This window comes from Lysinibacillus sp. NPDC056232 (genome assembly GCF_042267565.1).
In the GTDB taxonomy this organism is placed as follows: domain Bacteria; phylum Bacillota; class Bacilli; order Bacillales_A; family Planococcaceae; genus Lysinibacillus.
On the sequence record NZ_JBHJTF010000014.1, the window covers coordinates 1 to 57,671 of the forward strand.

A 57,671-nucleotide genomic window follows, 5' to 3' on the forward strand; every position below is an offset into this window, starting at 1 on the left:
ATAACATCATTATAAAAAAATTGCGTTGATAATTGTAATTTTAAAAAATCTTTGGCTGATAAAGTTTCATTCGTTTTTAAAGTGATTATTTTTTCTAAATGACTTTCTTTTAAGTATTTTATTGAATTTACTTTTTTGATTGTAATATTTACATAATGGTGATCAATTGCCTTTTTAATCTTTTGTAGTTTGTATATTTCGTCTGAAAGTTCTTTTGATTTTTCACTTAATAAACTCAAATAATCATTTTTTTCATACGAAGATAAAACCTCTTTAATTTGTGCGATTGAAAGATTTAAGTTTCTCAACATTAATATTTGAGCAAGTTGATAAATTTCCTTAAGAGAATATTTTCGATATCTATTATTATCTGTGTAGGATGGAAATAAAAGCCCTTTTTCTTCGTAATATCGTATTTGATGATGACTGATATCAAATATTTTAGCCAATTGATTTATTGTAATTGTTTCATCCATAATATCCCTCTTCTCTAGATAAATATAAACCCTAGGGCTAGCCTAATGTCAAACAATAAACCTGAGATAAAACCTTAAACAATCACTGATAATGAAAGGAATGAATATAAGAATTTGTAGGTATAAATTTCATGTGATACAGCTAACGGATTTGCGACGTGTAGGTTTTAGCATCTACCAATGAATAATTGGGCAAATGAATGGAGAGGTGGGCACAAACAAAAGTTGGTTTGACATTAGGTCAACCCTATAGTTTATAGTGAGGATGTATTAAGAAGGGGCAATAATAAAAAGTGTATAGGTTTCTGATAAATAATGGTTTCATCAATCCTTCATATAGATATAAAAAGTCTATTATATCTATAAAAAGGATGTCGTAATTTAACTATTGGCCAATAGATTAGGCTATGAATAGTGTACATAAGGAGGAACATTTATGACCGAACAGTTGCAATCTAAACGTATTGAAGGGCTAGATTTCGCAAGATCCTTGGCTATGTTTGGGATGCTTATAGTTAACTTTAAAATTATTATGGGAGCGGCAGGGGGAGGGCCAGATTGGCTTATATGGTTTACAGGACTTTTCGAAGGAAGAGCGTCTGCCACTTTTGTTACGTTGGCGGGTATCGGAGTTGCTTTGATGACAAGAAAAGCTAGAAATGGCGGTGACCTTTCTTCTATTAAAGAAAATAGGATGAAATTATGGAGACGTTCCGCTTTTCTTTTTATTCTAGGTTTACTTTTATATGTTGCAGATTGGACTGGAGATATCCTCCATTATTATGGCGTTTATATGCTGATTGCTTCCTTTCTTATTGTAGCTTCTACAAAGCTCATGATCATCCTATCTAGTCTTTTTTTAATAACCTCGCAAATTTTCCAAGTGACAATGAATTATTTGCATGGATGGCATCCTGAACAACCATTTATGGAATATCTTGATTTTTGGACAATAGAAGGTTTTAGCAGAAATCTTTTGTTTAACGGGTATCATCCAGTATTCCCTTGGGTCTGTTTCTTTTTGCTTGGAATGATCCTTGGCAGACTTGATTTATCGGAGAAAGCTGTAAGAAACAAAATGTTGTTTATTTCTATAATTCTACTCATAACAATAGAGGTACTTTCAAAAGTATTAATGCGACTATCTCTATCGGTATTAGATTTAAACAGTGCAGAATTCTTGTTTCAAACAGGGCCAATTCCACCAAATATTTTATATATGCTATCAAATTCCGCTTCTGCGATCATTGTCATCGTTGCTTCTATTTATATAGCAGAAAAGTTTGCTGGACAATGGTTGACGAAATCACTAATACAAACAGGACAATTAACATTAACGCATTATGTAAGCCATGTATTCATCGGAGTTGGCATATTGGCTTTATTCAATAGATTAGAAAACCAAACGTTAGCATTTTCATTAGTATTTACAATATTATTTTTCGTAGCGAGTATTTTCTTTTCTGTTTTATGGAGCAGAAAATTTAAAAGGGGACCGATTGAGTGGGTGATGAGAAAAATTACAAATTAGTAGCGGAAGTGAATTTTTGTTACATAAGGTGAGAGTAGAAAGCGTTCCTGTAATAAGCAGGAACGCTTTCTACAAAAGAAGCAGGTTCTAGCGGAAAATATTCAATCTAATAACCAGCTATGGGATTCATCGGCATAACTCTGAAGGTAATTCATGAATAAGCCTGCATGATAACCATCACAAACAGCGTGGTGCATTTGTAAAGAAACAGGAAGATAAATAGCATTTTCCTTCTGCACAAATTTACCTGCAGTGATAATCGGTAAAAGGTAATTACCTCCATTATTGATGTTGAGATTAAAACCAGTAAATGAACTCCATGGAATCATGGATATGTGAAAAATATTTTCTGGAATAGGGAATTTTGGAAATAAACTTATCCTACCGTTATATTTCTTTAAATCACTTTCGTAATTCTGATGGAACTGTTTAAAATTATCCGATGTTTCTGTCCAAATGCTCGAAAATGTCTCTGATTCCTCATTAAAAATCGTGTAACTTGGATTTAGTTTTTCCCAAAAACCTAATTCTCCTTGGCTATTAAAACACGTTCTAAATGCAATATTAGTGTTGATAGCTTTTGTTACCATATATATGAATGTTGGATAAAACTTAAAATTATTATCTTTTATGTTTTTATACAGAATGCTAATATCTATTTCTGACGTCATACTAAATGTTGTTTGTTGGGTAATATAATGCTCAAAATACTCGTGTCGATGCCAGCTCTTTCGATCAATTTTATTGAAATTCATTATTATTTGCCTCCTAAATATTATTACTTTTTATTTAGGAGGCTATTTTCACTGCTTTTTTCATAGATTTCACCCTCGTATATGATAGTGTCTGATAAAAAATTATATCCACTTTTTTGTTACTCAATATTCTATATCCTTATAATAGTAAAGAGGGCTTTCAAGGACAGCCACTAATTGAAAATTTATATTAACGGATAGTCCAATGCCATTTAATAGCATCTTTTTCAACGTTTTTAACAAAATCGTCTTTCCCGTCGCAATAGCCATCAATATCATTTGGATGCTGCATGGCAAGTTGGCTCTTTATTTCTCCATACTGCCTGCAAACTTCGGGATGCTCTCGAAGGTAATCTCTAAATGCTAAATGTCTTCCAATTTCCTCAATGTTGCTATATTGAAAAGCGTGAATTTGATGTGTGCGATGATCGCCACCTTTACGGAAATATCTTCTTCCAGTAATCCCGAATTCGCCCTTAACTTCGTATCCAATCTCTTGAAATTGCTTAGAAAATGAATCCAATTTATGAATATCATTGACGACTAGTAAAATATCAATAATGGGTTTTGCTTTTAGACCTGGAACTGATGTGCTTCCAATATGAAAACTATTCACCAATTCTTCTTGAAGGATCGCCCTAATAGAACGTTCCTCTTTCTGATAGTCGCTGCTCCAATTGTGGTTATAATCTACAACTTTTATAATTCGCATTCAATACACCTCATTCTTTATTTTCATGATACTTTACAAATTTTATGCATTATTACAGAATATAAAAAATCTAATGCATTGTCAATGATGCTGTTTGAAAACAAAAAATGTTTTAATTTTCTCTTCAAAGCAGGAGATTCGTTTTTTCGTGCTGTTAAAATGAGCGATGAAGAGTTTGATAGCAACTCTTCACCACTTCTAAAGGGGAGGTAAGCAACGCTCAATTTTTATTTTTGTGTTGCTTTAATTAATTCTAAATATTGAGAATCCCCTAAACCATATTGAGGGAAAAGATGCAGCAAGTTTCGAACGATTTCACGGTGAGGAAGATTTTGATGTGTTTGAATGTATTTTGTTATTTCGTTATCGCTTTGAAACAATTCTAAATACAATTTGATTCCTTGATACATGACAGGCATCAGTTCTACATCTGGCATGCGGTGGTCTAATAATACTGCTTCATATATATCAAAAAAGTTACCTAAAGTTATTTCAGTTTCTTTCACATCATATGTTTGCTCTTTCACCGAATGATAATAAACAGTTCCTTTAAATGATATTTGTTCTAAATAAGCTAAGATCGTTATTAAATTCATCTGACAGAACATATCTTCACCAAACCAGAGAACGATACATTGATATTTTTTTGAAAATAATGTCTTATTAAGTGGTGCAACTGTAATTGTTTCATATTCTGTTAATGAGACTTGATGTCCTGTCGCTCTAACCTGATTGAATGAGTCGCTAAAAATGGTTTTAACGGTGTCGTGTACACACATCGCTTCATTAAAAGGTACGTAATCGCTTTTTCCCATCAAATGTTGAGAACTGAATTCTTCGTACATATGTTGTCCATTTAAAATGTTCAATACTTCATGATCAAAATGATTATCCACATGCTTTTGTAAATCTTCAATTCTTAATTTTTTTGAAATATCCATATAATAACTCCTCGCTTCATTCATAGTGAGCTTTACATAAGATTGCAATGGTTCAGGACATAAACGAAAGGCATTGGGGGTAACACCGAATATTTCCTTGAAAGCACGAGAAAATGCTTCTTGGGACGAGTAGCCATGTTTGATCGCTATTTCAATGATCCTTTCATCTGTTTCACTAAGACTGATTGAAGAAAGATAGGTTTTTCTAAGGGTCATATATCGTTTAATGCTAATGCCCGTTATTTGATGAAATTTAAAGGAACAGTAATAAGAAGAATAGCCCATTGCTTCACTTAGTTTTATCAGAGAAAACCCCTCAAATAGATGCTCTTCAATCCAATCAATCATATCTTGAATCATATTGTTCATCATGCATCACTCCTGTTTTTAATTATAGTGAAGAATGGAAAGGGGTTTTGATATTCGTTGTGTAAAAATCGTTTAATAATAGCTCAAATAAATCAAACGGTGTTTTTTCTCGGTCTTGATTGAAAAACCTTTTTCTGCTATTAAAGATATTGTAGCATTCAGTAATACCTCTTTTGTTTTATTTCCTTTTTTTCCTACCATCTATCATTAACGTACCTCCAAAGAGTGCGATTTAGTTATAGTTTGAGTATCTTGGTTTACAAATGTGCGGTTATTGATGGTGGACTGGAAGGATATGCTATACTGGATGTTTTCATAAAGAAAGGGGATTAAGATGTTAAACAGTGAAAATATTTATTTAAGAGCATTTATTTTATTAGATGCGGAGAAATTATTACAATTGCAAATTGAAAATAAAGATTTCTTTGAGCAATATTCAATGAATCGTCCTACTAATTTTTATTCTTTAGAGCATCAAAAGAATTTAATAAAAAAGTGGGAAGAAAACTCAAAACAAGATATTGAGTTCAAATTTGGGATTTTCCAAAAAAATAATGATGAATTAATAGGTACCATTCAATTATTTCAGGTCAATCGTGGATCACTTCAAAATGCGATTATTGGCTATTTCTTAGATAAGAAACAAAATGGCAAAGGTTACGCTACTGAAGCTACTAAGCTCATTGTTGACTATGCTTTTAATACACTTACTTTACATAGAATTGAGGCAGGTGTTATGCCACATAACTTCGGTTCAATTCGAGTTTTAGAAAAAGCTGGTTTTCATAAAGAAGGTATAGCTAAGAAAAGTGTGAAAATAAACGATTGTTGGGAAGACCATCAGATATTAGCCATTATAAATCCAAATGATTAATTTCATTATCTATTCGTACTAAATTTTTCTAAATTCATTAATACACAAAAAATAAAAACCTCTTGCTGGATTAAAGTGTACCCTTTGTAAAGGACATTTTTAAAAAAACTCTGGGCAACTTGAAGAAGATGATGTCTGTATTGTGCAGCTGTCATCTTTTTTTAATTAAAATTATTGACCGTTCTGTTAGATTTTTTGGTGAACCAATTGCTTATTAGAGTAAAAACGTTTAGAAAGTAAGGAAATTGAATTTGAAACATATAATGTATTTGGTTAACTAAGAAAATTTAAGAAGGAGAGAAATAGATGAAAAAAAGAAAATGGCTTATTTTTTCGCTAGTACTAGGATTGTTAACGCTGTTTATTAGTTTTAGTCAATTTTTGAGTCCTTCTAAAGAAGAAATGGGGGAAACCGAAAAGGATTTTTCATCAGATCGAGCTCTGAATTATTTAAAGGAAGTTGCAAAGGAACCACATCCAATAGGCTCTCCTGCGAATAAAAGGGTAAGGGATTATATAGTCAAACACTTTCAACATCTCGATATACCTGTTGAAATTCAATCGAAGCCAGTGAAGGATCTTAGAGGTGAGAAGTATGCTTCAAATGTAGGTGCAAAAAATATTGAAAATATTATTGCAAAGATCCAAGGGACATCCGGTGATGATCATGCGATTTTACTAACGGCTCATTATGATTCTGTAACAGAAACCCCTGGAGCATCCGATGATGGTTATGGCGTTGTCACAATTATGGAGACAGCAAGAGCACTAAAACAAATGCCGGCACCTAAAAATTCTATTTATTTTGTTTTAACAGACGGTGAGGAGCTGGGTTTACTTGGAGCGAGTGCACTTAAAGATCGAGCGGAAGTTTTAGATAAAGTGAGCGTTATGTTAAATTTCGAAGCGAGAGGCAATACGGGAGTACCGATTATGTTTGAAACGAGTTCAAATGATTTAAGGTTAGTGCAATTGTATAAAGAGATTGTTCCATATCCTGTTGCCTATTCATTTGCTTCTGAAATGTATAAAAGGATGCCGAACGATACCGATTTTACTGAATTGAAAGTGACAAAAAAATTAGGCTATAATTTTGCGAATATGAATGGATTAGAGGCGTATCATGCAGAGATAGATCGTGTGGAAAATAGTGACGAGGCAACAATTCGTCACTTCGGGAGCTATGCTCTTCCTTTAGTGAAAAAGTTTATGATGATGGAGGCAAAGGAATTTCAAACGATAGAGGAAAGTAAAAGTAATGCGATTTACTTCCCGTTAATGAAAAAAATACTAGTTGTGTATTCCGAAAAGTTAGTAGTCCCATTGATGATTACTTTACTTGTCTTAACAGTCGCAATATTTATCCTTAGCTTTAAAATGAAAGTGATACAGATTAAGGGATTTGCTTTAAGCTTATTAGCGATAATAGGTAGTCTTGTTGCGATGTTCATCTTCTATTTTCTGCTAATGCGTCTTTCTACAATTGTATTGATCGGTGAAATAAATGAATATAATATGGCGATGTTTGGTACGTATGATCCGACGATTCTTACGGTGTTGGTCTTACTCGCGATGGTGTTTTGTCTCTTTTTTGCGAAGTGGATTTCGAAAAGATACGGCTCGGCGAATTTCGTGATGAGTACGCAGGCTATATGGATTTTATTGGCCGCGTTGACTAGTTATACGTTCAAAGGTATTAGTTACGCTTTTACGATTCCAGCAATCATAAGTTTGCTGTTGATTTTACCAATCATATTGAAAGCTAATTGGCGGAAGGGTGTGTATCCATATATAGCAGTTGCAGGATGGACAGTTCCAAGTATTCTATTACTTGCGCCAATTATGTATTTGATATATGTTGCACTAACAATTAGTATGGCACCTATAATAGCCATTCTAACGGCAATCATTATCTTCCCAATAGTAGCAATTGTGAATTGGTTAATGGCTTTTGATGATGAAGCATAGACGGATTAAAGTTGGAGAAAAGCGAATTCGTTTTCTCCTTTTCTTTGTCCAAGAAAAATCATTTATTTAAAGTTACTCGGCTGTACAACCCCAAAATTATAATTTTTGATAGTGATTAAAGAGGCTCTCTATTTTATCCTGAATAATTTGTTTTAATGATTCTGGCCTGACTGATATTACACTATGACCGTACCTCATAAAATAGTTAGCGATAAATTCCTCTTCTCCAGGATTATAAAATCCCTTTACAACTGTTTTATCATCAATTTCTAATTTCATAGAAGGATAATGTTCTTTATAAAAAATATCCTTTGCTTGTGCTAAAATCTCTACTTCAAAATCAATACTCTTCTTGGATTGATAAATTTCTAATGAACGACTAATAAGTTCATCTATAGAAAGTTGAGAATTAAGTTCTTCTATGAAGGTTATTTTATCACATCTGAAAACTTTAAATTTATGCGTATCGAACTCTATGCCAGTTGCATACCATTGACCAAACCTAGCGGAAATTTTGAAAAATTGTACATGGTAACTTTTTTGCTCGTTTTTTTTCAAATATTGTATCTTGCAGCTACTTTCATTAAGAATACTCTTTAAAATTTTATCTAAGAAACGACTAACATTATGATGCTGATTTACTTCAAATTGTAGAACTTTTTTCATTTTATGAATTTGCTGTATTTGATTGTTCGACAGACAGTTTTCGAACTTTTCATTAAGTTTATGAACGCTTAAATGGAATGGGGTTGATTGATAAGATTCTAGCGTCAGCATGGCAAAGTACAGAGCATATACTTCATCAATTGTAAAAATAATAGGGGATAACAATCTATTTTTTAAGATACCGTAACGTCCATGTCTGCCATGCTCAGCAAAAATAGGCATACCCAATTGTTCTAATGAACTAATATCACGTAGAGCCGTACTTTTGGAAATATTGTATTTAGCCATTAGATCACTTAAATTAAAGTACTCCCGACTGTTCAAGTATCTAATCATGTCATTTAATCTTTCTGATTTCTTCATGTGAATCACCTCATCAAATTCTTCTTGGCGTAATTGCATCTCGATTTTGAATTGTGTTTGGACACCCTCTGAAAAGGAACCATATCCGCAATCATCTCACAACTTTAGAGGTGGGAGTCTTCTACTGAATGAAGATAAGGGTGTCATGTTTTGATACCTTTATATCTTAAAATAGAGTCAAGGTAATATCAATTGATAAGATATTTACCAAAAATGATTTTATACAGGGAGATTGATAATATGAGTACAACACTAGAAGTAGCTATTTTCTTATCCATGAACGGAAAAGCTAAAGAAGCGGTCGATTTTTACAAAAAGCATTTTAACGCAGAGGAATTGTTACTCGTTACCTATGAAGACATGGCAAAACGCGACAGCTCGTTGCAGATTACTGAGGAGAATAAACATTATATTACTCATTCCGTTTTAACAATCGGAAAAACAAAGGTTATGTTGGCAGAAGATACAATGGATGTATCAGAAAAATATGTAGTGGGGAACAACAGCTCACTGTGTATTCAAAGTGCGGACTTAGAAGAAATCGAACATTTTTACAAAAGCTTAACGACAGATAAGAGAGTTAGAATTATTGTTCCGTTATCAAATAATGTTTTTAGCAAAGCATACGGTATAATCGAAGATCCGTTTGGTATTCAAATACAATTAATGTTTGATGATAGATTACATTAACAAATGATATATTGTTTGTCGCTGTTCTTTTAACTAAATATGTGCAGAAAAGCTGGGGATGTTTACCCAGCTTTTTTGATCTACGTAAAAATATTTCTTTATAAAGTCCCACTCCATTACTTCAAGTACCTAAAAAAGCCACCAATAATGGCAGCTTTTAAATACCGTATTGACTTTTAAATTTAAAAATCTCATCAACAGCTTTGTGATACCCACCTGATTTTTGGAAGGATTCTTTAATATTTGCAACAGCTTTATGGATGGAAGGGGTGTTTAATACATGAACGGCAGCTTCATTTAATTGACTTGCCGTCAAGGTTTGCATTTGTAATTGAGTACCTGCTCCGATGTTGGTAACTTGCTCAGCAATTACTGGCTGATCCGCACTTAGTGGAATTACGATTAGCGGAACCCCGTTATAGAGAGCTTCATTTGTGCTGTTCATTCCACCATGTGTGATAAATAATTTTGTATATTTTAGCAACTCGGTTTGTGGAACATAAGTTTTTACAATGAAGTTTTCAGGAATCTCTCCCAATTCACTAAGTTGAGTTTGTCCCCCAATAGACATGACAACCGTATGCTCAGTATTCCCAAATGCCTTAAAACACAGCTTATAGAAATCGATGGCTTGATTTAAGACAGTACCGAGTGAAATGTAAATGGAGCTTTTTCCTTTGAGTGCTGTAAGGTCGAAGTCTTCTTGCGTTAAGCGTGAAGAGATAGAGGGACCTACAAATTTATAGGATTGGTCAAATGCTTCTCCAAAAGGTTGAAATTCCCTCGTTGTATAAACGATTGTCAGTGGTGCCGGGTTACAGAAAACTTCATAAGGTGAACTGATGTCAACACCATATTTTTCTTTGATTTTTGTTGTCAGGTTTAGAAAATCATCATTTATTCTTGTTAAAACTTCAGTTGGGACATTTTGTGAAAGATGTTCTAATGTTTGATCGAATGATAGTTTAGTCTCTGCAAAAGATGTGCATGAATTAATTGCCGGAAGCTTCAGGATTTTGGCAATTAGATGACCACAACCAAACATAGAATCGTGGATGATGTAATCAAAATGTTCTCCTTTAATTTGTTCAAGTACGCTAGGTATGACGATATCTGCAGTAAGTAAAAGTCCATTGATCCTTTCGAGCAAATGATTTCTTCCACCTGAAATAAAGGCTTTTATAAATTTTTGACCGTCAAACGTGCGCACAGTCGCTCCCGTCTTCTCAATACGTTCCCGAAAAGCTTCTATCGTAAAGAACACGACCTCTTCTCCTCGCGATATTAGCTCCTGCACAACGCCAATAGTTGGATTGATGTGTCCTTCTGATCCACCATTAATAAATAAAACACGTGCCAATTCTACCACTCCTTAAGTAAAGATATTTTCAAGATTGTGTAAGAGTAATGGATACTGTCACATATCATTGCTTAACTATGGTAAAACACCGTGAAAGCTTTTAGCAAGTTTAAGCATTTATCTTTTTTAGGTGAACAGCCAAGCACAACGCCGATTCCCACCTACAGTAGCGTAGTTTCTATTTTTTCAGATGGACGAGTAGCTAATTATGTACCGCAAGATTCGGATTCAGTTACTTATTGGAATGAAGCTAATGAAGTTTGGGTGGAAGATGCAAAATATGTACTGGACCAAGTGGAAAAGTTGGCCAAAGCCGATCCAGACCATCGTTTTACAGACCGTATGGATATGCCATAGGTATGTTTGGTCATTCATTCAGTGGTGCAACAGCTACTCAGATGGTAATGAGGGATTCTAGAATTAAAGCAGCTATCAATATGGATGGATTTCCATATGGCAAACGTCCAATTTCCGCGGGCGAGTTGAAGAAACCCTTTATGGTGATGACTGCCGATGAGGGCACAGGTACAGAGGGCTTCGGTGGATTAATAGAGGCAACTTTATCGAAGGATAAGGATGTTGCACAACATAAAAATTATTGGCTTCAAATTAAAAATATGACGCATATGGGTTTTTCTGATTTTTACTCGTTTTTACCGTTATATGAAAAGATGGATGGAGTCAATATACGAAGTGCTCACCACCTTATTAACGATTACTCACTAGATTTCTTCGATCACCATTTAAAACAACAGCCATTTAAGTTATTAGAGCAAACCATTGGTGATCACCCGGAATTTACTTTACAAGCAAATTGATGAAAAATGGATAGCCTGGAGCGAAATTTTGTATGTTAAGTAAAATCAAAACTAAAAAGCCGATTTCCTTTTCAAAGGAATCGACTTTTTTTGTCTTAGTTACTTGTTACATGTACTGTAAGCAAACAACCGGACTGCTAGAAGGAGCGCCAGTAAGACCATTATGAGTCCCGACCAGCCGAGATTCCCTATGGAGAAACTGCTGATTACCAGTCCCCCGATTGCCGAGCCGAGAGCGAAACCGAACTGGATAAACGAAGTATTGACGCTAAGAGCAATATCAGGTGAGTGTGGGACTAAGGAAACCAAGTACAACTGCTGTGCTGGTGAGGTCGCCCATGTGGCCACCATCCATATCATGATCAACGGGATGATAGCATAAATCAAGTCAACTGCCCAAGTTAGTAGCAGTAGCATTCCGGCTTGGACGGACAGACCAGTGTAGATCATGAACTTCGGTCCTTTTGTATCCGCAATCACTCCACCAAATTTGGAGCCGAAAAAACTACAAAGACCAAAGAGTAACAGAATGCCGGAAAGTGTAGCTACCGACAACTTGGCATTTGCTTGTAAGTATGGAGTAATGTAAGTAAACAGCGTAGAGTATCCTCCTATATAGAGCAGTGTAGTAGCAAGCGCAAGAACAATCTTTTTGTCTTTCAAAATTGACAGCTGCATTCCGAGTGTAATAGTTTTTTGCTGAAGATCCATTATCTAGTTCTCTGCTCTAGCTGACTTCAAAAATTGTTTTAGATGGTTATCTATCACGAGAGAATCCTGTTCGTTTTGTCCAATTCCAAAGCAATGTCCCCACTTAGATTCGATTGACCGAAAAACAGCATTAGACATATGTTTCACCTCATATGCATTATCCTCAGGAGGAAAAAACAAATCAGTCGATCCTGGCATAACAAGGGCATGAGCTGTGATCTTGTTTAATGCCTGTTCAAAATTTTTGTTGTCTTGAGGATTGGCACTAATATCCCCGTTGATCCCTGTACGGAGCATAGCAATTAAGTCGTTGGCATCAAAAGAAAGAAACACTTGATCCCAATAGTCTTCCAGATATGCCTTTAACGTCGAGTATCCCTCTACCTGATAGAGCTGCTCCAAATAATAAGCCTGAGAAAATCCCCAAGGTGCATAGGTGCGACCCATTGCGGCGAGTCCTGCTACAGGCTGATGGGAATAGAAACCTTCCTTCCAATTGGAGTCCGCTTGCAATGCTGCGATAAGTCCTTCAAAAACAACTTGCGCATGTGGTCTGGTCTTTGCTGTTCCGCCAAACGGTGCAATCCGCTCGACCATCTCAGGATAACTTGTTCCCCATTGAAAGGTTTGCAGCGCTCCGAGCGACCAGCCAACGACTAGAGCAATCTTTGTAATTCCAAATTTCTCGGTTATAAGCTGATGTTGTAGCCGAACATTATCATAAATCGTTATGAGCGGGAAATTTGCTCTGTCGAAAGGGGCTGGTGTATTGCTTGGGGAGGAAGAAAGACCATTCCCAAACATATTAGGCACAATAATAAAGAATTTGTCTGGATCGAGAGCTTTACCAGGTCCAATCAACCACTCATTATCAGTGTGCTGACCAGCAAACCAGGTAGGGTAGACAATTACATTTGACTTGGTGGAATTTAAAGCTCCATAGGTTTTATAGGCAAGAAAGGCTTGAGACAACTTTTCGCCCGATTGCAGCACGACATCTCCCAGTGAATAAATTTCGTAATCTTTCATTATGTGATTCTCCTTCGTTATACAAGATTTGGTGTTGAAGCTTGATTTTTACTTTACGGTACTGTTACCATCAAATCAACGAAACGTTTTTGACCATAATATTCAATTTTTTTGAATGAAGAGGTGCTGTCTCAATGGAAATTCGCCAACTTAAAACATTTTGGACGCTTGCTTCCACACGCAGTTTTAGCCGTACTGCCGAAGTATTGAACTATGTTCCGTCTACTGTAACCATGCAAATTAAGGCTTTAGAGGAAGAATTGGGGGTTAAGCTGCTGGATCGCTTAGGCAAGAGTGTTGTTTTAACAGATGCAGGCCAGCAATTGTTACCCTATGCCAACAAAATTTTAAATGATATAGAGGAGGCTCGGTATGTCTCAAGTCAAAGCGGTGAATTAACTGGTACGGTTATAATCGGTGCAGACGAAGTGCTCTGTACATACCGGCTACCTGCATTGCTCCGGCTTTTTCGCGAACGATATCCGCACGTTCGTCTTTTATTTAGGCCCTTGTCTAGTGACAATTTGAAACAAAGTCTGAGAGAAGGAAATGTTGATGTGATCTTTATGCTGGATGAACCTGTCATATCTACGGATCTTCATACAGAGCTTTTAATGGACGAACCATTTCTTATGGTAGTTTCACCTGACCATCCATTAGCGACACGCTCTACATTAAGCATAGAAGATTTTAATAGAGAGCAAATTCTATTAAGTGAAAAAGGTTGCTCTTATCGGACTTTCTTCTATCGAACGTTACTGAGGAAGGGGGCCGACAGCTTAACGGAACTAGAGTTTAATAGTGTAGAGGCCATTAAACAATGCGCAATGGTTGGGCTCGGCATTGCCTTACTACCTGAAATGGCGATAAAGGAAGAGATGGAGCGGGGAGAACTGATCGCTTTACCATGGGATTTATCTGAAATACGATTTGCTACTCAAATGCTGTGGCATCAAGAGAAATGGATATCACCATCAATGAAGGTCTTTATCGAATTGGCAAGAAGTGTACTAAAATAGAGTCAAGTTAATAGCATATTTAATATCCCCGAATGTATGGGCGCAAACGATTCATACCACCGCACCGTAGTTAAATCGGATAGAAGAGGCAAAGGTCGAATCGGGGTTCATTTAAAACCTTGAATCGACCGTTTTTCGGAAGTGTGTAGGGCTCGATGTTGAAATTAGTTCATGATAGAATTTGAGATGATTGCTACCTCAAAAACGTCAATGGGATATAGGGAAATTCAGAAAACTTACCTGAAATTCTGTTGGGGCTTATATGCCGTGGCGTTATTAATATCAATTTAATATATTATTAAAGATTTACTTGGTAGCAATAAGAGCTTTAATAATTTCGTTCCAGTAGTCTTTATAAGTTTTTTTCTTTTTATTTTCTATCTGTTCTGACTGAATAATCTTTTCCTTTTTAGCGTTTTTTGTTAGGCTCTTCACTGAAAATTCTCCTTTTAAATGTGCTTTGTATGCAATGTCTAACGGTCAAAAAGCTGAATTCGATATGTATCCTACCAATCTTATGTTTTTTCAGTATTTAAATGTTTAAAACATTTATTAAAAATTCCACGTAAGATCTAAAAAAGGCAGGTTTTTAGCAGAAATCGTATCACGGAAGTTCCTTAGTATAAAATCTTTGGTTAATGATCTCTGTGTTCGCAATCTGAGTCATTTTTATCCCGCATTAACGGGCAGTAAGATTCCCACTTCAAGATTTAAGTGAAATAAAAAATATAAGTGGGAGATCAACTGCCCGTAAAAGCCCGATCGGTTCAACTAACAATCAATGGGGGAGGAAACCCCCACTGATTGATGTTTCACTTTATTTCCTATACATATTTTCAATACTTATATTAAATTATAAACATTTAAATTTTCATCGAAATATGGATTACATTTCTTGCTTCTCTAAACTAGAAACAGATGAGGAGAAGGTCACTAAAGTCTTCTGCCTTACATCAGTACTCATGTCTCGAGCTGAAAGGGGCTGACCTCTGCAGCGACAGCAACACACGACCGAGTGACCAACATCATGCTATTGCCGCTGCCGCTTCGCTTTCGCGCAGATAAAACCCTTTTGCTGTCGCTTCGCTTTCGCACAAACAAAACACGTTGCTGCTGACGCAACGCTTTCGCGCAAAAAACATCTGTTGGCCCAAAGCCTCCGGACGCAATTATGCCTCGGCATAATTGATATGTGCTTTGTGTATGTAACGTTTAACGGTCAAAAAACTTAATTCCGCACAATTTAAACGCATCTGAATACGGAGTATATCCTACTAATCTTTTTGTTTCTTCAATATTTAAACGTTTAAAACGATTATCAGATATACCATGTAAGATTGAAAAGGGAGGCAGGTTTTTAGCTGAAATCGTTTTTAGAAGAAGATCACTAAAATCTTCTGGACTTATATACGCACTCATGTCTCGAGCTGAAAGTGGCTGACCCTCAGGCTTGTAATCGTCATAAGCACCAATACGGATAGCGATACTTTGCAACTGTTTCTCATAAGCAAAATAAGATGCAAGTGCTTCAACGAAACATTTGCTAACCCCATACATATTCTTTGGTCTAACGAGTGATGATTCGGTTACTTGGAAGTCTAGTGGATATCCTTCAACTGTTTGAGCACTTGAAGCAGCTATGACTCTTGTTACACCGTTATCCGATGCGGCTTTAAATATATTGTATGAACCTTTGATATGACTCTCTAATAAAGAAGTATAAAAATCTGCATCTGGAGAAGGATCTCCTGCTAAATGAATAACAATATCTATGTTTTTACATGCTTCCTGACAATCTTCTAAGCTAGAAACATCTAGATATGTAACTTCATGATCTGGCGACTTTTTAAATTTTTCTAATGGAGATAAATTAATGTCTGCCAATCTTAATTGATAGCTTGTTTGCTTCATTAAAGTATTGGTTATCTGTTGACCAATCTTTCCAGCAGCTCCTGTAATTAAAATTTTCTGTGCCATGATAAACGCTCCTTTACGTTTTTATTAAATAAAAACAATGTTTTACCTAAGCTTGTTCTGATTATAAGTATATGTTTGTCATTAATACAGCGAATAATTATAATGAAGTACATGAAAAAATTTCTTGGGGTGTCGACGATGAGTTTAGTAAAGTATGAAATTTTTAGTAAAGCGGCAGAGGTAAATAGCTTTACGAAAACCGCGGAGGAATTAGGATTAACGCAATCTGCTGTAAGTCATGCCATTACAAGTTTAGAAAAAGAGTTTAACTTTCCTTTATTTATTCGTAACAACTCTGCAATTAAGCTAACTCAAAATGGGAAGGATCTATTAATCACGATTCGAGAGATTCTATATTATAACGATATGTTAAAGCAGGAAGTAAACGCTATTAACGGATTGAATAAAGGGACGGTAAAGGTAGGGGTATTTAGTAGTATATCTACAAACTGGATACCTTATATTATCAAAGAAATGGAGAAGCGATATCCTGATATAGAAATACAACTAATAGAAGGAAATTATGCCGAGATAGAAAAATGGTTATTAGATAGTGAAGTGGATTGTGGTTTTGTTAATAACAAAACTACCTCTTTACATTCATTCGATATTGTAAAGTTAAAGACTGAGCCACTTTTATGTGTAGTATCAAAGCAATCACCTTTACATAGCAACAAACATCTATCGGTGGAAGATATAGAAAATGCTCCTTTCATCATGCCAACTTATCAGTGCTTTGACGATATACAACTATTTTTTAAAGAGAACAATATCCAGCCAAATATTCGATTCGAGAATATGAACGAAAATTCTATTTTTTCTATGGTTGAAAATAATTTAGGTATTAGCATTTTACCGGAAATGATCATCCCCAAAGGATTGGATACCATAAAGGTCATACCACTTGAATTAGAGCAAACTCGAACGATTGGATTAGCCATCAGAACGCCTATTTCACCAGCAGTTAAAAAATTCGCTGAGATAACGGAGAAATGGGTAAAAATGCGGGGCTTTAATTAAATATCTTTATTAAAAATGAATCAGCTTTAACAAGCCTTGTTACATAAAAAGTGTCGCAAGGCTTTTATTTTACCATTTTTCAAAAACTATTCTTTGAAGATTCTTTCAAAATCTTATTTGGCATTTTTTTACACTTATAAAAATACTTGAGCTTCGCACGGTGTGAAGCTTTATAATACTACTAAATCGTCCTAAGTGTCTTTTTAAGGTGAAAGTCGTGAAAAAATGCTTAGCCGAAAAAATAAAGAATGCGAGAGAATGATTAAATAATTACAATTTTGAAGTAAATGTTTACTAGAATTAGGTAAATGAACTATGGAGAAAAAATTAGAAAAACAAAATGGTTAGAAAATAATAGGGTAAATATGGTATTTTTAAATATAATTTCAATTATAGGGGGAATGAGTATGTTTTCACAAACGATAACTGACTATTGGAAGTCGCAATTTTTAAACGGAGACGTTATCTACAACGATGAAAACTTTACGGTCACCATCAACCCTGACCTGAGCGAAGACAGTCGGGTCATGGTGCTGGAAACTGCTGACGGTCGGATTTTGGCAGTCTTGACGCCTGAGATGGCCAAAAAGTTAGATCTTTCTAAAGAACAAGAACTGTCAGAGCTGATTTTCCGCCAGAAATTAAATGAAGCAGGCGTCACATTGCATGGCGCAGATTATCTTTTTTATTTTTCAGAAGCAGAAAAGAACGTCTTGCTGCAAGAAGACCTGGAAGGTACATTGCGCCAATTAACAGAACGAGATGATGCAATTTTCTCAGAGTTCGAGTCTTCCGCTTCTGAACAAGACTTGGAGGACGCTTATGTAGAGTTGGATCACTGGGCAGTGTTCGGCTCTTTTGAGCAAGATCGCTTGGTCTGCGCTGCTAGCATGTATCCTTGGGAAGAAGATTTGCAAATTACGGATCTTGGCGTACTGACTCTTCCATCTTTTAGGGGAAAAGGTCATGCTCGCAAAGTGGTACGTTCAATCTGCAAGTACGCTTATGAGCAGGGATACGAACCGCAGTATAGATGCCAGCTCGATAACGAAGCTTCAACATTCTTAGCTAAAGCAGCTGGCTTGACGCTGCTTGGAAAGTGGGATGTAATTTCCCCTGACTGCACTGTTGGGGAGTCCGAGTAGGATAGGAGCGGGTTTATAATTGTTGCGCCCATTCTTTCATTAAAAAAACAGACCGATTTTTTCTATGCTAAGAAAAAATCGGTATTTAATTTTGAGAAACTTTTCACTTAATCGAAATCCTGATCCAGATAAACAGTCGTCGTCTCATTTTGCCTCTGTGCCTCAAAATCAAACCTAATACGAAAAATTATCATTCTATACTCATTTACAAGAGAAGAGTATCATCTGGCATTATCTATTTAACTAAATGGTATAATATGGTTAAGTGGTTAAAATAAGATAATGTGAAACATCATAAAAAATTTGCAGCAAGATAGGAGACTAAAATGTACACAATTGGGCAAGTAGCTAATTTTTTAGGTGTATCTAGAGATACCTTGAAATTTTACGAGGAAAAGGAATTAGTAAAGCCAAAGCAAAATATTGAGAATGGGTATAGAAAATACAATCATTTTGATATTTATGATATAACAACAGTAAATTTCTATAGGGAAATTGATATTGAAATTAAAAAAATCCAAGAATTAAGAAAGAGTAAAAGTATTGATGGCATTCAATCATTATTAGAAGAAAAAGAACAAGAAGTTTTATTGGAAATAGAATATAAAAAACTTCTATTGAAAAAGATTCAACTAGTAAAAGAAGATTGTAAGAAAATCAAACAATTTTTAGGAAAGTACATAGTTAAGGAATTGAAACCTTTAGCAATAAAAGGAGAAATAGAACATTTTACTGCGTATGAAGAATATGACACTTTAAAAAAGAATGCAGAGAGCTTAAAAAAAGCAGTTACGCTCACCTCTTTAAGAAGAGTCATCCAATTCAATGATATAGGTATTATAAATGATAAGTTTATAATTGTAAGAAAAGTGGAAGACCTTGATGAAGAAATAGAAGGTGAAATTTTATCTCATCCAAAATGTATTTATACAATTATTGAAGATGGAAGATGGTCAACTGGTGGAAAAAGTATTGATCAACACGTGGAAGCGAATTTAAGAAAGTTTGCAATAGAAAAAGGATATGAACTGTTGGGACAAGTTTATATAAATCTATTACTGACAACTTATGAAGATGGTCTTGAACGTGTATTTTTAGAGATTTATGTACCTATCGAGTGATCCTATTGTTTCCCTCCTCATTGCTAAAGAGGCGTACGTTACTCAACATAATTTCATGAAGGAAGAGCCATTTATTTAATAGCTCTTCCTTTTTTTTGAATTTGATGCTTGAAAACTTGGAAGTCATAGTGTACTATTTAGCTAGTACACTATGACACGATGTGTATGAGATGGATCTTATTTTAGATAAAATCATTTTATTGTAAGCACACGAGGATGTAGAGATGATTTGATATGGTATGAATAAGGATGCTGGCAACAGATGAATGGATGGTCAGCAATTAATTCAACAATTGAATACCGATTTATTAAAGGGAGTGAAAGCTTTAACAATTTTTAAAAATCTGGGATTAAGAAGGAGACTAAAATGAAAAGATTTACTTTATATTTATTAATGGCATTCACTGTTGTATTGATGTGTGCTTGTTCAAACGATACAACGACTAACGAAGAGAGCAATGAAGAAAGCGATAAAGAAAGTAAGGAAAACTCTGTTAGCAATGTACCTGTTAAAATTCCAGACGATCTATTTGTTTCTACTAAAAAGAATGAAACTATTAGTGAAGATGAAATGAAAACAAGTATCAAAAAGTATATGGATTATAGCCATGTAATCGATAAAGAAATGGAAACAATTGTTTATAAAGATGAGGATGCTACTGAATCGGATCAGAAAAAATTAAATGAATTAATGGATCAAGGGAAAAAGAATGATGCGAATTTCAATGATTTTATAAGTAATAATAGTATCCCAGATGATTATAAAGAACCTTCAAAGACAATTTATGAATTTGTTTCATCAATCAGGGCAACTTTAACACAATTTGATGAGGAAATTGTTGGAGCGGTTGAAAATGGTAGTTTGACAGAAATAACAGATTTTGCTTCAGAGCATTTTACTAAAGCGAACGGAAGGCAGCAACTAAAAATCGAAAAATTTTTGGACGAGAAAAAAATTAAAACTACATATTTCGATGAATAGAAAGAATATTTTTTACCCTTCATTGTTTTTGAAGGGTATTTTTTTGTCGAAATTTTAATGGTATAAGTATTGACCTGTGAGTAACCCCTAGGTTTAAGCTTTAGATATTCTAAGTTTGAAGCGGGGAATGTGTATGTTTAGAGAAAAGAAACTTAAAAAACCAGTAGCGAGCTTTATTGTACTAACCAATATTATTTTTTTGCCACTTTTTTGTCTTGTAGGAGCCATCAGCATGTTAGGATTTCCTTCGTGGGTTATTGATGTAATGTTTTGCATATCAGCATGGTCTTCCACCTTTGCTTTTGTAATTCTATTTAAAAAAATCTATCCAGGGCAAAGTTTTATCCAATTTGTAAAAGATAAATTCAACAATAAACTTAAATTTTCTGTGATTCTTACTACGATTATGATTCAAACCTTGATATTTTTGATGATTTTGTATTTCGTATCGAAAAATAGTGACGTAGATTCTATTTTTACTGTTTCTTCATGGGGAATGCTGATTTACTTCTTTTTTAAAAGCCTTCTTTCTGGACCACTAGGAGAGGAACTAGGGTGGAGAGGTTTCGCTCAACTTGAGCTTCAAAAGAAGAATTCACCATTAAAAGCTTCGATTATTATTGGATTTTGGTGGGGGATGTGGCATCTGCCCATATGGTTTACTACAGGGCTTGTAGGAATCGATTTAATCAAATATATTCTATTCTTTATGATAGCAATCATGTCTACTAAAATCGTCATGACAGCGTGTTATAACTTAAATCAGAATTTAATCATCCCCATCATCATCCACCAATTCTTTAACTTTTTTATTGGCATAATAAACGGAAACTTACTCGATTTAATTATGTATAACGCCATTTTTTATTTTGGGGTAGCTGTTTTAATCATCATTATCAACCCAAACAACGTATTGTATGGAAAGGAAGAAACAACAGAAGGCGAGTACCTAAAATCAACATCGTATTCAAAATAAGGCCCATCATATTAACATGAAGTGGATTTATATTTTGATTAGAATTTACATAATATTTCTAAACAGGAGGATATTTTGCAAAACATCAAGAAGATTATAATTGCTACAAATAGGCAAATTGAATACGGAGGAACATTAGATGAAAAGAGAAAATTTGGTTGTCGTCTCCTTATCTGATTTTGAACCAGAGATTGGTCGATGGATATGGTGTTTGGAAGATGTTCGGCGTACGCTTATCAAAAAAGTATCAGACATAAGTCAGCAACAGCTTGATGCCAAATTAAACAGTCACTCACACTCAATCGGATCGTTGTTATATCATATCGCTTTAATTGAGGCAGACTGGCTCTATGAAGAGGTACTTGGGGGGGAATGGAGTACAGAGATTCGTTCCTTATTCCCTCAAGAAGACCGTAATGAGGATGGTATGTTGAGTCACGTAATGGGGCAAAGTTTAGACGAACATTTACACCGTTTGCAATGTGTACGTAATGAACTGCTTTTCCATTTTCGTTCTATGGACTTAGAGGATTGGCATGAATCTAGAAAACTCCCTCATTACGATGTCACACCAGAATAGGTTATTTACCATCTCCTCGAACACGAATCCCATCATAGAGGACAGATCTTTCAGATGCTGTCCGTTTTAAAGAGAGAAAGTTAGCCGCTATCTTAAGAAAATGGTTGATGATCACCTCAAAATCAACATACAGACACAAATATTGAAGTGGCAACAATTCGATGCTATTATAGATATGTAAAGTCTCTAATTGAGGTGAAAAATAGTATGAAATATTCTAAAGCTACAAATTATGCACTACACACAATGCTTTTTCTTGCAAAGGAAGCACCGAATAAACCAGTTGGTGTCCAACCATTAGCAGAGATGCAAAATGTTTCTCCTACGTATTTGTCTAAAATCCTTACGAAGTTAGTAAAAGAGGGAATGATCAATTCTGTATCAGGTGCCAATGGAGGATATACTCTTAGTCATAACTGGGAGGATATTTCATTTTTAGATATCATCCATGCAATTGAAGGTAAATCGTCTTTATTTGATTGCTGTTTATATGACGATCCTAATTGTGTCATAAAAGAAGTAATGTTATCTGCTGAAGAAAAACTGGAGAATGAGTTAAAAAACAGCAAAATATCAGATCTTGTGAAAAAATAGTAGTGGATGTATCGTCCACCATTATTTTTTGATTAATCGTGGATATGGAGAGTCTTTTAAGTCTGTGATTAATTCGACTAGTAGCTTAGAAGGAATTTTTAATCTCAATTTGAGCCTTGAAGGCATGTTGTGTAGCGAAACAACATGTACTCTACACAATTTATGGAGGACTGTTACATGATGGAATTATTTGATTGTGCAATTATCGGTGCAGGTGGCGCTGGATTAAACGCTAGTGTGATTTTAGGAAGATCTCGTAAAAAAGTCGCGTTATTTGATAATGGAACAAATCGGAATCGTGTGACGCAGGAATCACATGGATTTCTGACACGAGATGGCATTAAACCGGCTGAGTTTAAAGAAGTAGCTTTGAATGATGTGAAAAAATACCCGTCAGTTCATTATTATCAAAACACGGTTACGAATATTACGAAACAATCAAATGGATTTTTTAAAATTGAGACGTTAGAAGAAGTTGAATATGTTGCTGAGAGAATAATATTGGCAACAGGGGTTCAAGAGGAATTTCCATCAATTCCAGATATTCGAACAGATTATGGGAAAAGTTTATTCAGCTGCCCAACTTGTGATGGATGGGAATTAAGAGATCAACCGCTAATTATTATTTCTGAAAATGAAGAACAAACACTTTTTAAAGGAAAGCTTGTTTATAACTGGTCAGAGGATTTAGTGATTGCCACAAATGGTCATGAACTTTCTGCTCCGACATTGAATGAACTTCAAAGAAAAGGTATAACCGTCATTACGGAGCCTATTAAAAATCTACATGGTGAGGATGGTTATTTAAACAAAATAGTGTTTAGTTCAGGACTTGAAATTGAAAGAACGGGAGGCTTTATAGTACCTAATTTTATACGTCCAAATCAATTTGCAGAGCAACTTAGTTGTCAATTAAATGAAAATGGTAGCATGGTTGTGGACGAGGCGGGCCGAACGTCACAGGAAAATGTTTATGCAGCGGGGGAGACAGCTAAATTAGGCCAGTCTTCATTAATTGTCGCTGCTGCTGAAGGATATAAAGTGGCGATGGCAGTTGTATTTGATAGTACAATTTAAAAAAATTTTTGCTTAATTACGGATATTAAAGGTCTTTAATGTGTGATAAAGGAGAGAGAGTAGGGTCTAATAATAATTTAAAGCATATTATAACTTCAAGATTATTTTCTATTTTCAAAAAGGAGGAAAAGAATAATGTCAATTGTTCAGGTAACAACAAAGGAAGAATTAAGAGACCACTTAAAAACTAAAAAGATTGTGTTAATAAATTTTTGGGCTGAGTGGTGTGGCCCGTGTAAAATGTTCAAAGAGGTGCTTAAAGAACTTAATAAGGAATTCAGTGGTAAGGTGAAAATAATAAGGGTGAATGTTGAAAAAAGCTCAGAAATTGCAGCGGAATATAAGGTAATGGGAATTCCTCATTCTCGATTGATTATTCATAATAAATTACGTGAACCAATTATTGGATATGTGCCATTTGAAAAACTTAAGCAAATGATCGGATTATGATTCGATAAACAGCTGAAAGACAATTTTGGATGAACATCTAAAAAAATGATAGTACAGCATGTTCCGAAGAAGCTCTCATGAAGCCAGACAAGCAAAAGATTAATCTTCTTGCTTGTCTGGCTTGATTGCTAAATATAATGAGAAACTAATGGCAACGAACATAATCGTAGAAAATATAATCGAAAACGTGGCTGTATAGTAGATGGATGTAATCAATAGGATAAGAGAACTAATGATCATGACAACCCGTAGTAATATATCTGTTTTTTCACTTGGATTAAAAAAATCTTGAAGAATTGCAAATAAATACGATACTCCGAAAAATATTATATATTCATAAACAAAAACAGGCTTCACATCCGGAATTCCGAAATAAATTAATTCAATAATTAAAATGAGCGGTGGTATATATGTTATATATTTGCTAAAGGAATTCGTCAAAATATCACTCCTTTTTTTGTTAATATATTAACATATATTGTAAAAAGCAAATAATTCGGTGGAGCAGATGACCATTCCAATAGGGTGCTATTCTGTTCCTTTTAAAAAGGCACAATTGCTGCTTTTTCTAGCGTGTATGAAGTCTTTTCGAATTCCGGGAAGATTGCGCTTGTATCATTAGAAGTACCGTCATAAATAAAACAGGGGGATATTTCCTCCCAACATGAAAGTGGTAGACCGTTGATACATAAATGTTTGTAGTAGAATGTTAGTCAAATATGATTTTTTCAATCTGTTTTGATTATATACCAGCTCGTGTTATAATGAGTAACTTAAGGTAATTAAGACTTTTCCTTATAACTGAACGGATGCCATGAAAGCCTCCGCATAGAGATAAAATATAGAGGTGTAAAAGATTGAATAAAAAATGGACGATTGAAAAAATTAAAGAATTTGTTGAGAATAATTCGGAAAGTAAGTTACTAACGACGGAATATCACGGTTTTTCTCAAAAGTTACTATTTAAATGTGCGTGTGGTAGTAAATTTGAAAAAACATTTACAAAGTTTAAAAATAAACATCAACGTAAATGTGACGTCTGCCAACCGCCAAAAGAGTCACGCTAATCAATGATAAACGAAGTGTTTAAATGAACTAGCAATATAATAAAAGTTCAATGATTACAGCTACAAAGAATATTTTAAAAGTGAGTAGGAGAACAAACATGATAGAGATCAAAATATCTCCATTAAGTGATGGAGAATTCAATAGAGGGGTATTTGCAACGTGTGATATCAAAAAAGGACAGCTTTTACACGAAGCCCCTGTCATTGCTTATCCAAATGAACAACACCAATACATTGAGCAAACGTTACTCGCTGATTACGCTTTTGAGTATGGGATCGGTCGAACTGCTATCCTTCTTGGTTATGGTATGTTGTTTAACCATTCTTATGAACCTAATGCAACTTATGAGATTAATTTTAAAAACCAAACTTTTGACTTCTTTGCTTATACGGATATTAAAGCCGGAGATGAAATTCTAATCAATTATAATGGCGACGTTGATGACAAAGATCCACTATGGTTTGATCAGGAATAAAAAGGATTTAAAATAAATCAGGGCGTTGATCCAAAAAGGGTAAAGTCACTTAATCAAACTAGTTTAACTTAGTAAATGCAGTTTGATTAAGTCTGATTTATCAAGGTTTTAAGCAATCCTCAAATAAACTGTGTTAAATAAAATTAACTCAAAAAAATAATTATGTGAGCAAATGTGTGAGCATTTTGGTTAGCAAGTGATCTGTTTTAAATTGCTAAAGTAAATTTAACTTGCTGTTTTCAGAAAGATCGTTGTTCAATAAGGTGAAAAATAAAAACAGGGTTGAATTCTACAATTTGTAGAACTCAATCCTGTTTTTTTAAAAAGGCTGTTTTCTAAAAGATTGTTTTGATATTTCGCAAACCGAGTTTTTAACTAAAGCACTCAGTTAGTTTAAATATGATTTCTCATAAATTCTTGGATATTCGTAATAAGTAGTGGATTACCTTACTTATTATTTTCCTCATATTGTCCATTAGTTTGCTGTAGCGTGCGAGGACTTATGTTAAATATTAACTACCTTTAAATTTTGGACGGTATATTAAAAAATATTTAATAGTATATGCTTTTTACAGAAAACCCTATATATGGTACATTTGAATGTGTTAAATTATTTCCAAAAAATATACATAAAAAGGGGACTTAAGAATGTCAAAAATTCCGATTACTTTAAAGTGGATGATTGCTATCGCTAGTATTATTATCGGTATTATTATTATCCTTACTTCATTTTACTTTTTAAAAGACCACCAATATTATAGATGGATAAAATGGACAGGTAACATTTTATTTTTTGCAGGGATTATATTAACGCCATTTGCTAAAAAATCTAATGAAGAAATGTAAAAAACTAGATAAATTTATTTAATAGGCTGTCTATGGACAGTCTGTTTTTATCCCTGTCCAACGTCCCCCTTACTGCACTTTTTCTTTCAGATATTCATTCAACATAGCGATGAAACCACTGAATTTGCTTAAAAAGCATCTGAATAAAGGTGCTTTTTGTTTTTTCTTAATGCTTCAACTGTGAAATAGTTAGATTTTTGACAAGCTGAAATAAGCATTTGCTCTACCCGATTTTCAAATGCCAAGTTCTTATGTACCTCAAGCCAACGATACCAGTAGAGGTAACTATTCAAATAATATGTACCAACGCCTTGAATTCGTTCCATCCATCCTAATCCCCGATAGCCACATCAGAAAGAACTTAATTTTGATAGCAATATTAAAAGTTCCCGATACGGCAGTCAAAGATGGTATACCAAGACATATATAATACCATTAAAAGTGGAAACGTCATTTTCGGTAATCTAGAACGTATGCAGAGAAAACTAGAACGTATGCAGAGAAAACTAGAACGTATGAGAAAGAAAGGTGTTAAGAATGGCTAGTATCAACCGAGAAGAGCAAATAAGGCACTTACACGAGGAACGTAAACGTAAGACAAAAGAAAAGGTTGAAAACGCCATTAAACGGCTTACTAAGGATTCTAAGGTATTAATTTCAACAGTGTAGCAAAAGAAGCTGGCGTAACGAAAGCGACCTTATATAATCATTCTGATATTCGAGAACGCATAGAATTTTTAAGAGATCAACAAGAAAAAGCATATAGTAATGCAAGAGTTAAGCGAGACGAAGCAAATCAAGACGCTATGAATGCTTCTCTTAGACGGAGAATTAAGAAATTGGAAGAAAGAATTGAAGAGTTGGAAGATGAAAACAAAAAATTACGTAAAACAGAAAGTACGGAACTAGCAGATTATATGAAAAATTTATAACAAAGGCTATTGTAGTAAAACATTGTTACATAGATCATAAAAAAGAGACAGCAATCGCTGTCTCTTACTAAACTACCGCACCCCGTTAGTTGAATAGGGTAGAAAGCTATATAAGGACTTACTTCTGAATATTTTTTAATGAAACCCCTTCTGTTGTTACAAGAAAGGTTAATGTAATAGGACCTTCAGGTGGGTTAAAAGGACCTGTATACGTATCATATTTTACTTTCACTGTAAAATCATACTGAGAATATCCACCAGTTAATCGTTTAATTTCTAATATTTCTACATCCCAAAGTGCATAACTACGACTTGGATATTCCTTATTAATTACTTTCCTTGCATACGGGTCTAATAACACCAATAATACATCATAAAAATCGGAATGTATTTCTTCAGCACTGACATTCTCTGGTATCTGTGGTCTTTTCCAAGTTAAAACAGATGTTAAACTAATTAATAACAATAAAAATATTACTGATATCTTTTTCATCTAATCACCTACCTTTTTAAAAGGTAGTATTTGCTTTAGGTAAAGCAATATTCTTGTTCAACTTCTTCGTTAGTCAATAAGAAAAAAGAGCTGCATACGCAACTCAACGATCTTTAAGTAAAGCACCCCTTTAGTTTAATAAGAACAGCGACGCTTCTTCCACAATAGCGCCCGATTGTTGAAGATCGTTATTGAACTAAAGCCCCCGTTAGTTGAATAACATAACTTCCAATTTGAATCAATAATCAATTGAATTGGCTATATGCTCATTTTGTGTATTCTAATGTTTTTAAGGTATGATAAAATAATATTAAATAAAGTATAATTGGTGTAAATTATAAATTTAGGGAATTTAAGGAGTGTGATTCAAATTTTAATCTCTTTATTCATAGTGTTTACAATTTTGTTTATAATGGCTTTCTTTCTAACTTATAAACGCTCTTGGAGCTTAAATTTAATTATTTGGGGAGTTTTCTCTGTACTAATTTTTTCACCTATAATCAGCTTTTTTCTTATAACAATACCTCAGTATGTGACAGGAAACTCTTGGGCAGGGTTAATTGGTATGTATACTTTTCCACTTCTAGAAGTAATTTCACTTCTTATGTTTATAATTGGATGTATAGGTTATATAATAAAGAAAAAAACAATTGAGAAATCGGAAGACAGCGTCGGTTAAAAAAAGATAGTAAAGCAGAAATGTTGTTTAAACTAACATTCCTGCTTTTTTTTGTATTAAAATATCGCAGAATTTAATTGATTTCGCTTGATACAATTTATCTTTATACATATACGTAATTTGAATATCCCCTATACTAACAACTTTCTCACTTTTGTTTAGCTATTTACAAAATCCTTAACCATAAATATCCCTGTTAGCATTTTCCTTACGCAGTTTTAAATCAATACTGAAGGAAAACCAAAGTTCTTATTCAACTAATCTGCCCCGTTAGTTGGATAAAAGTTATTTCTTCTTTCTTGTTTGAATGTATTTTTCCGTCAATAATCCCGCATTAAACACCGATAAAATCATAATGAAAAAAAATATTACCCGAACGGTCGGATCCCTCTTGTCAGCAATAAACTCAATACTAGAAAAATTAACATAAACAAAGCCAAAAGCAACAAATATAGATAAGAAAAATTGCCCTTTTAAAGACTTAATCATAAAGTGCCCCCTATAAATAATTGAACTATCCTGCGTTAGTTTAAGAAAAAAGTGCTACCCCTAGACTTGAAGTAAAGCACCCCTTTTTGTTCAATATTTTACATATATTAACTTATTCAACGCATTCGCAAAAAAACCTCTTATTCAACTAAACTGCCTCGTTAGTTGAGTAAGACAAGGTAGAACAACAATCGTTAAGAACAAAATCATATAAAAAAAGACCAATCATATTTTATATATATAATATGATTGGTCTTTTTATTTATATACGTTTGAAGGTTGTCACCCTAAGATAACTAACGGATGCAGTTTTATTTTTTTCTAAACAGTGTATCCCCAAGTGGGATTCCAACCACAACAACCAAAACCGTTAGAATTACCAGGGCTCTAAAAATAAAATACGCAGCTTGATCGAACATCGTATCTCTCCTTCTTTTCTTAATAATTCCTACCTTATATTCTGTAATTATCCAACTCCTATTGAAGAGTCAAACTAAACTAATAAAGCACAAAATCATTGTGCTTTTAATAATATAGTTTACTTCATTACAACGTATGTATGCAGTCGTCACTTTTTATATTTTGTGATCTTCAACAATATGGCGTGATTGTTTAATAAGCTTCGCTGTTCTTCTTAAACTCCCATGAAAGAACTTAATCATCTTTCATTTTCTGTGGTGAAGAGCAGATTTTTGCGCTTCATGGATGGCTAACGGGTGCTTTACTTGAAGATCATTGAGTTGCATAGGCAGCTCTTTTTTCTTTATTGAAATAACGGAGCAGTTTAGTTGAATGAGGAAAAAATTACATATTTAAAATAAGGCAATACATTCTTAAGAATTGATAGGTCAAATATTCTATGGAAAGAATTTAGAACGAAGGCGTTTCTACAACAAATGAAGACGTTTTTTTACTAACCGAACAGTTTAATTAAGAGGAAGGTATAATCAAGAATATGAGGAATACGAGGTGAAAAGTAATGTATCAATTCCAACACGAGGTACAAAGAAAAGAAAAGATATTTAAGGTATATGTCATTTTATTTATTATATCGGTATTGATAAATGTAGTTTTATTCTTTGTAGATGGTAGTATCCTTCGTGGAATAATTAGTCTTTTATTTTTTTCTATTGTTCTTCTCTATGGTTTACGAAAGAAAGTCTGGGCGGGATTTAGCTAAACACGTTATAAAATGAAAAGAATAAAATAATTTAAAAAAGCATTCAGGGAACAGTTCACCCTTGAATGCTTTTTCACTTCTTTTATTTAGAGTGGATTTCCTGTACAGGTCCAATCTGGCCATCTATAAGCCTGACTTTAATTCCGTGGGGAAGGGCGTCGAATTTGGTGAAAATATCCTAAACGATATCTCAGGTAATCTTCCCTTTTTCGATCCTTTTTTAACAATATCAACAGCTTTGCCTGGTAATATGTCTTCCCGATATTGTCCGTAAATTAGACACCCATTTTTCTACGGGTATTGCTTGTTTTTTTCGTTTGCTGGCTTTTCATTTTTTTTGTTGAAAGGTCGGCATTCTTTTTTCCTTTATAAGAAGAGGAATGGTTCTTTTTGTTTTCAAGCTGCTGTTTCACTGCCTCTTGCAGGCTGATTTTTTTTTTGGGTACTTCAGAATGATTATTCTCGGTCATAGGAAATGCTCCTTTTTGAATATGATTGTTAGTCTAGTATAATCTATTTTCTATCATTTGTGAAACTTTCCACTTTAACTTACAAAAAGTGAAGACGCTTTTTTACTAACGGAGCAGGTTACATCAAGAAGGAAAAAGTAATAAAGTATTGAATTTATATACAATACAATTAAGTTTTTTAGTTGTGTAAGGAGGGAAAACAATGCTTAAACAAATAATTCAAAATTGGAATCAGTATTGTAGAGATGAAAATTTTGTTGGCATAGGTTCTACAAGAAAAGTATATAGAGTTTTGGATTTTGTAATAAAAGTACATTTGCATCCAATCGGTTATAAACAATCAAAAAATGAATTAGAAATTTACACTTCAATGGCTGATAAAGGTTTCGCCACGTTACTCGCTCAGACATACTACGTTGATGAATTCATATCTGTGCAAAAATATTACAAACCTTTAGAACTAAAGGATAATCATTCGTATGAGGTAAAGGTTGAAGAATACCGACGCTTGATCCCTAATTTGTTTGATGAGGTTTTACAAATATTAGATAAAAACTTCGACTGTTTTGATTTAAAAGACAGTAGTAATTACGGTTTAAACAATGAGAGTAAACTTGTTTTTACCGATTATGGTATGACAAAGAGTTTATATGAAAAAGAGTGGGTTCCATTAGCCGAAGAGGGCATACTTCCGCAAATACATTTTGACTTTTGCAGCGTTTGTGGATTAGAAAAGGAACTTCGTATGTATGGAGATAATGACAAAGACAAATGTTGTTATGATTGTGGTAAGGAATAAGGAGAATCAGTATGCCGGAAAGTTTATGAAATATTGTACAAACTAACGGAGCCGTTACTTCAAGAAGAGGACATTGTGTTTAATGACATTTTTTTGGATATACAGGACATGCTCTCATAACGAGAGGTATTGTATGTTAAAAAAGATACTGATTATTGCTGGAATATTTATAGTGGGAATAGCATTATTGAACCTGTTAATTAAATCCTCAGTAGCTGATACTGCTGTTGCAAATAAAGAGAAACAAAAACCTTTAAGTACAAAAGAAGAACAAGAGATATCTACATTGAACAGGGTAACTGAGGCGTCATCTTTTTTGGTTCCACTGATTAAATTCATTATAAAAAAAATTACCCTATAAGAGAGGCTTTTTATTAAGTGTCTATCTTATAGGGTACATTTTATTTTCAATCAAACTGTATTTCAAACCAACAGAAAGTGGCCTAGATAGTTGTCAAGGTCTCTGTTTTATGTAGCTGATTTTTTTAGAAATGATATGCAGATAAGGGCTGCTTACGCACTCCCGAAACTATCGGACAATGATAGAAAGTACGTGTTTTTATTCACATATTAAAATTTGACGTAAAAACGATTGCTTTTTAGCAATGCATCGATCTGCTATAACAAAACCTGCATCTTCTATCATGTCATCGATTGTTTCAATCGTAACGACAACCACCTTATCAGCAATGCGTCGAGCATGTTTTAGAATATCAAATTGATCTTCGGTTGATATATGCGTAAATAAGTTATAGGGTAAATCAATGATAGCGACATCATAATGTTCCTTAACTTCGGAGATTGGACCTAATGTAATGTTGCCTGTTAACCCAAAATAAGTGATGTTTTTTCTGGAGCCCTGGCAAACATTGTAATTAATATCTCGCCCTTCAATATTAATTCCCATAGAAAGGGCTTCAATTACTACTGTCCCTATACCACAACAAGGGTCGATTGCACGAATATTTTGAGGCTGGGGAACGGCGATATTCGCAACAGTACGAGCTACTCTAGTACTAAGTGCCGTTGAATAACTGTTTGGTTTGTGTAAATGATTATGCCAAATGGATTCACTCTTCATATGCTTCCCAAAATACCATATGCCATCTATTAAAATAAGACCAAATACAATTTCAGGCTCATTTAGGTCTGGTTCGCCCTCCATGCACAATCCTACCTCACGTTCTATCAATCGACGCTCTGGAAGATGAATTTTCTTCTCTTCACCTATATCCATACTATTTAAACAAACTACTTTATAAGTTGCTTCCTTTACTGTTAAATCCTTCACCAATGTCTTGATGTTCTCTATGCTGTTTTCTTCATATAGCACTTCAAGTCTGTCTTGCATAAAAGGGCTACGACTTGGATCGATTTTAATAGGGCTTATTATATAGTTTGATTGGGAATCGAGATTAAAAAAAGAACGCATCTCCATTCTGCACAGATCATATTCATCAACATGATGTACATATGTGTATATAAATTTACTGTTATTTTGTTCGTTATTCAATTGATTATCATCCTTTTAAGTTGTTGTTCACTTGATTTCACTAACGCTCATAAAAAACAAATGAAGTTGTTTATTTGGTAATCGTATCATAGGTGACTCTATCAAGCCACTCGATATCAATATCGATTCACAATTATGTCGAGGCATAATTAACTAGAGGGAATAGTGGAAATAATCTGCAAGAAGAAATAATATAAAAATAGACATCTATTCATTACAACAGGTCGAATTTTATGTTCCACACAAATACAGGAGGGTGTTAAATGGTTGTAAAAGAAGACGTTTTAAATAGAAAGGGAGCTAGAAAGGCTAGCGATATCCCAAGTGAAGTTTTAACGTTATTGAATCAAGGGAAAATAGAGAGTGTTAATTTAACAGAGTGGCAAGCGGTTCACCATATTACTTTAGTAAAAAATGTTCTACCATCCATAGGGCTAGAAGAAAAATTAGAATTTATACGAACGGAGATAGAGAACCAAAAAGTCGAAACGGGAATGAAGGCTATACGTTTAATTGGGAGCTTATTAGATACAGTCATGATAGATGAAAGTGCTACTAAAAAAGAGGATTTAATCAAAAAATGCTCTCATCATGTATCGGATAGTGTCCGATGTTGGGCAGCGTTTATGAATAAAAACAACGATTATTCTTTAGAAGAGAAATTGTTGTATATCCGTTCTTTCGCAGCAGATCATCATTTTGGTGTCCGAGAAATTGCATGGATGTCAATTAGGGAGGACCTTTCAGCAAATATTGAGCATAGTGTAGATTTGTTAACGGAATGGGCGACAAGTGAAGATGAAAACATTCGTAGGTTTAGTTTAGAATCAATCCGTCCTCGCGGAGTATGGACAAAGCATATAGAAATATTAAAGGAAGAACCGCAAATCGCACTTCCTATTCTACATTTACTTAAATCAGATCCGTCAAAGTATGTTCAAGATTCTGTCGGCAACTGGCTAAATGATGCTAGCAAAACTCAACCAGAGTGGGTAAAAAACCTTTGTGATGAATGGCAAAAAGAATCTCCAACCAAGGCAACTGAGAGAATCATTAAAAAGGCTCAAAGAACAATAATAAAAAGTTAATTGGTTATATATGATAAAACCATCCTTTTAATTCTAAAAAAAGGATGGTTCTTTTAACTTTAATCTCTATTTTATTTTCCAAAAGGATGTTCAAGATAAGGACCCTTCACTGTAATTCTCATGAGCTGAGTAGCCATAAATTTTGGTGAATAAGGCATATCGTTTTCTAACCACCAAACAATTACCTCGAGAAAGGCAGCAGCAAAATATCTGACAGCCAATTCACGAGGAACTGTGAGCTTTTTATCATCAGGCTGCGTAAAGTTTATCCCATTTGAGATAAAATCGATGATGATTTTCTTCAAGCCTGAAAAGAAATAAGGAATGTCTTTTTCAGTTAAAAACACTTTATATAACTTGCTATTTAAAGAAATTTGCTCGAATAAATGCATAAATGTATCGTGCGGCTCATCTGCATCTTTTGAAAAATCAAATTCCACCTTGTCCTCGAATGTAACGTTAAGATTGTTCAGTAAGTCATTTAATATTTCCTTTGTACTTTGATAGAGAAGATCGAGCTTATCGCTATAATGTAGATAAAAGGTAGCACGATTTAAGGTCGCTCGCTCTGTAATATCCTGTACAGTAATCTTTTCATAGCCTCTTTCGTCAATTAATTCCACAAGTGCGTCTCTTAATAGTTGGCGCGTCCTCATAACCCGAGGGTCCATTTTCTGTTTCTTATTCGACATTTTTAAGCTCCTTGTCTTATTTTTGCTATTTTTACAACACTGGCTATAAGTTCGTTGATAAAGCGTCGAATCTATGAAATGTGTTGTTTGCCCTTTTTATGAGTATTGATATACTTATATTAACGACACGATGTCGAGAATACAACTAGTTGTTAATATGTTCATGAATTAGTCGTTTTATTAAATGGAATAGATACCTAACAAATATAGAGAGGAAGTTTTAAAATGGGTCGTTTAAATGGAAAAGTAGCTATTATTACAGGGGCAGCAATGGGGATGGGTGCTTCTGAAGCAAAATTATTTGCTCAAGAAGGGGCAAAAGTTATCGCTACAGATGTTCAAATCGAGCCATTGAATCAATTAGTAAAGGAAATAAAAGAAAGTGGCGGGGATGCTATAGGGATCCAGCATGATGTGACATCTGAAGATGCTTGGAAATCCGTCATTGCCGAAGCAGTGAAGACATATGGTAAAGTCGATGTACTTGTGAACAATGCTGGTGTTTCTTCACCCAAAACGATTGCCAACATGGAAATGGATGAATGGAATAAAATAATGGACATTAACTTAAATGGCTGCATTATTGGTATGAAATATGTGATTCCTGAAATGCAAAAAGCAGGCGGGGGCTCTATTATCAATATTTCTTCCATTGGCGGTATTGTTGGTATGGCAGGTACAAGTCCATACACAGCGGCTAAAGGGGCACTTCGCGTACTATCAAAATCAGCTGCAGTTGAATACGGAAAAGATAAAATCCGTATAAATTCCGTACATCCAGGTATCATCGTAACACCAATGACAGCACCAACGATGGAAGAAGGAGGCGCCCTTCCTTTCTATAAAACGTATACACAGCTTCCATACTTTGGTGAACCAGAAGATGTAGCCTATGGCGTTGTATTTTTAGCATCTGACGAATCACGCTTTATGACAGGTGCAGAATTAGTTATTGATGGTGGTTGGACAGCTATTTAATAAAGAGCAATTAAACTTGAGATAAAAAACTAGGTTTCACATAGTATGTGAGCCTAGTTTTTTTGTTATTACATGCGGAAGTAGAAAAATTTCAATTGAAAAAGGAAGTGAATACGCAAATAGATTCTGGTGTGAAACAAAAAAATAAGTAAGCTAAAGAAATGACTAGATAGAGAATAGTTAGGGTAGCGGACCTTAATATTTATGGTAGGATAAAGATAAAAAGGGGTTTTATCCCTCGTTGTTTACAGGCGCAGAAAACGATGCTTGGATTGTATTAAAATCGTTTTAAATACTATTATCTGTATCTACCATTTGCAAAAGACGTAGATAATATCTTTTGTATAGACCTTGATTCAAAACAATTGGTTCTTATCTATTTAGATCTAGGAGAAGTGACTAACAGATTGGGGCTTTTTTGGCACAAAAGTTTTTTCTTCCTAAATTCCGTAATTACTCCTAAGGAAGTTTACTAAAGTACAAATCATAAGTAATGAAAGGGTATTCATTCAAAAGTCATATTTCGAATTTTAATAGCGAAAAAAAGGATAATACATAAAAATTCAAAAAAATTATTGACTCTATTTTTAATGTGTGATAAAAATGATAGTATCAATTCGGAAAATTAATATTTGGGCAATGATAGGATTAAGTAGTGAAAATCTCCCTTTTTCAGAGAGCTGGTGGTTGGTGCGAATCAGTATATAGATGATCATGAATTTCGACCTGGAGCATCTTTCATAAATCACACATGTTGTGAGGAAGTGGAAGACGGTAGTGAATACCGTTATCAAATAAAGTGGTGAAGAATTTTTTCACAACTAGGGTGGTACCGCGATATATATCGTCCCTACGTATTTACGTAGGGACGTTTTTTATTTAGGACTTATTCTTGTTGTATTTTCATAACTAGGGTGGTACCGCGATATTATATCGTCCCTACGTATTTACGTAGGGACGTTTTTTATTAAGGCTTTCCTCTTGTTATATCTTCATAACTAGGGTGGTACCGCGATATTTAATCGTCCCTACGTATTTGCGTAGGGACGTTTTTTATTAAGGTTTTATTCTTGTTATATCTTCATAACTAGGGTGGTACCGCGATATTTTTATCGTCCCTACGTTTTCGTAGGGACGCTTTTTATTTGAAAAGAAGTGATTGTAGGAGAAAGGAGTCCCGATAGACCAATATGAATAAAAACCGAATTGTCATAAACAAAGAAATAGAAGAAGAGAGGAGATAAAGAGATGGAATCACAGCAATGGACATCGAAATTAGGTTTCATTTTAGCCGCAGCAGGCTCGGCAATAGGTCTTGGTGCAATTTGGAAGTTCCCGTATATGGCCGGTATTGGAGGTGGCGGTGCGTTCTTCCTTATTTTTATCGGTTTTACTTTATTAATTGGTTTACCGTTATTATTGGCGGAATTTGTAGTTGGAAGAAGTACACAAAAAGAGGCTGTTGATGCATATAGAACTATTGCCCCTAAGACGCTATGGCCGTGGGTCGGAAAATTAGGGATTGCCACATGTTTCATCTTGCTTTCATTCTACAGTGTTGTAGGAGGATGGATTTTATTATATTTATGGAATGCAATTACAGGTAGACTATGGGAAGGTAATGGCGCGTACGAAGCCACTTTTGATGAAATCATTTCTAATCCATTTTTAGCGGTTGGATCACAGCTATTATTTATTCTACTTACTATTTTTATCGTAAGTAAAGGTGTACAAAACGGTGTTGAAAAAGTGAATAAATATTTCATGCCAGCACTGTTTATTTTATTTTTTGTATTAATTATTCGTGCTCTTACATTAGATGGAGCTGGAGAAGGGGTGCGCTTCTTCTTACAGCCTGATTTCTCACGTGTAACATCTGAAATTATTTTATATGCGATGGGTCAATCGTTCTTCTCATTATCTGTCGGAGTAGGGGTTATGGTAACGTATAGCTCATACTTACCGAAAGAAGAAAGTTTACCACGTTCCGCATTTTCTATCGTCGGTTTGACGCTTGTGATTACATTACTTGCAGGGCTTGCTATTTTCCCGGTAGTGTTCGCATTTGGAATGGAACCATCTCAAGGGCCAGGTCTATTATTTATTGTCTTGCCAGCGATTTTCAGTAAAATGGCATTCGGAAAATTATTCTTCATTATTTTCTTGTTACTATTTTTCTTTGCAACGATAACATCAGCCATTTCCATGTTGGAAATTAGCGTGGCCTCTTTAACGACAAAAGGTAAAGGGAAACGCGAAAAAATGGCATTGATTGTCGGATTACTAATCTTTGTTGTAGGGATTCCATCGGCGCTTTCATTTGGCGTATTAAGTGATGTGAAATTTTTTTGAAAAACAGTTTTTGATTTCGCAGACTATGCAGTAAGTAATGTTCTTATGCCACTCGGTGTATTATTAGTTGCGATCTTCGTACCGTTTAAAATGAAGAAAGATGTACTAATGAAAGAGCTGGGTGTAAGTAAAAATAAAGGCTATAAATTATTTGTATTATGGTTATTCTTACTTCGCTATATAGCACCCATTGCAATTATTATCGTATTTTTAAATGTAATTGGCGTGATTTAACATACAAAAGGCCCTAGCATATCGTTATGTTAGGGCCTTTCGCTATAAATTATCTGTTCTGCACTGAACAAAGTAAACGTAATGTAACTCCGGAATATATAATAAAAGTTGATTTTGGAGTTGTTTTTATTTACTTAACTTTTTTTCGCACTAGAAATTTTGATTTTAACCGCCACCCCAAAACTGTTCAGGTCCAAGAGGAAAGTGATCGGGTCAGCCGAAGAACTGCTCAGGTCCCCGCCTAAGAATACAGTCCTCCACGAAATAAAAGCACAAACCCACGCAAATCAAAGCAATACCCGCGTAAAACAGATAAAAAAACCAAAAAAAGAATAGCTTGACATCATTCATAAATAGCACAAACATCACAATTTTTTCAGCATATCATAATGGAGAAAGCGTTTTCTTCAATTAATATAGAAGAAAGTCACTACAATTCAATCAAGTTTGCTGCAAAATACTTTGTTACAAATGCTAAAGATAAGTATGTACAAAAGTGTTCTTGATTAAGGTACATTTCGTCACTTGGTTTTATTACGATACAAAGAGAGAAAGGGCATGAAAATCAGATTCAGATAGTCATTTCCGAAGAGTTTCGATCTGTAGTTGTTGTAATAAAAATCAACATCTTGCTGTTGAAGTGATACACCTTTATACAATCAAAATTGCTCATCTTGATATCCATATGTAAATTCGTATAGACGTGGTTTGTTTTGTCATGTCAGATATACCATTAAAAATTCTGTAAATTAGATGAATTCAGCTAGTTCAGACGAATATTTGTGCGAATATAGAGAATTTACGAAAAAAATTTGCAAAAACCTTAACTATTTCATACGAAATCCGTATAATAAATCAAACAGTGCGAAAATTGTCCATTTTCTATCGACCGTAAATTGCGTGAATTTTTTAAATTGTATTGACGTGGAGAAGGATAATTTGTACACTGTGTACAATCAATTGTTTTTTGGAGGAATACATTCAATTTAAAAAGTTAGGATTTGATGGTTATGATCGTATGTAAATTTGGTGGAACATCTGTAGCAAATGCAGAACAAATTCAAAAAGTAGCAAACATTGTAAAATCTAATCCGGCACGTAAAATCGTAGCCGTTTCTGCACCAGGGAAGCGCTCTGGTGACGATATAAAGGTAACTGATTTATTAATTAATTTAGCAATGGCAGTATTAAAAAATGAAGAAATTGAGGAAGAATTGCAAATCGTTGTGAATCGCTTTATGGCGATTGCGGATGGTTTGGAGTTAGATTATACAATTTGTGATGTGATCGCTGAAGATTTACGTGAACGTGTACAAGGTGATAAATCGAATAAGGAATTATTTATCGACAGCATCAAAGCGGCAGGGGAAGACAATAATGCGAAGCTAATCGCTGCTTATTTTAATTCCATCGGTATGCCGGCACGCTACGTAAGTCCAAAAGAAGGTTTGGTTGTCAATGATTTACCTGAACGCACGTATGCATTACCAGAGGCTTATGCCAATTTAGCACCTCTAAAATATACCAAGGAAATTATTGTATTTCCAGGTTTCTTCGGTTACACTAAAGCGGGCATACTGCGTACATTTGACCGCGGTGGCTCTGATATTACAGGCTCTATTTTAGCAGCTGCTGTTGAAGCAGAGCTTTATGAAAACTTTACGGATGTGGACTGTGTATTCTCAGCTAATCCGAAAGTTGTGAATGATCCAGTGGAAATTAAAGAAATTACGTATCGCGAAATGCGCGAATTATCCTATGCAGGCTTTTCGGTTTTCCATGATGAAGCGTTAATGCCTGTCTACAAGATTGGGGTGCCCGTTAACATAAAAAATACAAATAATCCATCAGCCCCAGGTACTCGTATCGTACCAAGACGCTCTGTTACAGGACGTCCAGTTACAGGTATCTCGGCAGACAGTGGCTTTTCAACTTTATATGTGTCAAAATATTTGATGAATCGTGAAGTAGGCTTTGGACGTAAGCTTCTACAAATTTTAGAAGATGAAAATATTTCATATGAACACACACCGTCTGGTTTAGACGATATTTCTGTCATTATGCGTTCAAATCAAATTACATTTGAAAATGAAGAACGAATTCTTTCTCGTGTGAAAAATGAATTAAATGCCGATGATGTGCAAATGCGTCATGGTTTTTCTATGATCGTAATAGTAGGCGAAGGCATGCGTAATAACACAGGTCTAGCGGCACGTGCTGCAACTGCGATTTCTAAAACAGGTGCAAATATAGAGATGATTAATCAAGGTTCATCTGAAGTCAGTCTAGTATTCGGTGTGCAACAAGAATTTGAAAACCAAATTCTACAAGCACTTTATGAGGAATTTTTTGCACGTGTGAGAGTGTAGGGAAATGTTAATTAGTGGGGATGTTTTATCCCCGCGGATTAATAGTCTTCACTAATCGAGCATTTACGGGCAGTTATACTTCGTAAAATACATGGGTGGGGTTCTTGTACCTAACGCTTCATTTTTGGTAATACTGCTCGTTAATGCGGGGAAAACGCTAATCCTTGAATTGGATTAGTGTTTTCTTTTTGACGAGAATACGGTAAAATCGAGGGCGTACAAGATTGGAGGTTTTTCTTTTGAAAAAATTATCGATTGGTATGTTGCTATCAATGATTGGCATACTATTTGTTTGTTTAACGATCATGGATATTTTACCGTCCTCGACTAAAACAATGAAAATTGTCTATATCGGTATTGGTTGGGTATTTATTATTGCGGGATCCGTTATTCGTTTTAAAACGTTAAAACAAAGACAATAACGGAATATCTCGAAATTGAATTGTGATAATCCGCGAATTTATGATACAATTTCAAAAAAATAAATAATTTGAGTATTATGAAGTTGCGATGCTGTGCAAAAATTCAAAAGGTTTAAATTGGGGAACGATGATTAATTTAAGAATGAACAGTGCAAATTCTTCTTTGTAAGAATTTGTTTTTTTATTTTCTGAATAGGAGGCGAGATCATGCCAGTACTTCGCAAGGACGATATTCATATTTCTGACCATTATGTTGCCGTCCAAACAGATTCGCCGATGAAGGTCGTATCCTCAGCCGTACATAATCCGGGCTTTGGCTTTTATACACATTTGATGAATCGTTCAGTGCCCTATACGTATGATGAACGAAAACCACAGATAGAATTACAACGATTTTTACAGTCTGAGGGCTTTCCCATTGGCAATACGGTGGCGATGATGACGGCTGTCTATGCCCGGTATGCAACAATCCGTGAGTTTACATATGAAGGGATTCATCTTGTTATCATGATTACAGCTGGTCTTGGCAATGCCGTCGATATTACGCGTGCCTTTCATCGTCAGGAACAGTATCATGCGGGGACTATTAATACGTGGGTACTAATAAATGGGAGATTGTCGGATGAAGCTTTATTTCAGGCAATGATTTCTACGACAGAGGCAAAGGTCAAGGCACTTATTGATGAGGACATCACAGATCCAACAACAGGTACACAAGCTACAGGTACTTCAACGGATAGCTTGTTGATTGCTTCGACAGAGGAAGGCGACTACCATCAATATGCAGGGCCGATTACGATGCTTGGAAAAGTCATTGGCCACGGTGTTTATGAAACGATGCGAGAGGCCATTCAAAAATACAAAAAAGATAAAGAGGAGAATCCGTTATGATGTCACTGGTGATTGCCTGTATCATTGGGCTTGTTTTTGATTTACTAGTGGGTGATCCTCCTAAAATGCCTCATCCAGTACGCTGGATTGGAAAGCTCATTCAATCTCAAACAGAGTTATGGAATAAAGGAAGAATGAGAAAGTTTCGTGGCATGGTGATGGCGCTCGCTGTAGTTGGCACAACGATGTTTGTTGTGACGGCTATTTTACTTCTAAGCTATCAGGTTAGCCCGCTATTTTGCATAGTAGTAGAGGGCTTACTAATTGGGATTGGACTAGCACAGCGTAGTTTGAAGGAAGCGGCGATGGCTGTCTATGAACCGCTCGTTAAAGGTGATTTTGCTGAAGCTCGTGTGAAGCTTTCTTGGATAGTTGGTCGTGATACGGAGAAGCTTGACGAGGATGAGATTGTTCGTGGTGTTGTGGAGACGGTCTCAGAAAATACGAGTGATGGCGTAACAGCTCCGTTATTTTATGCCTTTTTATTTGGCGCAATAGGGTTATGGGGCTATAAAGCCGTCAATACGTTAGACTCTATGATTGGCTATAAAAACGAAAAATATAAAGATTTTGGTATGTTTGCTGCGAAGCTAGACGATGTACTAAATTTTATTCCTAGTCGATTAACTGGTCTACTGATGGTGCTAGGGACGAAAAATGAAACGAATGCATCTCTCGGGAAGCGCTTAAAACGGTGGGCACAGGATGCGAAAAAGCATCCAAGTCCTAATAGTGGTTATTTAGAGGCAGCTACAGCTGTTCAATTAGGTGTACAACTTGGTGGAAAAAATACATATCAGGGTGTCGTTTCTTATCGAGCAATAATGGGCGAGAAATTAGTTCCATTAACAAAAGAGCATATCGCAACGTCTGTGATTCATATGCGCATTGCGACCTTGCTCTTTACGTTAGTCATGTTATCAATGGAGGTGTTAATTTTTGCAATTACCTAATCACGGAGCAAATCCGCAAAATGTTTATCATCAGCTAGGGCTTGTTATGCCTGAAGAGGTGTATGATTTTAGTGAAAATGTGAATTCCGCAGGGCCGCCTCCGTTTGTTGAGGCACGTTGGCGGACATTTTATCCGCTTATTCAACGTTATCCAGATCCGGACGGTGAGCCGTTTTTATCAAAGGTGACAGCTTTTCATGCTGTGCAGAAAGATTCTATATTACTAGGTAATGGTGCATCCGAGCTTTTTAGTGTTCTCGTTAGACGCTACGCCAATAAACGTGTTATTATCGTACATCCTACTTTTTCAGAATATGAACGAACATTAACAGCAGTAGGCGCTGAAATTGTGCCGATTATTGTTGAGGATATTGTTCACTACACATTGCCGTTGGAGCGTCTGAAGCGTGAAATGGTGAACGCAGATGCTTTATATATTTGTACTCCGAACAATCCGACGGGAGTGCTGCCAAAGAAAGAAGAGCTTCTCGAATTAATCTCTCACGGTGCAAAGGTCAATTGTGAGCTTGTCATTGATGAGGCATTTATTGACTGGGTAGATGAAGCCTATTCATTAATCCAGCATGTGGCAGAAAATCCTCATCTGATCATCGTTCGTTCGATGACAAAAATGTATGCGATTCCAGGATTACGCCTAGGCTATTTAGTGGCGAGCCCAGTAGTTGTTGCTGATCTAAAGTCTATCCTACCGCATTGGAACTTGAATGCCTTTGCCCTCGTTATCGGTACAGGCTGTTTAGATGAGCATGTATATTGTGAGCAAGCTATTGCCTATGCTAAAAATCAACGGGAAGCGCTGCAGAGCTATTTACAAGAAAATGGTTGTCAGGTGACAAATAGTGTAACGAATTATGTATGTTTTGCATTACCGAAAAATCAGCAAGCAGATACATTTTTTACATATTGTTTATCAAAAGGCGTCGTGCTGCGGCATACAAAAAACTTTATGGGCTTAAATGGTGAATGGTTCCGTATTGGGATTAAAGATATTGTAGCCATGACGTATTTACAGAATTGTTTACAGGCGTGGTTTAACGCAAATTAGGGGTGACAAAGGTGACGACTTTTTATTTAATAAGACATGGTGAAACGATGTGGAATAAAGAGCAGCGACTACAGGGATGGCTAGATTCGCCGTTATCCGAAAAGGGCATTTTACATGCAGAAAAACTTCGAGATCATTTGAAAAATTGCTCTTTTACAGCGGCAATTAGCAGTTCAAGTGGTCGTGCTAAGGAAACCATGCAAATTCTTCTAGCTGATCAACTGCTTCCACTTTATTATGAGGATAATTTACGGGAGATTTTTTTAGGAGATTGGCAAGGGAAAACAGTCGAGGACATCATGACTTCTCATCCTGATTATGAATTATATACCGATAATCCTGGACAATTCGTCGCAACTCATACGGAAAGCTTTGGTACGGTAACAGAACGAGCGATGTTTACGTTAAAGAAAATTGCAGAAAAATATCCAGAGAATAATGTGTTAATTGTGTCCCACGCTGTAACGATTAAATGTATTATTAACGCTATTTTAGGGCGAAGCGTCGATCAGCTGTGGGCAGAGCCATTTATTCATGGTACAAGTGTAACGATTATTGAACAAGCCCGGCAACAATGGCTCGTTAAAGAAATCGGTAACATTCAACATTTACAATAGGAGGCGTAACCATTGCCACTAATTTTCATTACTGGGGGAGTACGCAGTGGTAAATCCCACTTTGCTGAAAAAGCGGCTGTTACTCACTATCAAACAGAGTTTATGCAAGCACAACGACTTATTTATATTGCTTCCGGTGTAGCGTTGGATCGTGAAATGGAGAAGCGGATCATACGACATCAGGCAGACAGACAAGCACAAAATATCGAGTGGCTGACGATAGAAGCACCTTATGCAATCGCAGATACCCTGTATAAACTGACCGATGGAGATGTCGTGTTATGGGACTGTGTTACGACATGGCTAACAAATGCGTTTTACGAGGGTTTTGACACAGGAACTCCATGTGTGGAGCAGCCCGGCTGTTTAGAAAAGAAGCTTGAGGTTTTAAAAAAGGCGGTAAGGACGTTACTTGAGAAAAGAGTGACGTTTTTTATCGTCTCGAACGAATTATTCGATGAGCCTCCATATACGAACGAGGAAGTAGAATTATACCGACAAATCCTTGGGGAATTACATCAATGGTTCGTGTCCATAGCAGATGAGGCGTATGAAATAAACTATGGTGTCGTAAAGAAATGGAAATAATGAATGACGCTTTGAAAATAAAAAGAAGGTGGCAAGACGATGAAAAATTTCTGGCATAGCATACAACTTGCATTTCAATTTTTTACAGTTTTGCCGGTACATAAAGAAATTCCTTTAACGAAGGCAACGATTACAGGGATGTTCGCCTTTTTACCGTGGATAGGGGCACTCATGGGTACCGTAGTGGCAGCGGTGATCTATGGTTTAACGGAATGGACGGCAAGCAGTGAGGTCTTGCTTTCTTTTGTGATTATCGCATTATTTGCCTTATTTACTGGTGGTTTACATTTAGACGGTTTTATTGATATGGGGGATGCGTATTTTTCCTACCGAGATCGTGAGAAGCGGCTTGAAATTTTAGATGATCCACGTGTTGGTGCATTTGGTGTGCTTTCAGTGCTATTTTTAGTCCTTGGTAAATTTGTCATACTTCACGAATTATTCGTACAGCATAAGTTAGCACTGTGGATGCTTGTGTTTATTCCGTTATGTACACGAGTAGGTATGAGCTTTTATTTTATGTCACTCAAGTGCTCAAAGGAAAAGGGGCTTGCCTACTTTTTTAAAACACATATTAAGCCGGGTTTACTTATTTGCTTTATGTTTTTAACATTAGTTGTAGCATACAGTAGCTTGTTGTTTGTAACGGGCTTCACACTGGTTCCATTCGTGTTGATGGCTGTATTAGCGATTGCCTTTTTAGTCTTTCGGCAATTTACTGTGCGCAACTTTGGTGGTGTTTCGGGAGATTTACTCGGGGCATCAATTGAAGGAATGGAGGTTGTACTGTGGGTGACGTTGTTACTGTGCACTTAATGAGACATGCACCAACAAAGGAAAATTTGGAGAAGCGTTATATCGGCTGGACAGATTCTTCATTAGCTGATGCATCTTTACTTACTATTGTAGATCAAGATGTCACGAAGGTGTATGGTAGTGATTTACTGCGCTGTAGGGAAACAGCTGCCCATTATTTTCCGAATGCAACATACGTGTCTGATAGGAGATTTCGAGAGTCGAATTTCGGAGATTTTGAAGGGCTCACATATGAGGACTTACAATCCAATCGTCGTTATTGTGCATGGTTAGATGATCCTGTACAGTCACCGCCTCCAAGGGGAGAAGGCTTTGATGTCTTTTGTGCACGTGTTAAGGAAGGGTTCACAGTATTACCAAAAGGGGAGGATGTTTATCATCTCGTTGTCCATGGTGGCGTAATTCGAGCACTTCTCGTAGCCTTTGCACCGACTGAGCAACCTTTTTGGTCCTATCAAACACCGCATGATAAAATGTTTTCTTTAACGTTTACAAGAAAGGCTTGGGAGGAGGGAGCAAGATGCATGTCTTTATCGGAGGAGCCTATAGTGGAAAAACCGACTATGTTATGAAATTACTTGCAGGTCAAAACGTTGAGCTAGTGGATGGCACTCTACCTGATAGCACTCCAACCTGTGATGTACTAGTTATTAAAAACATAGAGAAGTGGCTCGTAACACAAGATCTTGAGGATGATGAGCCCCTTGTCAGAAATATTTTGACAAGACTAAAGACACTTGAAGAAAATTGTGCTTTGTATATAATAGTGACCGATATGGGACGTGGCGTTGTTCCAATGGAAAAACAGGCACGATTGTTGCGTGATACATGTGGGCGTTTGTACCAGGCATTATTTGCTGAAGCCGAACAAGTCGTACGCATTTGGTACGGCATTGGGGAACAAATCAAATGATATAGATTTGAAAAATTTAGAAGGCTTTTCATTAAAAATGTTTGGGTTGATGATTGTTAAAACCTACGCTATGTATATAAGTTGATTGGAGTGGAGGCTGGGTGACTCCTTGGGAATCAGCTATAGAGGAACGAAGGCTAAAACCATCACGTCCTGTGATAACGCCTTCGTGACCAACCTCGTGTTGGCCCGAGACCCTGGAGCGAGCAAAACGAGTGAAGCGGCTCATCGGACGCCCCCAGGAAGCTTTGCTCTGTGCGAAAGCGAAGCGACAGCAATTGTTTTATCTGTGCGAAAGCGAAGCGACAGCAACAACAAAGCACCCAGCCGGAACGGAAATCAACCACAAGTTATAATGTATAGCCAAATATTATAGGAAAGAGGAAATAGGATGGATCGACAAAGATTAATGAAATTGACGCTCACTGCCATGGTAGCAGCAATTTGTGCAGTGGGTGCAGTCATTAAAATTCCAACATTTATTTCAACTGCAGCGCTTGATTCTGCACCTGCATTGTTGAGCGTTGTATTTTTATCTCCAGTATTAGCTGGGGTTGCGGGAGTCATTGGGCATTTTATCTCAGCCTTAACTACTGGCTTCCCTCTAGGGCCACTACATATTATTATCGCGGTAGAAATGTTTATTGTTGTATGGATCTTTGGGGTAATGCATAAAAAAGGAATGCATTTCTGGAAATGGCCTGTGGCACTTATATTAAATGGCGTTGTGGCACCTTTACCATTTTACTTTATCATTAGTCCGGCATTTTACTGGGCGTCACTGACTAGTCTTCCATTGGCAACACTCGTAAATCTGGTGATCGTTGCAATTGTGATGCCAATTCTCTCTAAGGTGTTTGTGCGTAAGGAAGGTCGAGTACATTGAGAAATGCAATAAAAATAGGTGAGCTGTTTGCTACAACAGATAATGCCGCAGCAATTGGCGAAAAACCACAAGATGTTGTGTCTGCCCCAGACAAACTAACGGCATACTTAACGGCGCGTGTTACTTTTTTAGAGCAGCTTGCTGCAAATGCTTTACCAAGACATATTTTACTTGCTAATTTTTCAGGGGATGCTGCATGGTCTCGTTATATTGCAGGCATTCAGCAGGTTTTTGATGAGGTGAGTCTTATTTGTCCGCCAATAGACGGTAGCACAGAGTCCAATATGCCGACTTTACAATCAGGTTTGTCTATAACGATGCTTGGTGAGCAGCAGAAACGCACAGTAACTAAGTATGAGCAGCTAAGTTGGTACACATATGGGATGCCGCTTGTAGGCAATGAAATCCTTGCACAGCCTGAAAATGTCGCACAGCTACAACCTATTTTTCAAGCGTGGAAAGAGGGAATCGTGCAGCAAGTCTGGCCAGTTGGATCAAAAGGTCTGCAAGCAGAATTTACCCGACTTTTTGGCGAGCAACAAGTCAAAAGTTCATTAGATGTTGAGAAAACGGCTGGTCCATGTGCAGTAGTTTTGCTAGGAATACAGCTAGAAAAAGAGCAGCTAGCACAAAAATATTTTCCTGGAAATTTTGAAAAACTACGTAAAACTGCATTGTAATTGGGCTTGCTTCGAGAAAAAGTAGCACATTATAACTTGCAAGGGGCAAAACGCCTATTGCAACAATAAACACAATATGTTAGATTTGTTTAGGAGTTAAAACACTATATATAGTATTTGGACGAGCGGTACCAATGTGGTTTAAAAGGGAATTCGGAAAAGAGTCATCTTAGGCCGAAGCTGTCCCCGCAACTGTAAGTGCTGACAAATGATGACTAGCCACTGTGAAGAACGGGAAGGCCATCATTTGGAGGAAGCATGAGCCAGGAGACCTGCCGAGTTGTTCAAGACAGCAACACATTCTTCGGGGATTGAGAAGTGGAGGCGAGAGATTTGTCCACTTCTTAGTGTGCATGTCCTTCATTTCCATTTCCGATTTTACAGCGATCACGTAACCGATAGATGTTGCGTGATCGCTTTTTGTGTTGCTGGAGAAAGAAAGGGAGAGAATGTATACATGACAATTCAAATCGAACAGCAAATTGCTAAGCTCAAGAAAAGTTATACGGAGGATGAACTTGAAAGTTTTGTAAGGTTATCGGATCGTTGGCTACGAAAAAACGACAATGCCACATTTGAAGCATGGGCGGATGCGATGATTTTACAAACGCTTAGCTTAATTGATGAGGAGGAGCCATACTGGACATTTGTCGCAGCTCAAATTTATTTAGAAAAACTATATGATCAATTTGCAACGCGTCGTGGTGTCTCAGTGAAAGATGTTTATAAGGTTTTCCCAGAACATTTAGCAGACTATACAGAAGCTGGTTTGTATCATGAAAGTTTAACAACAAAGTATAGTGAGCAGGAGCTTCAGGAACTCGCTTCTTATCTAGAATCAAGTCGTGATGAGTTGTTTACGTATATTGGTTTAAAAACATTAATGGACCGCTATGTAGTCCGTGATTACACGAAAACACCAGTGGAGCTACCGCAGGAACGATGGATGGTCATTGCAATGACTCTTATGCAGGATGAGACAGAAAATCGTTTAGAAAAAGTACATGAATCTTACTGGGCAATGAGTAATTTATATATGACTGTTGCCACACCAACATTATCGAATGCAGGTAAAACGCATGGTCAGTTATCTAGCTGCTTTATCGATACAGTAGATGATAGTTTACAAAGTATTTATGATACGAATACAGATGTCGCAACATTATCGAAGTACGGCGGTGGTATTGGTGTTTATATGGGCAAAATTCGTAGCCGAGGCTCATCGATTAAAGGCTTTAAAGGTGCATCAAGTGGTGTTTTACCATGGATTAAACAACTTAATAATACGGCGGTTTCAGTCGATCAGCTAGGTCAACGACAAGGAGCTATTGCTGTCTATCTAGATGTTTGGCATAAAGACGTCTTTACGTTTTTAGATTTACGCTTAAACAATGGGGATGAGCGTTTACGTGCTCATGATATTTTCACAGGGCTATGCTTACCGGATTTATTTATGGAAACGGTAGAAGAGCGCGGGGAATGGCATTTATTTGACCCACATGAAGTGCGAGAAGTTATGGGCTTTTCACTAGAGGATTACTACGATGAGAAAAAGGGTGACGGTTCTTTCCGTACTAAATATGAGGAATGTATCGCGAATCCATTGTTAAGTCGTGAAGTCGTTCCAGCCATTGATATTATGAAGCGTATTATGCGCTCACAGCTTGAAACAGGCGTACCGTTTATGTTCTATCGAGATGAAGTCAATCGCATGAATCCGAATAAGCATGAAGGGATGGTTTACTCAAGTAATTTGTGTTAATAGTAGCACCTTCAATCAGAAATGGTTGTCGAAAACTCCGTTAAACGGGGAAAGTCACAATGTGATAACCCACCGTGCTAAATCTTTTGATTTAAATATATTAATCAAAAGTAAAAGCCTAACGACTATCGAAAGCATAGCTCATTGAAAAATATGAGTGAAGAAGCGAGTAGAGTACCCCTCAAGCGAGGCCCTATAAAATGGGATAATTCATAAAGGGAAAAGCGGAGCATCCTACAGGTAGAGCTGAGGATGATGATATAGTCTCCTCTGTATAGTGATATACAGCAGTTCATAAGAGAACGGATTAGGTTTAGCGAACCTAGTTGAAGAAAAGGACAGAAATATTCCAAAACATGTCAGCTACTGAATTCGAATCTATTACCCTAGAAGATGACGTTATCGTAACACGTCGCAAACCTGGAGATTTCGTTGTATGTAACTTATCATCTATCAATTTAGGCCGAGCAGTTCCGGCTGGTGTTCTAGAACGATTGATCCCGGTTCAAGTACGTATGCTAGATAACGTTATCGCTCTCAATACAATTCCAGTAAAACAAGCAGAGCGTACGAACTTACGTTACCGTGGTATTGGGCTTGGCACATTTGGCTGGCACCATTTATTAGCTTTGAAAGAAATTCAATGGGAGTCTGAGGAAGCTGTAGAATTTGCGGACAAGCTATATGAGGAAATTGCTTATTTAACGATTCGTGCTTCGAACAATTTGGCATGTGAAAAAGGGGCCTACCCATTATTTGAAGGCTCGGATTGGCATACGGGTGCGTATTTTGACAAACGGGGCTATGACAGCAATAAATGGAACGCGTTACGCGCCGCGGTTGCTGAAAAAGGTATGCGTAACGGCTATGTAATGGCAGTTGCACCTAACTCATCAACATCCATTTTAGCGGGCAGTACGGCTACGATTGATCCGATCTTCCAAAAGAGTTATTCAGAGGAGAAGAAGGATTACAAAATTCCAGTAACAGTACCAGATCTATCACCTGTGACGACTTGGTATTATAAATCTGCTTATTTCATCGATCAAAATTGGACAATCAAGCAAAATGCTGCACGAGCACGTCATATCGACCAAGGCATTTCACTTAATTTATACGTTCAAAATACGATTAAGGCAAAAGATTTACTAGCATTGCATATGAATGCTTGGGCGAGCGGTGTGAAAACGACCTATTATGTGCGCTCAACGTCTGTAGAATTGCTAGAATGTGAGTCTTGCGCGAGCTAGGAGGAAGTTAACAATGACAACAATTACAAAACGACAAATTATGGATAAAGAAGCACCAAACCGTTCAACAGGAATTGTCAACGGACGTTCTTCTAACATTTTAAACTGGGATGATGTGCGTTTTAGCTGGGCATATCCAAAGTATAAAAAAATGCTAGGGAACTTCTGGACACCGTTTGAAATTAATATGAGCAATGATGTCAAACAGTTTCCACAGCTATCAGCAGATGAACAAGAATCCTTTTTAAAAATCATTGGCTTACTAGCACTATTAGACAGTGTGCAAACTGATTTTGCAGGGAAAGTAGCGGATTATTTAACAGATTCAAGTTTAAATGCACTAATGATTATTTTAGCGCAACAAGAGGTGATCCATAATCACTCTTATTCCTACGTGCTATCAAGTATTGTCAACAAAGACGAGCAGGATCGTACGTTTGATTTTTGGCGTACAGAGCCAGTGTTAGAGCGACGTAATGAGTTCGTTATTAAGGGCTACCATGCATTTTCAGAGGAGCCAACTGTTGAAAATATGCTAGAAGCGATTGTCTATGATGTGATTTTGGAAGGTTTATTCTTCTATTCTGGCTTCGCGTTCTTCTATCATTTAGCACGCAATCAAAAAATGGTGGCCTCGTCGACGATGATTAATTATATTAATCGCGATGAACAGCTACATGTCGATTTATTTGTGAAAATTTATCAGGAGCTACTAGAGGAATATCCTGAATACGATACACCAGAACGAGCAGCTCGTGTACAGGAAATCTTCCGTGAAGCCGTCCAACTAGAAATCGATTGGGCCAATGAAGTGATTGGCAATAAAGTTGAAGGCCTCGATGTGGAAGATGTGCATGATTATGTACACTTCTATGCAAACGTACGCTGTAATCAGCTTGGCGTAGAGCGTCCATTTGAAGGCTATCGCAAAAATCCATTGAAGTGGGTAAAAGCGTATGAGGATGTTGACTTAGGAAAAACAGATTTCTTCGAGCAGCGTTCTCGCCAATATGTGAAGGTCAATGTAGAAGATAACGGATTTGATGATTTGTAATACTAAATACACCTCGATGTTGAAATAACATTGAGGTGTATTTTTTAGCTTGAACAACAGCTAAAGTTACCAAAACCTACATAAATAATCAATCATGTCCCAAATATTACGAGACCCGAAAATTAATTACCACTTGAGAATGATTTTCAGTTATAATTAAGAGCGAATGTGATTTAAATGGAACGGAGACGAAAGAATGCAGGCAATTAAACAGTTAGGAGCGTATTTAGGGCCCTATAAATTTTTTACCTTGATTGCACCATTATTAATGGTACTAGAGGTAACGATGGATTTACTTCAGCCGACGATTATGCAGCATATGATTGATACGGGTATTGCCAATGGCGACAATCCGTATGTGCTGAAAATGTTCGTCTGGATGCTAGTGAGTGCGGTATTCGGACTAGTTGGTGGGGTAGGCTGTTCCTATTATAGTTCAAAGGCAGCTATCCATTTTGCATCAGATGTTCGTCAGTCACTTTATGAAAAAATGATGACGTATTCGGCAAAGGAACGTGATGCTTTTACTACAGGGAAGCTTATTACGATTTTAACGAGTGATGTGGAAAGTGTTCAGCGCGCGTTTATGATGACATTGCGTATTTTTGTACGTGGTCCATTATTATTTATTGGAGCAGTCATTATTGTTTTTGTGACGGCACGTGAGCTATTTTCTATACTTCTTATTATCGTACCGCTATTAATTATTGCGATGTACTTTTTCACAAAGTACTCGGGTGTCCTGTATCGTCGTGTGCAGGAGGCAATTGATGGTGTCAATACGAAGCTTCAGGAGAATTTAGCGGGGATTCGTGTCGTTAAGGCGTTCCGTCGTGAAACGCAACAGATTGAACAATTTAGTGGGCTAAATGATACGCTAACGAAGCGCTTTATTACAGCCGAGCAAATCGTTGGGGTGCTCGTGCCGTTTACGATGTTTGTTGTCAATCTAGGGATTGTAGCAGCACTCTGGCTTGGTGCCATTAAAGTAGAAGCTGGTACATTACAGGTTGGGGTGATTCTCGCTTTTATTAACTATTTAACGATTATATTAAATGGATTGATGACTTCTAGTATGGTATTGATGCAAATAGCACGTGCTATTCCTTCGGGAGAGCGTATTGTGGACGTCTTAAATAAAGAAGTAGCGGTCAAGGAAGCGGAAAACCACCTTACAGCGCCAATTCAAGGGGCGATTGACTTTCACAATGTGAGCTATCGTTATTATGAATCGGCGGAGGATGTCCTAAAAAATATTACATTTTCCGTAAAGCCCGGGCAAACGGTAGGCCTGATCGGAAAAACAGGTAGTGGAAAGTCAACGCTAGTGAAGCTATTACCACGATTATTTGATCCAACGAGTGGAGAAATACACTTGGATGGCAAGCCTCTAAAGGATTATGCACTTTCCACTTTACGCAAGCATATCGGCTTTACTTCTCAAAAAGCTTTGCTGTTCTCAGGTGCAATTGATAATAATATCCGTGTTGGTAAGGAGGATGCAACGTCAGTGGAATTACAGCAAGCTCTAGATGCAGCATGTGCCACTGAATTTGTGGACCGACTGGATAACGGTTTAGCGCATGAACTTACACAGGGGGCAACCAATCTCTCTGGCGGTCAAAAGCAGCGACTAGCATTAACGCGTGCACTTGTAAGACAGCCGGCTATTTTAGTGCTGGATGATACAACATCAGCCCTTGATAGTGCCTCTGAAAAACATGTCCAACAAGCTATTAGCAATCAATATAATGACACGACGACGTTTATCGTAGCGTCTAAAATTGCTTCTATTCAGCAGGCGGACCAGATTCTAGTATTAGAAGACGGCGAAATTGTTGGTCAAGGTACACATCAACAATTATTACAGAATAATAAATTCTACCAAGCAATTTACGCTTCACAGCAAAAGGCTGGTGTACAACAATGAGTCAAAGTCAACCAAAGCAAATGAATTTTGGACGCGGACCACGTGTGGCTGGGCCAGCTGAAAAGGCTAGAAATCAAAAAGCCACGATCAATCGAGTGTGGCACTATGTGAAGCAGCAAAAAATAGGACTTTATTTCTCTATATTTTTTGTAGTAGCTTCAACATTTTTAAGCTTAGCAGGACCGTACTTAATCGGACATATCGTGGATGAATATATTATGAAGAAAGATATTGCCGGTACGATTCGTCTAGGTATAGTGCTAGCAGTTATTTATACAGCTGCGTCTATTTTTACGTGGCTACAAACGTATGTCATGATCCATGTGGCGATGAAAACAATTCGCACATTACGACTTGAACTATTTAAAAAGCTACAAACGTTAACACTGAGATTTTTCGATCAGCGAGCACTCGGTGATTTAATGAGCCGTGTGACAAATGATATCGATAATTTAAATACGGCACTTGCACAAAGTGTGACACAAATCGTTTCGTCAGTCTTAACGGTAATCGGTGTTAGTATTGCTATGTTCTCGCTTAGCTGGCAGCTAGCAATCGTGACGCTGATTATAATTCCACTAATTGTTTTTACGACGAAGCAAATTGTTAAACGTAGTAGTAAAAACTATGTGGCCCGTCAACGTGATTTAGGAAAGCTGAACGGGTATATTGAGGAAATGATTACGGGTGCAGAGGTTGTGACGCTTTTTGGGACTGAACAACAAACAATTGAAACGTTTCATAAACAGAACGAAAATCTCCGTAACTCGGCACAGCGAGCAGAAATTACTTCAGGTCTACTTGGCCCCATTAATAACTTTATGAATAATTTAGGTTTAGCTGTTGTCATTGGCACAGGGGCATTTTTATCGGTAAAAGGGATCGTTTCAGTTGGGGTTATCGCCGCATTTGTCACGTATACACGTCAGTTTTTCCGTCCGTTGAATCAGTTATCAAATCTTTTGAATACCTTCCAGTCGGCAATTGCAGGAGCAGAACGAGTTTTCGAGATTTTAGATGAATCTTCGGAAGTAGCTGATAAAAAGCATGCCATAGATTGTCAAAGTCTAAAAGGAGAAGTGACATTTCGCAATGTTTCCTTCAGCTATTTACCCGAGAGGCCAGTCCTGAAAAATATTAGCTTCCATGCCAAACAGGGTGAAACCATTGCACTTGTTGGACCAACGGGATCAGGGAAAACAACGATTATCAATTTGTTAAGTCGTTTTTATGACGTCGATGCAGGGGAAATATTAATTGATGGTCAAAACATCGAGGATTATAAAATGGCAACGATCCGTCAACGAGTGGGTGTTGTACTGCAGGACACGTATTTATTTTCCGGAACGATTCGTGAAAATATTCGTTTCGGTAAACTTGATGCTACGGATGCAGAGGTAGAAGAAGCGGCGAAAATCGCGAATGCCCATAATTTTATTAAACATTTACCAGCACAATATGATACACTGGTTCAAGCAGGTGGGGCAAATTTAAGTCAAGGTCAACGCCAATTATTAGCTATTGCCCGGGAAATTTTAGAAAATTCAGATATTTTAATTTTGGATGAAGCTACATCCAGTGTGGATACGCAAACAGAGGTTGATATTCAAAAAGGTCTTCAGCATTTAATGCAGGGACGCACAAGCTTTGTCATTGCACACCGCTTAAAAACAATCGAAAATGCCGACCAAATCCTTGTTATTCAACAAGGTGAAATTGTGGAGCAGGGCAATCACGAGCAGCTCATGCAAAAACAAGGTATTTATAGTAATCTCCAACAGAAACTTTTGCTGGAACAAGTGGAATAACATATAGAAGGCTGTCTATTAAGTAAGCTTAATAGACAGCTTTTTTATTTTCCGTAAAAAAATAATGCTGCTCACATTATGTACTTAAGCTATTGAGCATTAGTAAAATAATTGAGCAATTATCCTGTAAACGGGGAATTGAATTCGTAAAAGAACCATATAAAGCTATAAAAGGAGGAAAGTTTATATGAACAAAAATTCCCCTGCAAGTGTAAGTATGGTTTACATGATGACAAATAATGAAGTCATGAATCAAGTCATTGCCTTTTACAGGGACACAAATGGAATGCTCGCCTTCGTAGGTGCCTATCCAACTAATGGTAGAGGTACTGGCATAAGGAAAGTCTCTGCGGCAACCCCAAACAATGGTGTCGATCCCCTGACGTCACAAGGAGCATTAACCTTATCCCGTGATGGTCGTTTCCTTCTTGCAGTGAACGCAGGCAGCCATAGTATTAGCAGTTTTCTCATTAGTGACAGCGGTGCACCCGTTCTCGCGGACGTGAAGCCATCGGGAGGTGCACAGCCAAATAGTGTAGATGTGTTTGGTAATCTTGTCTATGTTGCCAATGTTGGGTATGCCGCGAACAATTATGCATCGAATATCATGGGTTTTCGTATAGATGAACACGGGCGCCTTACTCCTATTGCCGGCTCCTCACGTTCTCTCAGTACTTTCAATGCCGAGCCCGCTCAGGTTCTTTTCACACGTGATGGCAGTAAGCTTCTTGTAACCGAGTATACTTCAAACCGTCTTAGCGTTTTCAACGTAAATCAAAACGGTACGGTTACAGAGCCAATCGTAAATGATTCTTATGGTGACGGACCATTGGGTGCCTATTTTCTATCCTCTGGAATCCTCTTAGTTACTGAAGCAAGTTCAAATGCCCTTTCTTCCTATTCAATGAGCAATGACGGGATTCTTCATGTGATCAGTGGCTCCGTACCAAATGGATATAAAACCGCATGCTGGGTAATCACAACTAGAGATGAACGTTTTGCATTCATAACTAATACTTTAAGCGGCACCATTTCCACGTACCGAATCGATCCCAATGGTGCACTGTCAGTAGCAGGGCATATTACCAGTACACCAATAGGTACAGCTCCAGGACTGCCTATGGATGTTGGTGTGAGCAAAGATGGACGGCATTTTTACACCCTAAACGGAAAT

General features: G+C 36.4%; 58 protein-coding genes, 6 pseudogenes, 1 riboswitch and 1 other annotated feature (1 of these 66 running past the window's edge). Of the genes and pseudogenes, 45 read left to right on the top strand and 19 right to left on the bottom strand.

The window, feature by feature from the left end; all coding sequences use genetic code 11:
- On the bottom strand, window positions 1–476 hold a 476-nt coding region (locus ACFCYJ_RS12280), incomplete at its 3' end, for a helix-turn-helix domain-containing protein (protein WP_376074222.1).
- 436 nt (window positions 477–912) lie between these two features.
- On the opposite strand from ACFCYJ_RS12280, the gene ACFCYJ_RS12285 reads away from it, so the two are divergent.
- Complete coding sequence (locus tag ACFCYJ_RS12285; protein WP_376074223.1) at window positions 913–2,007, top strand: DUF418 domain-containing protein; 1,095 nt, start codon at window positions 913–915, stop codon at window positions 2,005–2,007.
- A 101-nt stretch (window positions 2,008–2,108) separates the two neighbouring features.
- Here the strand turns inward: ACFCYJ_RS12285 and catA are convergent, their stop codons facing one another.
- The 3 genes from catA to ACFCYJ_RS12300 form a co-directional block, all read right to left on the bottom strand.
- Window positions 2,109–2,762: a type A chloramphenicol O-acetyltransferase gene (gene catA, locus ACFCYJ_RS12290; RefSeq protein ID WP_376074224.1), complete on the bottom strand. Its 654-nt coding sequence runs from the start codon at window positions 2,760–2,762 to the stop codon at window positions 2,109–2,111.
- Between the two features lie 190 nt (window positions 2,763–2,952).
- Window positions 2,953–3,474 carry a GrpB family protein gene (locus ACFCYJ_RS12295; protein WP_376074225.1) on the bottom strand — a complete coding sequence of 174 codons (522 nt, stop codon included), beginning with the start codon at window positions 3,472–3,474 and terminating at the stop codon, window positions 2,953–2,955.
- Window positions 3,475–3,701: 227 nt separating this feature from the next.
- Complete coding sequence (locus tag ACFCYJ_RS12300) at window positions 3,702–4,784, bottom strand: helix-turn-helix transcriptional regulator (protein ID WP_376074319.1); 1,083 nt, start codon at window positions 4,782–4,784, stop codon at window positions 3,702–3,704.
- A gap of 334 nt (window positions 4,785–5,118) precedes the next feature.
- On the opposite strand from ACFCYJ_RS12300, the gene ACFCYJ_RS12305 reads away from it, so the two are divergent.
- Both ACFCYJ_RS12305 and ACFCYJ_RS12310 read left to right on the top strand, forming a co-directional pair.
- Window positions 5,119–5,658, top strand: a complete 540-nt coding sequence (locus ACFCYJ_RS12305) for a GNAT family N-acetyltransferase (protein WP_376074226.1) — start codon at window positions 5,119–5,121, stop codon at window positions 5,656–5,658.
- A 306-nt stretch (window positions 5,659–5,964) separates the two neighbouring features.
- Window positions 5,965–7,626 (top strand): M28 family peptidase, encoded by a 1,662-nt coding sequence (locus ACFCYJ_RS12310; RefSeq protein WP_376074227.1) that lies wholly within the window; start codon window positions 5,965–5,967, stop codon window positions 7,624–7,626.
- 96 nt (window positions 7,627–7,722) lie between these two features.
- Here ACFCYJ_RS12310 and ACFCYJ_RS12315 read toward each other — a convergent pair whose 3' ends face one another.
- Window positions 7,723–8,655 (bottom strand): helix-turn-helix transcriptional regulator, encoded by a 933-nt coding sequence (locus tag ACFCYJ_RS12315; protein ID WP_376074228.1) that lies wholly within the window; start codon window positions 8,653–8,655, stop codon window positions 7,723–7,725.
- Between the two features lie 240 nt (window positions 8,656–8,895).
- Here ACFCYJ_RS12315 and ACFCYJ_RS12320 point away from each other — a divergent pair, with 240 nt between their 5' ends.
- On the top strand, window positions 8,896–9,345 hold the full coding sequence (locus ACFCYJ_RS12320; protein WP_376074229.1) for a VOC family protein: 450 nt from the start codon (window positions 8,896–8,898) through the stop codon (window positions 9,343–9,345).
- Window positions 9,346–9,502: 157 nt separating this feature from the next.
- On the opposite strand, the gene ACFCYJ_RS12325 is transcribed toward ACFCYJ_RS12320, so the two are convergent.
- Window positions 9,503–10,705, bottom strand: coding sequence for a macrolide family glycosyltransferase (locus tag ACFCYJ_RS12325; RefSeq protein WP_376074230.1), 1,203 nt, complete (start codon window positions 10,703–10,705; stop codon window positions 9,503–9,505).
- 90 nt (window positions 10,706–10,795) lie between these two features.
- Here ACFCYJ_RS12325 and ACFCYJ_RS12330 point away from each other — a divergent pair, with 90 nt between their 5' ends.
- Window positions 10,796–11,062 (top strand): hypothetical protein, encoded by a 267-nt coding sequence (locus ACFCYJ_RS12330; protein WP_376074231.1) that lies wholly within the window; start codon window positions 10,796–10,798, stop codon window positions 11,060–11,062.
- Window positions 11,063–11,109: 47 nt separating this feature from the next.
- A complete protein-coding gene (locus ACFCYJ_RS12335) occupies window positions 11,110–11,523 on the top strand; it encodes an alpha/beta hydrolase (RefSeq protein WP_376074232.1) in 414 nt (137 codons plus the stop codon).
- Between the two features lie 99 nt (window positions 11,524–11,622).
- On the opposite strand, the pseudogene ACFCYJ_RS12340 reads toward ACFCYJ_RS12335, so the two are convergent.
- Both ACFCYJ_RS12340 and ACFCYJ_RS12345 read right to left on the bottom strand, forming a co-directional pair.
- Window positions 11,623–12,225, bottom strand: a pseudogene (locus ACFCYJ_RS12340) (MFS transporter); the annotation flags it as partial.
- 12 nt (window positions 12,226–12,237) lie between these two features.
- Complete coding sequence (locus ACFCYJ_RS12345; RefSeq protein ID WP_376074233.1) at window positions 12,238–13,263, bottom strand: alpha/beta fold hydrolase; 1,026 nt, start codon at window positions 13,261–13,263, stop codon at window positions 12,238–12,240.
- A 134-nt stretch (window positions 13,264–13,397) separates the two neighbouring features.
- Here ACFCYJ_RS12345 and ACFCYJ_RS12350 point away from each other — a divergent pair, with 134 nt between their 5' ends.
- Window positions 13,398–14,282, top strand: a complete 885-nt coding sequence (locus tag ACFCYJ_RS12350) for a LysR family transcriptional regulator (protein WP_376074234.1) — start codon at window positions 13,398–13,400, stop codon at window positions 14,280–14,282.
- A 306-nt stretch (window positions 14,283–14,588) separates the two neighbouring features.
- Here the strand turns inward: ACFCYJ_RS12350 and ACFCYJ_RS12355 are convergent, their stop codons facing one another.
- Both ACFCYJ_RS12355 and ACFCYJ_RS12360 read right to left on the bottom strand, forming a co-directional pair.
- A complete protein-coding gene (locus ACFCYJ_RS12355; RefSeq protein ID WP_376074235.1) occupies window positions 14,589–14,717 on the bottom strand; it encodes a hypothetical protein in 129 nt (42 codons plus the stop codon).
- Between the two features lie 777 nt (window positions 14,718–15,494).
- The gene (locus tag ACFCYJ_RS12360) at window positions 15,495–16,259 is read right to left on the bottom strand and encodes an NAD-dependent epimerase/dehydratase family protein (protein WP_376074236.1); all 765 of its coding nucleotides are present in this window, start codon (window positions 16,257–16,259) and stop codon (window positions 15,495–15,497) included.
- Window positions 16,260–16,397: 138 nt separating this feature from the next.
- On the opposite strand from ACFCYJ_RS12360, the gene ACFCYJ_RS12365 reads away from it, so the two are divergent.
- The 10 genes from ACFCYJ_RS12365 to ACFCYJ_RS12410 all read left to right on the top strand — a co-directional run bounded on the left by ACFCYJ_RS12365 (window position 16,398) and on the right by ACFCYJ_RS12410 (window position 24,204).
- Window positions 16,398–17,279 (top strand): LysR family transcriptional regulator, encoded by an 882-nt coding sequence (locus ACFCYJ_RS12365; protein ID WP_376074320.1) that lies wholly within the window; start codon window positions 16,398–16,400, stop codon window positions 17,277–17,279.
- Between the two features lie 308 nt (window positions 17,280–17,587).
- Window positions 17,588–18,424 carry a GNAT family N-acetyltransferase gene (locus ACFCYJ_RS12370; RefSeq protein WP_376074237.1) on the top strand — a complete coding sequence of 279 codons (837 nt, stop codon included), beginning with the start codon at window positions 17,588–17,590 and terminating at the stop codon, window positions 18,422–18,424.
- A gap of 326 nt (window positions 18,425–18,750) precedes the next feature.
- Window positions 18,751–19,545 (top strand): MerR family transcriptional regulator, encoded by a 795-nt coding sequence (locus ACFCYJ_RS12375; RefSeq protein WP_376074238.1) that lies wholly within the window; start codon window positions 18,751–18,753, stop codon window positions 19,543–19,545.
- Window positions 19,546–19,912: 367 nt separating this feature from the next.
- Window positions 19,913–20,527, top strand: coding sequence for an NDxxF motif lipoprotein (locus ACFCYJ_RS12380; protein ID WP_376074239.1), 615 nt, complete (start codon window positions 19,913–19,915; stop codon window positions 20,525–20,527).
- Between the two features lie 133 nt (window positions 20,528–20,660).
- Entirely contained in the window at window positions 20,661–21,503 is an 843-nt protein-coding gene (locus tag ACFCYJ_RS12385; RefSeq protein WP_376074240.1) for a CPBP family intramembrane glutamic endopeptidase, read from the top strand.
- A 139-nt stretch (window positions 21,504–21,642) separates the two neighbouring features.
- Window positions 21,643–22,083 carry a mycothiol transferase gene (locus ACFCYJ_RS12390; RefSeq protein ID WP_376074241.1) on the top strand — a complete coding sequence of 147 codons (441 nt, stop codon included), beginning with the start codon at window positions 21,643–21,645 and terminating at the stop codon, window positions 22,081–22,083.
- A 3-nt stretch (window positions 22,084–22,086) separates the two neighbouring features.
- Window positions 22,087–22,167 (top strand): hypothetical protein, encoded by an 81-nt coding sequence (locus tag ACFCYJ_RS12395; protein WP_376074321.1) that lies wholly within the window; start codon window positions 22,087–22,089, stop codon window positions 22,165–22,167.
- Window positions 22,168–22,290: 123 nt separating this feature from the next.
- Entirely contained in the window at window positions 22,291–22,677 is a 387-nt protein-coding gene (locus ACFCYJ_RS12400; RefSeq protein WP_376074242.1) for an Rrf2 family transcriptional regulator, read from the top strand.
- Window positions 22,678–22,857: 180 nt separating this feature from the next.
- Window positions 22,858–23,754 carry an NAD(P)/FAD-dependent oxidoreductase gene (locus tag ACFCYJ_RS12405; protein WP_376074322.1) on the top strand — a complete coding sequence of 299 codons (897 nt, stop codon included), beginning with the start codon at window positions 22,858–22,860 and terminating at the stop codon, window positions 23,752–23,754.
- 135 nt (window positions 23,755–23,889) lie between these two features.
- Entirely contained in the window at window positions 23,890–24,204 is a 315-nt protein-coding gene (locus ACFCYJ_RS12410) for a thioredoxin family protein (RefSeq protein WP_376074243.1), read from the top strand.
- Window positions 24,205–24,303: 99 nt separating this feature from the next.
- Here ACFCYJ_RS12410 and ACFCYJ_RS12415 read toward each other — a convergent pair whose 3' ends face one another.
- Window positions 24,304–24,645: a hypothetical protein gene (locus tag ACFCYJ_RS12415; protein WP_376074244.1), complete on the bottom strand. Its 342-nt coding sequence runs from the start codon at window positions 24,643–24,645 to the stop codon at window positions 24,304–24,306.
- Between the two features lie 416 nt (window positions 24,646–25,061).
- Between ACFCYJ_RS12415 and ACFCYJ_RS12420 the strand changes: the two genes are divergently transcribed.
- The 3 genes from ACFCYJ_RS12420 to ACFCYJ_RS12430 all read left to right on the top strand — a co-directional run bounded on the left by ACFCYJ_RS12420 (window position 25,062) and on the right by ACFCYJ_RS12430 (window position 26,593).
- The gene (locus ACFCYJ_RS12420; protein WP_376074245.1) at window positions 25,062–25,271 is read left to right on the top strand and encodes a hypothetical protein; all 210 of its coding nucleotides are present in this window, start codon (window positions 25,062–25,064) and stop codon (window positions 25,269–25,271) included.
- Between the two features lie 98 nt (window positions 25,272–25,369).
- The gene (locus ACFCYJ_RS12425) at window positions 25,370–25,747 is read left to right on the top strand and encodes an SET domain-containing protein (protein WP_376074246.1); all 378 of its coding nucleotides are present in this window, start codon (window positions 25,370–25,372) and stop codon (window positions 25,745–25,747) included.
- A 648-nt stretch (window positions 25,748–26,395) separates the two neighbouring features.
- Window positions 26,396–26,593, top strand: coding sequence for a hypothetical protein (locus ACFCYJ_RS12430; protein ID WP_376074247.1), 198 nt, complete (start codon window positions 26,396–26,398; stop codon window positions 26,591–26,593).
- Window positions 26,594–26,721: 128 nt separating this feature from the next.
- Here ACFCYJ_RS12430 and ACFCYJ_RS12435 read toward each other — a convergent pair.
- A pseudogene (locus ACFCYJ_RS12435) lies at window positions 26,722–26,922 on the bottom strand (hypothetical protein); the annotation flags it as partial.
- 208 nt (window positions 26,923–27,130) lie between these two features.
- Between ACFCYJ_RS12435 and ACFCYJ_RS12440 the strand changes: the two are divergent.
- Window positions 27,131–27,525 (top strand): annotated as a pseudogene (locus tag ACFCYJ_RS12440) (DUF6262 family protein).
- A gap of 118 nt (window positions 27,526–27,643) precedes the next feature.
- Here the strand turns inward: ACFCYJ_RS12440 and ACFCYJ_RS12445 are convergent.
- The 4 genes from ACFCYJ_RS12445 to ACFCYJ_RS12460 all read right to left on the bottom strand — a co-directional run bounded on the left by ACFCYJ_RS12445 (window position 27,644) and on the right by ACFCYJ_RS12460 (window position 30,836).
- A complete protein-coding gene (locus ACFCYJ_RS12445) occupies window positions 27,644–28,018 on the bottom strand; it encodes a DUF3888 domain-containing protein (protein ID WP_376074248.1) in 375 nt (124 codons plus the stop codon).
- Between the two features lie 964 nt (window positions 28,019–28,982).
- The gene (locus ACFCYJ_RS12450) at window positions 28,983–29,186 is read right to left on the bottom strand and encodes a hypothetical protein (RefSeq protein WP_376074249.1); all 204 of its coding nucleotides are present in this window, start codon (window positions 29,184–29,186) and stop codon (window positions 28,983–28,985) included.
- 1,262 nt (window positions 29,187–30,448) lie between these two features.
- A complete protein-coding gene (locus ACFCYJ_RS12455; protein ID WP_376074323.1) occupies window positions 30,449–30,541 on the bottom strand; it encodes a DUF2196 domain-containing protein in 93 nt (30 codons plus the stop codon).
- 100 nt (window positions 30,542–30,641) lie between these two features.
- Window positions 30,642–30,836 carry a hypothetical protein gene (locus ACFCYJ_RS12460; RefSeq protein ID WP_376074250.1) on the bottom strand — a complete coding sequence of 65 codons (195 nt, stop codon included), beginning with the start codon at window positions 30,834–30,836 and terminating at the stop codon, window positions 30,642–30,644.
- Window positions 30,837–31,038: 202 nt separating this feature from the next.
- Between ACFCYJ_RS12460 and ACFCYJ_RS12465 the strand changes: the two genes are divergently transcribed.
- Complete coding sequence (locus tag ACFCYJ_RS12465; RefSeq protein WP_376074251.1) at window positions 31,039–31,635, top strand: protein kinase; 597 nt, start codon at window positions 31,039–31,041, stop codon at window positions 31,633–31,635.
- 133 nt (window positions 31,636–31,768) lie between these two features.
- Window positions 31,769–31,996 carry a hypothetical protein gene (locus ACFCYJ_RS12470; protein WP_376074252.1) on the top strand — a complete coding sequence of 76 codons (228 nt, stop codon included), beginning with the start codon at window positions 31,769–31,771 and terminating at the stop codon, window positions 31,994–31,996.
- Between the two features lie 198 nt (window positions 31,997–32,194).
- Here ACFCYJ_RS12470 and ACFCYJ_RS12475 read toward each other — a convergent pair whose 3' ends face one another.
- Window positions 32,195–33,148 carry a TRM11 family SAM-dependent methyltransferase gene (locus ACFCYJ_RS12475; RefSeq protein WP_376074253.1) on the bottom strand — a complete coding sequence of 318 codons (954 nt, stop codon included), beginning with the start codon at window positions 33,146–33,148 and terminating at the stop codon, window positions 32,195–32,197.
- 263 nt (window positions 33,149–33,411) lie between these two features.
- Here ACFCYJ_RS12475 and ACFCYJ_RS12480 point away from each other — a divergent pair, with 263 nt between their 5' ends.
- A complete protein-coding gene (locus ACFCYJ_RS12480; protein WP_376074254.1) occupies window positions 33,412–34,236 on the top strand; it encodes a DNA alkylation repair protein in 825 nt (274 codons plus the stop codon).
- Between the two features lie 71 nt (window positions 34,237–34,307).
- On the opposite strand, the gene ACFCYJ_RS12485 is transcribed toward ACFCYJ_RS12480, so the two are convergent.
- A complete protein-coding gene (locus ACFCYJ_RS12485; RefSeq protein WP_376074255.1) occupies window positions 34,308–34,928 on the bottom strand; it encodes a TetR/AcrR family transcriptional regulator in 621 nt (206 codons plus the stop codon).
- Between the two features lie 225 nt (window positions 34,929–35,153).
- Here ACFCYJ_RS12485 and ACFCYJ_RS12490 point away from each other — a divergent pair, with 225 nt between their 5' ends.
- The 12 genes and pseudogenes from ACFCYJ_RS12490 to ACFCYJ_RS12545 all read left to right on the top strand — a co-directional run bounded on the left by ACFCYJ_RS12490 (window position 35,154) and on the right by ACFCYJ_RS12545 (window position 47,127).
- Window positions 35,154–35,906 carry a glucose 1-dehydrogenase gene (locus ACFCYJ_RS12490; RefSeq protein ID WP_376074256.1) on the top strand — a complete coding sequence of 251 codons (753 nt, stop codon included), beginning with the start codon at window positions 35,154–35,156 and terminating at the stop codon, window positions 35,904–35,906.
- 630 nt (window positions 35,907–36,536) lie between these two features.
- Window positions 36,537–36,761 (top strand) — a binding site (T-box leader).
- 393 nt (window positions 36,762–37,154) lie between these two features.
- Window positions 37,155–38,492: pseudogene (locus tag ACFCYJ_RS12495) on the top strand (sodium-dependent transporter).
- A 1,010-nt stretch (window positions 38,493–39,502) separates the two neighbouring features.
- The gene (locus tag ACFCYJ_RS12500) at window positions 39,503–40,861 is read left to right on the top strand and encodes an aspartate kinase (RefSeq protein ID WP_376074257.1); all 1,359 of its coding nucleotides are present in this window, start codon (window positions 39,503–39,505) and stop codon (window positions 40,859–40,861) included.
- Window positions 40,862–41,100: 239 nt separating this feature from the next.
- Window positions 41,101–41,283, top strand: coding sequence for a hypothetical protein (locus ACFCYJ_RS12505; protein WP_376074258.1), 183 nt, complete (start codon window positions 41,101–41,103; stop codon window positions 41,281–41,283).
- Between the two features lie 207 nt (window positions 41,284–41,490).
- On the top strand, window positions 41,491–42,174 hold the full coding sequence (locus ACFCYJ_RS12510) for an adenosylcobinamide amidohydrolase (RefSeq protein ID WP_376074259.1): 684 nt from the start codon (window positions 41,491–41,493) through the stop codon (window positions 42,172–42,174).
- Entirely contained in the window at window positions 42,171–43,127 is a 957-nt protein-coding gene (gene cbiB, locus ACFCYJ_RS12515; RefSeq protein WP_376074260.1) for an adenosylcobinamide-phosphate synthase CbiB, read from the top strand. Before ACFCYJ_RS12510 ends, cbiB begins: the two co-directional genes overlap by 4 nt.
- A complete protein-coding gene (locus ACFCYJ_RS12520; RefSeq protein WP_376074261.1) occupies window positions 43,114–44,193 on the top strand; it encodes a pyridoxal phosphate-dependent aminotransferase in 1,080 nt (359 codons plus the stop codon). Before cbiB ends, ACFCYJ_RS12520 begins: the two co-directional genes overlap by 14 nt.
- A gap of 11 nt (window positions 44,194–44,204) precedes the next feature.
- Complete coding sequence (locus ACFCYJ_RS12525) at window positions 44,205–44,810, top strand: histidine phosphatase family protein (RefSeq protein ID WP_376074262.1); 606 nt, start codon at window positions 44,205–44,207, stop codon at window positions 44,808–44,810.
- A gap of 12 nt (window positions 44,811–44,822) precedes the next feature.
- Complete coding sequence (locus ACFCYJ_RS12530; protein WP_376074263.1) at window positions 44,823–45,398, top strand: bifunctional adenosylcobinamide kinase/adenosylcobinamide-phosphate guanylyltransferase; 576 nt, start codon at window positions 44,823–44,825, stop codon at window positions 45,396–45,398.
- A gap of 39 nt (window positions 45,399–45,437) precedes the next feature.
- The gene (gene cobS, locus ACFCYJ_RS12535) at window positions 45,438–46,214 is read left to right on the top strand and encodes an adenosylcobinamide-GDP ribazoletransferase (protein WP_376074264.1); all 777 of its coding nucleotides are present in this window, start codon (window positions 45,438–45,440) and stop codon (window positions 46,212–46,214) included.
- Window positions 46,187–46,786, top strand: a complete 600-nt coding sequence (locus tag ACFCYJ_RS12540; protein WP_376074265.1) for a histidine phosphatase family protein — start codon at window positions 46,187–46,189, stop codon at window positions 46,784–46,786. The genes cobS and ACFCYJ_RS12540 overlap by 28 nt, the downstream gene beginning before the upstream one ends.
- Entirely contained in the window at window positions 46,735–47,127 is a 393-nt protein-coding gene (locus ACFCYJ_RS12545) for a bifunctional adenosylcobinamide kinase/adenosylcobinamide-phosphate guanylyltransferase (protein WP_376074266.1), read from the top strand. The genes ACFCYJ_RS12540 and ACFCYJ_RS12545 overlap by 52 nt, the downstream gene beginning before the upstream one ends.
- Before the next feature lie 31 nt (window positions 47,128–47,158).
- Here the strand turns inward: ACFCYJ_RS12545 and ACFCYJ_RS12550 are convergent, their stop codons facing one another.
- Window positions 47,159–47,356 (bottom strand): hypothetical protein, encoded by a 198-nt coding sequence (locus ACFCYJ_RS12550; protein ID WP_376074267.1) that lies wholly within the window; start codon window positions 47,354–47,356, stop codon window positions 47,159–47,161.
- On the opposite strand from ACFCYJ_RS12550, the gene ACFCYJ_RS12555 reads away from it, so the two are divergent.
- The 9 genes and pseudogenes from ACFCYJ_RS12555 to ACFCYJ_RS12595 all read left to right on the top strand — a co-directional run.
- Window positions 47,343–47,483, top strand: a complete 141-nt coding sequence (locus ACFCYJ_RS12555; RefSeq protein WP_376074268.1) for a hypothetical protein — start codon at window positions 47,343–47,345, stop codon at window positions 47,481–47,483. The two genes, ACFCYJ_RS12550 and ACFCYJ_RS12555, sit on opposite strands and share 14 nt — an antisense overlap.
- A gap of 35 nt (window positions 47,484–47,518) precedes the next feature.
- The gene (locus ACFCYJ_RS12560; protein WP_376074269.1) at window positions 47,519–48,013 is read left to right on the top strand and encodes an ECF transporter S component; all 495 of its coding nucleotides are present in this window, start codon (window positions 47,519–47,521) and stop codon (window positions 48,011–48,013) included.
- Window positions 48,010–48,693, top strand: coding sequence for a hypothetical protein (locus ACFCYJ_RS12565; RefSeq protein ID WP_376074270.1), 684 nt, complete (start codon window positions 48,010–48,012; stop codon window positions 48,691–48,693). The genes ACFCYJ_RS12560 and ACFCYJ_RS12565 overlap by 4 nt, the downstream gene beginning before the upstream one ends.
- Window positions 48,694–48,802: 109 nt before the next feature.
- A riboswitch (cobalamin riboswitch) is annotated at window positions 48,803–48,988 on the top strand.
- A 162-nt stretch (window positions 48,989–49,150) separates the two neighbouring features.
- Window positions 49,151–50,452: pseudogene (locus ACFCYJ_RS12570) on the top strand (ribonucleotide reductase N-terminal alpha domain-containing protein); the annotation flags it as partial.
- Window positions 50,453–50,793: 341 nt separating this feature from the next.
- Window positions 50,794–51,705, top strand: a pseudogene (locus ACFCYJ_RS12575) (ribonucleoside-diphosphate reductase subunit alpha); the annotation flags it as partial.
- Window positions 51,706–51,718: 13 nt separating this feature from the next.
- Entirely contained in the window at window positions 51,719–52,759 is a 1,041-nt protein-coding gene (locus tag ACFCYJ_RS12580) for a ribonucleotide-diphosphate reductase subunit beta (RefSeq protein WP_376074271.1), read from the top strand.
- A gap of 196 nt (window positions 52,760–52,955) precedes the next feature.
- The gene (locus ACFCYJ_RS12585) at window positions 52,956–54,689 is read left to right on the top strand and encodes an ABC transporter ATP-binding protein (RefSeq protein ID WP_376074272.1); all 1,734 of its coding nucleotides are present in this window, start codon (window positions 52,956–52,958) and stop codon (window positions 54,687–54,689) included.
- Complete coding sequence (locus ACFCYJ_RS12590) at window positions 54,686–56,497, top strand: ABC transporter ATP-binding protein (protein WP_376074273.1); 1,812 nt, start codon at window positions 54,686–54,688, stop codon at window positions 56,495–56,497. Before ACFCYJ_RS12585 ends, ACFCYJ_RS12590 begins: the two co-directional genes overlap by 4 nt.
- 187 nt (window positions 56,498–56,684) lie before the next feature.
- Window positions 56,685–57,671 carry the 5' portion of a lactonase family protein gene (locus ACFCYJ_RS12595; RefSeq protein ID WP_376074274.1) on the top strand. 114 nt of this gene lie beyond the right edge of the window, so 987 of the gene's 1,101 nt are visible here — the first part of the coding sequence; it begins with the start codon at window positions 56,685–56,687; its stop codon lies beyond the right edge, outside the window.

Excerpts from the sequence above, each read along its gene's own strand:
- ACFCYJ_RS12375 (WP_376074238.1), top strand. The coding sequence starts at position 18,751 with ATGTACACAATTGGGCAAGTAGCTAATTTTTTAGGTGTATCTAGAGAT.
- ACFCYJ_RS12485 (WP_376074255.1), bottom strand. The coding sequence starts at position 34,928 with ATGTCGAATAAGAAACAGAAAATGGACCCTCGGGTTATGAGGACGCGC.
- ACFCYJ_RS12410 (WP_376074243.1), top strand. The coding sequence starts at position 23,890 with ATGTCAATTGTTCAGGTAACAACAAAGGAAGAATTAAGAGACCACTTA.
- ACFCYJ_RS12310 (WP_376074227.1), top strand. The coding sequence starts at position 5,965 with ATGAAAAAAAGAAAATGGCTTATTTTTTCGCTAGTACTAGGATTGTTA.
- ACFCYJ_RS12545 (WP_376074266.1), top strand. The coding sequence starts at position 46,735 with ATGCATGTCTTTATCGGAGGAGCCTATAGTGGAAAAACCGACTATGTT.
- ACFCYJ_RS12430 (WP_376074247.1), top strand. The coding sequence starts at position 26,396 with ATGTCAAAAATTCCGATTACTTTAAAGTGGATGATTGCTATCGCTAGT.
- ACFCYJ_RS12320 (WP_376074229.1), top strand. The coding sequence starts at position 8,896 with ATGAGTACAACACTAGAAGTAGCTATTTTCTTATCCATGAACGGAAAA.
- ACFCYJ_RS12460 (WP_376074250.1), bottom strand. The coding sequence starts at position 30,836 with ATGACCGAGAATAATCATTCTGAAGTACCCAAAAAAAAAATCAGCCTG.
- ACFCYJ_RS12390 (WP_376074241.1), top strand. The coding sequence starts at position 21,643 with ATGAAAAGAGAAAATTTGGTTGTCGTCTCCTTATCTGATTTTGAACCA.
- ACFCYJ_RS12285 (WP_376074223.1), top strand. The coding sequence starts at position 913 with ATGACCGAACAGTTGCAATCTAAACGTATTGAAGGGCTAGATTTCGCA.
- ACFCYJ_RS12560 (WP_376074269.1), top strand. The coding sequence starts at position 47,519 with ATGGATCGACAAAGATTAATGAAATTGACGCTCACTGCCATGGTAGCA.
- ACFCYJ_RS12380 (WP_376074239.1), top strand. The coding sequence starts at position 19,913 with ATGAAAAGATTTACTTTATATTTATTAATGGCATTCACTGTTGTATTG.
- ACFCYJ_RS12360 (WP_376074236.1), bottom strand. The coding sequence starts at position 16,259 with ATGGCACAGAAAATTTTAATTACAGGAGCTGCTGGAAAGATTGGTCAA.
- ACFCYJ_RS12370 (WP_376074237.1), top strand. The coding sequence starts at position 17,588 with ATGAACTATGGAGAAAAAATTAGAAAAACAAAATGGTTAGAAAATAAT.
- ACFCYJ_RS12335 (WP_376074232.1), top strand. The coding sequence starts at position 11,110 with ATGAGGGATTCTAGAATTAAAGCAGCTATCAATATGGATGGATTTCCA.
- ACFCYJ_RS12300 (WP_376074319.1), bottom strand. The coding sequence starts at position 4,784 with ATGAACAATATGATTCAAGATATGATTGATTGGATTGAAGAGCATCTA.
- ACFCYJ_RS12450 (WP_376074249.1), bottom strand. The coding sequence starts at position 29,186 with ATGATTAAGTCTTTAAAAGGGCAATTTTTCTTATCTATATTTGTTGCT.
- ACFCYJ_RS12465 (WP_376074251.1), top strand. The coding sequence starts at position 31,039 with ATGCTTAAACAAATAATTCAAAATTGGAATCAGTATTGTAGAGATGAA.
- ACFCYJ_RS12350 (WP_376074234.1), top strand. The coding sequence starts at position 13,398 with ATGGAAATTCGCCAACTTAAAACATTTTGGACGCTTGCTTCCACACGC.
- ACFCYJ_RS12315 (WP_376074228.1), bottom strand. The coding sequence starts at position 8,655 with ATGAAGAAATCAGAAAGATTAAATGACATGATTAGATACTTGAACAGT.
- ACFCYJ_RS12550 (WP_376074267.1), bottom strand. The coding sequence starts at position 47,356 with ATGAGCCGCTTCACTCGTTTTGCTCGCTCCAGGGTCTCGGGCCAACAC.
- ACFCYJ_RS12305 (WP_376074226.1), top strand. The coding sequence starts at position 5,119 with ATGTTAAACAGTGAAAATATTTATTTAAGAGCATTTATTTTATTAGAT.
- ACFCYJ_RS12590 (WP_376074273.1), top strand. The coding sequence starts at position 54,686 with ATGAGTCAAAGTCAACCAAAGCAAATGAATTTTGGACGCGGACCACGT.
- ACFCYJ_RS12345 (WP_376074233.1), bottom strand. The coding sequence starts at position 13,263 with ATGAAAGATTACGAAATTTATTCACTGGGAGATGTCGTGCTGCAATCG.
- catA (WP_376074224.1), bottom strand. The coding sequence starts at position 2,762 with ATGAATTTCAATAAAATTGATCGAAAGAGCTGGCATCGACACGAGTAT.
- ACFCYJ_RS12425 (WP_376074246.1), top strand. The coding sequence starts at position 25,370 with ATGATAGAGATCAAAATATCTCCATTAAGTGATGGAGAATTCAATAGA.
- ACFCYJ_RS12585 (WP_376074272.1), top strand. The coding sequence starts at position 52,956 with ATGCAGGCAATTAAACAGTTAGGAGCGTATTTAGGGCCCTATAAATTT.
- ACFCYJ_RS12400 (WP_376074242.1), top strand. The coding sequence starts at position 22,291 with ATGAAATATTCTAAAGCTACAAATTATGCACTACACACAATGCTTTTT.
- ACFCYJ_RS12490 (WP_376074256.1), top strand. The coding sequence starts at position 35,154 with ATGGGTCGTTTAAATGGAAAAGTAGCTATTATTACAGGGGCAGCAATG.
- ACFCYJ_RS12470 (WP_376074252.1), top strand. The coding sequence starts at position 31,769 with ATGTTAAAAAAGATACTGATTATTGCTGGAATATTTATAGTGGGAATA.
- ACFCYJ_RS12405 (WP_376074322.1), top strand. The coding sequence starts at position 22,858 with ATGGAATTATTTGATTGTGCAATTATCGGTGCAGGTGGCGCTGGATTA.
- ACFCYJ_RS12510 (WP_376074259.1), top strand. The coding sequence starts at position 41,491 with ATGCCAGTACTTCGCAAGGACGATATTCATATTTCTGACCATTATGTT.
- ACFCYJ_RS12500 (WP_376074257.1), top strand. The coding sequence starts at position 39,503 with ATGATCGTATGTAAATTTGGTGGAACATCTGTAGCAAATGCAGAACAA.
- ACFCYJ_RS12365 (WP_376074320.1), top strand. The coding sequence starts at position 16,398 with ATGAGTTTAGTAAAGTATGAAATTTTTAGTAAAGCGGCAGAGGTAAAT.
- cbiB (WP_376074260.1), top strand. The coding sequence starts at position 42,171 with ATGATGTCACTGGTGATTGCCTGTATCATTGGGCTTGTTTTTGATTTA.
- ACFCYJ_RS12580 (WP_376074271.1), top strand. The coding sequence starts at position 51,719 with ATGACAACAATTACAAAACGACAAATTATGGATAAAGAAGCACCAAAC.
- ACFCYJ_RS12295 (WP_376074225.1), bottom strand. The coding sequence starts at position 3,474 with ATGCGAATTATAAAAGTTGTAGATTATAACCACAATTGGAGCAGCGAC.
- ACFCYJ_RS12385 (WP_376074240.1), top strand. The coding sequence starts at position 20,661 with ATGTTTAGAGAAAAGAAACTTAAAAAACCAGTAGCGAGCTTTATTGTA.
- ACFCYJ_RS12445 (WP_376074248.1), bottom strand. The coding sequence starts at position 28,018 with ATGAAAAAGATATCAGTAATATTTTTATTGTTATTAATTAGTTTAACA.
- ACFCYJ_RS12480 (WP_376074254.1), top strand. The coding sequence starts at position 33,412 with ATGGTTGTAAAAGAAGACGTTTTAAATAGAAAGGGAGCTAGAAAGGCT.
- cobS (WP_376074264.1), top strand. The coding sequence starts at position 45,438 with ATGAAAAATTTCTGGCATAGCATACAACTTGCATTTCAATTTTTTACA.